Here is a 57,671-nt window from a genome sequence, read left to right as displayed (position 1 = left end):
ATTCGCACTGGAGTTGTGGATCATGCCGTGATCAAAGGGCAACACCGCAAGGAATTTGCTTGGTTCAGCATTAGTGATTCGCTACCGTTGATTTCTGCCAGCGCAGAAAAGGTTGCTCGTGCCACAATCGCCGGACTACGCCGGGGCGCTACGGAAGTGATCGTGCCTTTCCCAACCTGGCTCTCGGTCAAATTCTATGCCCTGTTCCCCAGACTAAGTACTAATCTATTCAGTTTGGTAAATCAGCTTTTACCAAAACCGGGTGGAATTGGCAAAGAGCGGGCATTTGGCAAGGACAGCCACTCAGCCTGGTCGCCTTCCTGGTTAACTTATTTGAGCGATCGCGCCGCACGACGGAATAACGAACTTCCGGTAACTGAACCAAAAGATACGAACGAGGTTAAACAGGTGGGAAGGGATGGGAAACTATCGCCCCAAGCGGTTGAACCGACCCTTGCAGAAGATAACCAATCTGGAAGTCCGTTAATTGATCCTGACCAAGCACCTCCTGAAGTTCAAGCCTAAACAATCCCGAAGATTTCGAGCAAGTTCAGCAGCCGATGCGGATGTTTAAACATTTTGCCGGAACTCATTGTTCAGGATGCTCTGTTTTCTCTGGATTTGGTAGATGTTTAGCCAGCGATCGCTTGATTCTTGATGATGTCTGAGTTTCAGCATAACTGTAATATTTTTCTCTCCTCAAAGTGAAAAAGGAGGGATTAAAGCCATAGCAAAATAAAAGGAGAAAATTTCTGAAAGATTTAGATTACAGCACTTACGGCAGCTATGAGGTACACCCTAAAAGCTGAAAGCGATGATAGGAGAGGGGTAAGGAGAAAACTATATTGCATAATAGCCGGAAGCGCTGTAAATCCACGTAAATATGAACAAATAGTTATGACGATATGTGGGCTTGTAAGACTCCGAATAGGAGCATTAGTCTTACCAATATGAAATAGTCAGATGTTTTTTGGTAAAAATTAGCGCATACACGTACTTGTTTTTGCCTAGTTATCAATAGTAACTGTCTCAAACGCTTATTTTTACGTTGAGACTGGCTAACAGTTGCAACTAGCGATCGCCTGTTGAAAGCCAGTCATAGAAAGGTATTGACATTTTTCGGAGATGTCTAATAGCCAAGTTCGACTTAAAGAATGGTGCAGCAGGTAAATGTCCCATCGGAGCCTCCGTTTTGAAAATCAACTCAGAGTACTGACGCCAACGGTAGTTTAGCCGCCATCCCACTGCATCAGAAAACTTGCCGTAGTCCTGTTCTACATTCTTCCAGATGCAGCTTTGAACAGAAAACCCAAAACGCTCTTGACTATGCTTTACCCAAAGGGAATCAATAGTTTGTAGATCCAGTTGGGGAAATTTTGTAATGTCTGACTCACGTTGCCAGCCTTCTTTGATGCGATCTGCCCCTAAAGAGCAGCACCAAGTTAACCAGGACTTACGCAACTGGCACAATGCGATCGCTAATTGCTAGTACATAAGTATTAGTTAAATCTGATTCCGAAAGCCTTGTATTCTTAATAGAAGTCGGCGTATAGGAAGCAAAGCATGAAAGATTCATGAGAGAATAGGTAGAGGTTGTATAAGATAAATGTTGCTTACGGCAATGAGATTTACTAAGCTTAATTACTGCCAATACTTATTAAGTAGTCAAATTAATTATACAATTACCAATTTAGCAGAGCATTTAGAAAGTATTAGTCATGATGCAATTAACTATTATTTGAAAATAGAAAAATTAACACCTCGTTTACTATGGGATAACGTCAAAGAGTTAGTTGAGCCTGATGACAATGGTTACATAATATTTGATGATAGCGTTTTAGATAAAAGGTATTCTCAAGAAATAGAAATAGTCAGGAGACAATATAGTGGTAATGAGCATGGTGTCCTGAAAGGCATTGGTGTAGTTAGCTGCGTGTATGTCAACCCTACACTTCAAAGATTTTGGGTCATAGATTATCGAATTTTTAATCCTGATGTCGATGGCAAAACCAAGATAGACCATGTGAAAGATATGTTGCAAAACCTTGTGTATCATAAGCTTTTACCATTTGATACTGTTTTGATGGACACATGGTATGCGGTACACAGTTTAATGGTATATATTGATGCAATCGACAAAATTTATTATTGCCCTTTAAAAAATAATCGTTTAGTAGATGATACATTTGGTCAAGAAAAATATAAACGGATTGAATTATTAAAATGGAACCCAGAAGAATTAGACTGTGGTAAAATCATAAAAATTAAAGGATTCCCAGCTAATAAAAAAGTGAAACTATTCCGGGTTACTGTTTCTACCAACAGAACGGATTATGTCGCCACCAACGATTTATCTCAAACTTCTACGGATGTTGTACAAGAGGTGTGTAAAATCCGTTGGAAAATAGAGTCCTGTTCACAGGGAGATTAAACAATTAACGGGCATTGAATCAAGGCAAGTGTCGTAAAGCTAGACTCCAAAGAAATCATATTGCTTGTGCAATGTTGGTTTGGCTTAGGTTAAAGAATTTAGCCTATACCACTGGTCAAACTGTTTATCAAATCAAGCATCACTTGCTTTCTAATTATTTAATTCAGCAACTAAAACGCCCAAGTATTCCTATGTGCTTGGTTTGATTCAAATTGTCTTGTAGCAGGGCTACGCCCCGCCCGCTATTTGTGCCAGTTGCGTAAGTCCTGTTAACTAACAATTTGGATTATTAATCTAAATTACTGATTTTATTAGCTACTTTTAATTACTTATCTGGGCATCATAAAAAAATAAAAAACTTTGAGTAGTGCAAGTCTAAAACTTGATAAAGAATTTTAGGTTGTATTTGAGATACAGCACTTCCGGCTATTATGAAGCACAATTTTACCTATATCCCTTTCCTATCCTAACTTTTGAGACTGTGTGCGTACCTCATAGCAGGCGGAAGTGCTGTAATGTTTTAGACAGTTAGGAAATAGCTGGCACTAAGGGTGAGGTTGCTAGAACCTTGAATGATCGCAATTAGTTCAGGACTAGTTTCATTCAGGAATAAGGCTGTACCTGTAGCCAAACCAGTTGGCGCTGCTCCCAAGCTATAGCTGGAGTTGGAGCCAGACAATTGCAGCGTATCTTCGGTGGCATTGAAATCAGCAATCAGAGCGTAGTCGCCCAGTCCCGAAGTACTAGTATTACTATCGCTGTAGAAGATATCGACACTAATACCTAGCACAAACTGATCACTCCCAGCGCCGCCAGTCAAAAGGTCAACTTCAGCAACACCTCTTGCTAGTGTATCTGTTCCTGTGAGTATGTCGCCACCTTCATCTCCAAACAGGCGATCACTTCCAGTGCCGCCGAAGGCAGAATCATTCCCACGTCCACCATAGAGAAGATCGTTACCATCGTCCCCAAACACGGAATCGTCACCATCGCCACCTGTAATGTAGTCAATTCCTCCATTACCACGGATAGCATCATTGGCTGCACCACCCGCTTGTGTGTCGTTGTTAGCAGTACCCAAAAGATTTAGAGCAACAATAGCCAAATTGTTTTTAGTGCTGGCATCGTCCTGCCCAGTAAATCCAGCATTGACTACTGTATTCAAATTTAGCAGAGTGCTATCGGACTGGGTAAAACTATTGCCTTGGAGTAATTCTGTATAGAAAGTATTGGCATAACCGTGATTCCCAGCAAAATTCCACTGTCCAGGCTGGAATAGATCATTCCAGTTGGCATAGACATCTAAGGTAGCCAATTGAGCATCATAACCCAAAGATTCACTAGTATGCAAAGATACAACTCGATTAGCATCAGTTGGATCTAAGCGATCGCTTGCTGCTTTGCCTTCAAACTCAGGACCTGCTGGATCTAGCCCTACTATTTGAGCAAGAGAACGCCCTGTAGATTCACCATAGGTTGAACCAGCGAATCCAGCAATATGCGCTCCCAGACTATGCCCTATCAGGTTAGTGTAAGCCGGATCTACACCATTATTTATTAAGTAGGTAGCTAGCTGATTACCAACATCGCGTGTTCGGGTGGCGGAAGTGGGATACCACAACGAACTAGCTCCTTCCTCCCAATCTAGGAGAATGATATTAGCATTAGACTCACGCTCTCGGATGGTTTGGGCTATGTTTTCCATCCAATCAGCAGCTTTGTAGTTATTACCTGCATTGCCACCAGTGCTTTGATAACCGTGAATAACGACATAAGTCGGTGCATCAGAAGTAATATGCCCAGAACGGTTGATAGAACCGTTACCCCAAACATTAAAGTTGACTTCAACCATCTGAAAAATTCGGTAGTGGAAAATTTTTATTTCTTGAGGCGAAAATTATGTATTACCCTGTCAAATTTCTAGGTGGGATTTCCCCTCCTTGATAAAACATCTAGTCCACCCGGAGAGTCCTTTTGTACTACTCTAGTTAGAAATATTACTTGTTGTTGAGAACCCTCTTGAGGTAAAACACTATTGGACATGGTAACAATTGAAAAATATGTTATTTTATATCCCGAAAAAATACACCTAATTTCTAATAGTACTGGTGTTGATAAATTGAGAAATCAGTCTTTAGTCTCAAGTGGTTTCGGCTAAAGCAGAAAATTTTTGGCAAAGAAATCGTAAAACTTTTGACATTAAAAACTTTGGGTATGCCTGAATGAAATGTAACCGTCCAAGGGGGTAGGTTCTTTTAAAACAAAGAGAACTCTTCGCGTTGAGGACAATCATTTGGCTAGTTTGGTAACTTATTCTGAGTGAAGAAAGAGAATAATTAAGCTTACAGCAGCGCTAACATAGAATTTACTTCCATCAAAAGCTAAAGTATGCCCAAGACTTGGAATATAAAAATAGATAACCATTTTCAAGCCAACCCCAATTAGACATGTCCTTAAAACAAACTTTGTGGGAAAATGATACATAAATAAAAAATATAGCGCATCAACAATGACGAGTCCTCTAGTAAAAATTGAATCACATCCCCAGTCAGCAAAACGATTAATTGATATTAATTATGAACAGTTTATGACATTGGTTGCGTTGGCAGAACAACGACATAATCAGAAACAAACAAAAATTGAAAAAAACAAAATTCGTCTTATTGCTCCTGGTGGTGGACGTAAATCAGCAATGTCTCCCAAAGAAGGGGTTTGTTTATGTATAGTTTACTTTCGACAAAAACCAACTTTTGGTATTTTAGGTTTGTTATTCGATATATCAAAAACTAAAGCAAATGATGCGTTTAATTATTGGGTGAAGATTTTGAGACAGATATTACCAGCTTCTCAAATGGAAGAGGTAGAAAGAGATAGTCAGAAACATCAAGAACTACGTAAAATTCTTTGTGAGCATAAATTGATTGTAGATAGTGCAGAACAAGCTATAGAGAGACCTTTCCGAGGCTGATTTAGAACAGATTGTGGCAATTGTTGCGGCTACTGCTAGTCCTCCAGCTTCTTTTGCCACTATCAGAAACAGCCGCAAGTGGGGCGAAGAGAAAAAGAGTGTTCTTTACTTGAGGAATGCCCTATCACAATTGATTGACACTAACCGATTGTGCGGAAATGGAAAAGATGGTTTCAGCGTTAGTAGTGTTAACCAGTAAAATTCGTCATAGTTCCGGTCGAGTTCCGGTATTTAAAAATGAGCGATAAATTAACCACAGCATTGCAAAAATTAGCCATAAGTCCAGTCAAGCAAGACAGATTGGCTTCGGAGATTTTGTTTGACTGTGTTCAGTTAACAATGTCAAGAGCGCTTCTAAGAATAGCCCCAACATTGCTTCAAAGTTATCTTTTTGGTACTGTTGGGCATCAACTCTTTCAAGGTGTAAACTAACTCTCTTAGTTCCTATTAAAATTTACCTATTTATTAGATTTTCTGACGCTTACCTTTCACAAATATCCGAGTAAGTACACTCTCGATAAATCCTCGGAAATTTAGGTAAGTCTTGGAGTTTAACTGCCAGGGTAAAAGATTTAACAGCAAATTTTGTATTAATTCTAAAGGAACTAATCGATGGCGATTTGCCCACTTATAGCCAATAGACATAAATTTAGCATCTTTGGCTAAACCCCATTTTTGCTGGAAGTGATTCAGCGAGGTTTTATTCCAAGCATCACTCCACCTTAACAAGAAATAAGGTATATCGTACCATACTAATGGCACTGGAAGTACATAAATAACAGTACTAGCTGGCTCAAAGTAAATAGTCCCACCAACTGCACGTACTGATAGGCAAAAATCAGTCTCTTCTCCAAGATTCATTAATCTCTCATCTAAGTAACCTATCTGCTTAAAAATTGCAGTACGCACTAAAAAACAATGAAATTCTATCAATTGTGTTTGTTCTCGTAGCAGTTGAGATTTCACTGTGGATAATAAATTCTTAGCAAACCGCCGTTGCTCATATAAATCTAGTTTCCCATCTGCTTGCTGAAATTCACAAAAGCCACCCGCCATGTGGATATTTTGGTTTTCTAGTTTTCCACATATTCCATCTAAGTAAAGTGGCCCAACTACCCATGTATCTGTTTCATCAGCACACTGTACCAGTTTCTTTAACCAATCAGGTGTAACCTGAACATCGTTATCAATAAAAACAAGGTATTTAGTATCAACGTAAGACAATGCTAGGTTACGTGCTTGATTAGAACATACATAATTTTCTGTACGAATTAAGCGGAACCCTTTTTCTATTGATTGTGCTTTTAGATAGCGCTCAATGGGCTGAGGTGAATTGCCATCAATGTAGATTAATTTAAAAGGAATATTAGTATGTGCATAAATCCCTTCTAATGATAATTGTGTGTAACTAAAACGCTCTCGTGGCACAACAACAATTGTAACTTGAGGTTCTAACATCAAATCTAAGTATTTATTGCATAACTCTTTTCTGCTACCCGAGTATATATTTAAGGAAGAAGAATAATATAAACTTACTATATGTTTTTTACTACTTTTATTTAAAAATAAAATGTAGATTTAGTGTAGAGAACTTTAAAAATAAGCTGGAATTATTAAGATATATACGTAAGGATTCAGGTCTAAATGAGAGGAATTAAAGAAGGGGTCTGCACAGAAGAGTTAACCATCGCTTTGATAGCTTGGTTAGAAAGCTCAATTGCAGAGCGTCCTTGACGGCGACAAGTTTGTATAACAGTCAATAAATTAGCAGTATCTTGAAATCGCTTCGTAGAACGAGAGCAGCGCCAATTGGAGGCATCTTTAACAGCAGTGGCGATTTGTTTCCAGTCTTTAGAGTAGGGAGTTCGACTTAATTGAAGAAGAATTCAGTTATTCTGAATTCAGGAGTCAGAACAAGAAAGTGGGGGATTCAGACCCACCACGCTCATTGTTGCACCACGCTCATTTTCGATGAGCGTGGGGGTATTAAACCCTTTGACTAAGACGCTTTCTACGAGACGCTGTGCCGCAGGCTTTACGTTGCGCTATCCGCCAGTCACACAGAATTCAATTCTGTTAGCGGTAGCGGGACGTCTATAGGGAATCTGTCTACATGGGCTGTGGCGATAATGCAATAGACATCTCCAAAACAGGGCGAACGCACGGCATTTCTGAAACCCCTGCTGGATAAGGATCTTGACGAAAAAATAGGCTAAATTTAAAAACGCTGAAACCCTTGCTATTAAAGGATTCTTATACTTTAGATGCGTTTGCCCTGATTTCCAAAATAGTAACATTCTGTGGTAAAAGAACATCAGAGAGGTTTTTTATACAGAAACATGAGCGACATACTAAACCATATTGAAGACAACCCTAAAGAAACAAAACGGTTAATTGGTCTGGAGTATGAACAGTTACAAAAATTAATCCAAAACGTGGAACGATTACACTCTTGAATTACAAGAGTTATTAGAATCCCAGAAAGTTAGAATTATTGCTGCTGGTGGAGATCGTAAACCAAAACTATCTGTAAGAGAACAAATAATTTTAACTTTGGTATATATCCGACATTTGGCAACATTTCAACTTCTTGGTATCCAGTTTGGAGTAAGTGAATCGACAGCAAATGATACATTTAATTATTGGTTACCAATCCTCCAAAAATTGCTGCCATCGAGTTTAGTTGAACAAGTAAAAAAAAAGAATCTGACTATGAAGTAGTTAAAGAGATACTCACAGATTATGAATTAATCATAGATAGCTATGAACAAGTTAGGGAAAGACCTGGACACAATAAGGAGCAAGAAAAATATTTTTCTGGTAAGGCGAGTAAACACACCTTTAAAACTCAGATAATTATTTTACCAGATGCAAGGGATATTGTTGATGTTATCGCTGGGTAACTCGGACCGAAAAGCGATATAACAATATTTAGAGAAAATCGAGATAACTTCGATCCCAAACAAAACTTTAAGGGAGATTTAGGTTATCTAGGAGAAGATTTAATTGATACTCCAATTAAGAAACTAAGAAATAGAGAGTTAACAACTAACCAGAAAAAATGAAACAAGGAGTTTTCATCCAAACGAGTATTTGTTGAACATCGAATCCGCTCGGTAAAAATCTTTCGAGTTGTTCAAGACAGATTTAGGTTGAATTCTAAAAAGTATGAACAAGTTATCTTGACAATTTGTGGATTAGTAAGATTACGAATTGGAGCGCTAATATTACCAATCGAAATGTATCCTATGCCCTCAGGCTAAAGTTAATGCATATAAGTTTCTGGCTTACACCCTCCTATTCATAGCTGACCGGAACGATACACGCCAAAGCTCAACTGACCAATTGCACCCACAACGAATAACACGATAGCGATCGCACGGGAGTAGGGCGCGATCGCCAGCCCTACAAGCACCGTAGACACAGGCACTAACCCAATAAAGCAACACAGAACAAAATGCTCAAACTCAGCTAGGGCATCTGCTCTCGCCCACAGCCATTTGCTGACATAGAGCAGCAACAACACGAACCAGATTGCAATTGTAAGCATCATAATTGCTTCGCTAATCCAGGCAGGCAAGTGCCAGAGTTTAACAGCTACTCGCCAACAACTGCCTAATCCCGCTAAACCCAGAATCATGCCGAAAAAGGAAGCAGGAATCGTGATGCGATAGTCTTTCGTTACAGTAGGCTTTAGACGTGATTTCCTCATGGTCTAGCTCTCCAGCGAGCAAATATGCAACTCCAAGATTCGTCCGCAGAGTGAGTTGCTTATAGGAGTGCTTGATTAATTAAAGGTGTAGTGACAGCGATGTTCTTGATCAACTCATCACAGAGAGAAAACCGCTGTTTTAAATAATTGGGATCGTTGTAACTCAGCCACACCTTGTTATCAGCCGCTTCCCATGCCAGTGCTTTCAGGGGTAAATCCAAGGCAATCGTCGGTTCTGCTACCATTAAAGGAGTTCCAGCTTTCGGGTTGCCAAACAGCAACAACTGCGTCGGAGATAGCCTAAGTCCGACTTTTTCGGCTTCAGCCTGTTGATCAATGCGGGCAAAAATGGTGATGCCTTTCGCTTGAAGGACGGCTTCTAATCGATCAATGGTTGTAGGCACCGAATACGGGCTAGGCTGGTTGATGATGCCGTTACTTGCATTCATGTTGATAAACCTCTCAAGGGTTTTGGTGATTGTTATAACCAGTGACTTATGCTAACTATTAGGTTTAGACAAAGAAAGCATTTATGCCATCAACTCAACGATGGTGAGGTACGAACTAAAAAACTAGAGAGATTGTGTCATAAGATTGCTCCTGTTAATTAATTGCTTGCGTAATAAGCAGTAATCTTTATCGTGTGGTTAAGAAACAGGAAACTTAAAGATTTGGGGTGATAATAGCTGCCATCAAATGCTCAATGTTCCAGCGATGCCTGCGGCGGGCTACGCCTACGCTATACCTAATTCCATTAATAAACAGTGCTGGGGCAGCCGTTACTCCACTGTGTAATCCACTTTGAATATCTTCATTGACCGCATTAATGTACACTCTTTTAGATATATCTTGCAGAAATTGCGAGATATCAAGTCCTAGATTATTGGCATACTCTACCAGATAGCCGTTTCCTAACTTTTGTTGATCGGTGAACAGCATTTCATGCATCTGCCAAAATTGACCTTGGACAGCCGCCGCTTCCGCCGCTTCCGCCGCACGTTGAGCATGAGAATGAATCTCTATCTGTGGAAAATGGCGGAAGATGAAGCACAAATAATTTTCCCCCAAAGAAACACCAAGCTGCCGCTCAATAACTTTAATCAGCCTGTAAACGTCCGCACTTTGAGAACATTGATAGTCCCCATACATCACCAGCACCACGGCGGCATTCAACATACCTTTTACGTGATCTTGTGTTGAAGGTGGGACGAATAACGAACTGCGATCGCGGTCAAAGCTCACTGATACCTCCGACGGTTGTATGTTCAGCCTCAGCGTTGAGCATACAACCCTCTTTTTACTCTCTTTGTGTCAAGCAAACTTAAATATTGCAACTAAATTGCTCTCAATGTTTGCCTGAATTAAATATATGCAATTAACTCTAACTTGTCGTCCACTCAGAGTTGAAACTTTTGTACAATACAATGATTGATGAATCAGTCCATATATCAATGGAAGGTTGGCTCCAACTCAGGTTGGAATCTAAATTCAAACCTTAGTTGGATGTATGTAACGAGCATTTGATTCGCAAGCTTTTGATATTTCGCATAGCATCACAAAGATTTCGCTTAAAAATTGATACTTACGAGCAGATTGTCTTTGTCTTCTACTCGCTGCAATCGAGCCTTTCTGCCTCCACCCACTGACCGTTTCCGCTGCTTTTGGCTTTTGGCGTAGGCGTAGCCCGCCGCAGGCATCGCATCCTGCTTGACTACGATTTCAAAGTCTTGCGACAATTCATCAAATGCCTGACGGTTTAGCCCGGTAAATGCCCTCAGCAGGCGGTCTTCTTTCAGCACCCGATTCACGTCTAGCATTTTTCTGTCTTGTTCTAATCGCCAATCGTTACTTTACCTTATTAAGCGACAAGTCTATTGTATTCATGCCAGTTCTTGACGGGAAGGTTACTAGATGACGAGCAGTGGTACTGAAAGCGATAGTGGAAATTGGTTGCCATAGACTTGTGCATGATCCTCACGCTCGATCGAGCATGACAACAATTTCAGTTCCCTGTCCCGGCTGGCTTTGAATCCTCAATTGCGCTCCAATTCGCTCTACCCGCTCACTCATACCTAATAAACCAAACCCACCGTTTGAGATACTACCCACTCCAAAACCTCGTCCATTATCTTTTACACGCAAGCTACAGTGTGCAGATCCATACACCAACTCAATGCGAATTTCGTCAGCATCAGCATGTTTGATGGCATTAGTCAAAGCTTCCTGTCCCATCCGCAGTAAGTTACTCTCCACTTCAGCCGGTAAGGGATAAACGGTACCCTTGATTTCATAATGAAGTTCTGTATCGATCGCGGCTCTCATTTGAGCTACGAGGCGACGCAAAGCAGTTTGTAAACTGCCCTCCTCTAAAAGCTGAGGACGAAGCGCTGTCACTGAACCCCGAGCTTCAGTCAATCCAGTTCGTGCCAATTCTTTAATCATGTCCAGATGAAACTGGGTCGGTTCTAAATCATCCATTAACACTTGTATTGCAGCTCCCACCTGAGCAAGAATGCCTGTAAATGCTTGAGTCAGTATGTCGTGAATTTCTCGTGCCATGCGGTTGCGTTCTTCCAGAATTGAGGCTGCTTCGGCGCGTTTACGATCGCTAATATCTAGGATCAGCCCATAGTATCCTCTGACTTGAGTATTGCGGTCGAAATCGGGGATATAGACCGCACTGATACGTTTGTTGCCAGATGGATAGGAAAGTTCTGCCTCAGTTGAATGTAGGGATCGTTGATGAAATGACCTTCATGAGCTGCGTCATTGAGGATGACAGATTCACGGGCGCGAATCACATATTGGACGAGCGATTCAGCTAAGTGATTTGTAGTCGGAATCGATTGCAACACTTGTGTTGTACAGGAGTGCTCACCATCGTTCAGTTCACAAACAACTTCAACCAACCATTCTCCTGAGTCTTCCAGAATCAAGTATCCCGTTTGCGCCCCAGCATTCTCGATTAAGATATTCATTAAGGAACGAAGCAACTGCTCCAGTTCAATTTCACGAGCGATCGCTTGTGATGCTTTCATCACCGTTGCCAAATCGAGCGCGATATCTGAGCGATTAGAGGTAGTTCCAGAAGTAGTGCAGATTGATGTGGCAACCCTACCTGATGTTTCAGGAAATAGCTGCGGATATCCAGTTTCTAAGTCTTTGACCTTTGCTACTGCTCTCCAGCGTTCATAGCAAAAGATTGCAGTTCCGTCATTTGCTGCTTCATATTGTGGCAATCTATTCTCCTTACGGTAGGTTCGCCCATTAAAAAAAATATCCGAGGGATTAATGCGCTGTAAAGCTTATACAGCTTAATTTAGATAGGATTCTTGTAAGCACTTATCCCGGTACAAGGTAAGGGAAAGAGTAAAGCGACTGCGGCATTCCCATTAGGGTTAAAATTTGTTGTTGAAGCTCACCGAGTGGAGTGGCGACGATTATGGCCAAAGCGATCGCGGCAATACTCCTGAAAGGTTTTGTGTGGTTTAGCCATTATTCCACCCCTTTAGTTCGTAAGTATTTGCTGGAACTCAATTGCAACGTAGATTTTAAGCATAGTTAGAAACTGCCATTGTAGAGAGCGCAGTGCCCAGGACAATAGCTTCTCAAATGATGTAGAGGGAAGAGCAAGAGGATTGATGATCCCAATATCAAGCTTTTTCCTCAGTTTCTGCAATCTTTTGATATCCAAACAAATCATTAGGAGTGCATTGTAAGCTATCACAAAGTTTCGCCACCCTTTCAAACCATTCAACACCGCTGCGATTATTTTCCCAATTCCGAACGGTTGTTTCCGTAACTCCCACTAAATCAGCTAATTGCCGTTGTGTTAAACCAACTCTTTGTCGCAGACTAGCGATTCCCTTGGATGGTTCATTTTCATTGAGGGGAGGATTCAAGGCGTTAATTAATGCTCTTTCAACTTTAAAAAGCAAATCTTCTTGTACTTCAAGGTAAGAAATTCTGATTCCTGACTCTTCAATCAAGCTAGATAGCTTGTAATGAGATTGAAATCCATTGCCCGACTCAAGCAAATCTACAGCGAAATCGCTTGTACAGCCGAAGTAAGCGACAAACGCTGGAAGGATGTCTGGATTTCCGCCATTGTTAACTATCAGCCAAGCAAGATTCAGAAAGTTACCCTCGCTGCCCCCGACAACCGAGCCCTCGCCCAAGCCGAACTCAACAGCTATATCGCTGAGCCCAAGTGATCGCTCCCAAACCCCTCACAATAGTCGAAATCTCGTTTGACCATCACGAATATTACGCTGGTGATGAACTGGTAGGCAGCATCAGCCATGACGATAATCTAACCCAGCCTTGGGTAGTGATGATAAACGGCACTGAAAAATTCCGAGCTAACACCTGGGCAAGATGCAACCGCTTCATTGAATGGCATCACCAAGATGGAACACTCAACGAACCAGGATTGCTTCAGTCAGCCTGGGGTCAGTTCGCAAGTTTCAAATTAAACCGAGAGATGGCAGACCAACGGATTTCTGGCTGGAACACGGGAGTTTGTTGATCATGCACCCCGGTTGTCAATCAACTCACCTTCATCAAGTTCCCAAGACCAACAAAGTAGTCGGCACTCGAATTAATCTCACATTTCGACCGCACACAGAAGGCGGGAGATGAGAAGGGGAAAGGGCAAAGGGGAAAGGAATTGTTCTCACTCCTTTAACCCTTACCCTTTAACCTTTACCCAGCCCAAAGGCAATGCTGGCTATTGAGGATTTCATAGCCAGCACAAGCTCTCACAAAAAGTTGAATCGGCGGCATGGGTGCAATGCCGCTCCATTTGCAACACAGGGGAGACAGGTTAATATTTGCTTTGACCAGGACAACAAACCTGAGACAGTTCAACGGGTAAGAACCGCCATCAGTCGCATGGGACGGCTGCTGGTAAATGAAGGCTGTTCCCTGTGGGTGATTGATTTACCTGAAGGACTTGAGAAAGCAGGGCTTCAATCCAGCCCATTCTGAACTGATGCCAGTTAAATTATGAAAAACTTCTACAGTACGTGTTGTAAATCTGTTTCGAGTTTTTTCGGCTGTGATGTACCGACTTGTTGGCTTGGAGTTATCCGTATTCTTTGTAATTTGGCAATACAAGTTTTTTTGATTTGCCTTGACAGCGATCGCACTCAACCAAAGATTCCTTGGACAACTTCTCGTCCCCGAAGGTGAAAAGCTGATTATCCTCAAGGCTCCCAAAGGTACTGGCAAAACCGAATGGCTGGCAACTGAGGTGGCGAAAGCACACGACCAAGAGAGACGGGTATTAATAATCACCCATCGCATTCAACTGGGTGGGGCATTGTGTAATCGGTTTGGTGTTAACTATGTTACTGAAGTCCACACTTCGGAGACAGGCACATTACTAGGATACGGGGTGTGTGTTGATTAGCTACATCAGGAAAGTCAGGCGCGATTCAACCCCAATGACTGGGCGAATGATGTCATTATTATTGATGAGTGCGACCAAGTATTCTGGCATTTGCTCAACTCTGGTACGGAAGTGCAGAAGCGTCGGGTGTCTGTTCTCAAAAACCTCAAACAACTGGTACAGAATGTTTTGGGCAGCAGTCAGGGAAAGATTTATCTGTCTTCTGCCGATGTCTCAGATACTGATGTGAAGTATGTTTTAGGATATTTCAGGGTGTACAGCCGACTAATTCTGTGCGTCAGATGTTGGCAAGGGTTAGGGAGACAGTTGACCGTCACATTTGGGTCAGAGAGTGGGGGATGTCGGTTGTAGGGAATGGCTCTACATCGATAGGGGGATTGCTCAGAAGTCAACACGTTGCAACACAAGCGAACATTGCGCTGTTGTCGGCGGCCGACAATGACGATTACAGCTATGTTGACCAGAACTTCCAGCCGGAGTCATTGCAGACCTGGGGTAAGCGTGGTTCTGTGATTAACGTTGAGATGCGGCGCTATCGAGAATCGGTGCTTGCGGGTTTGGTCGAAGATGGGTAGCAGAGTGTGAAGCGATCGCTAATTCTGTTGAACTCTCACAGACTGAACTCAAGAAGTTGCAAGACAAACGGGCGAAAACGAAAACCGAACGACATCAGCAGCGCAAGGCGGAATTATCCCGTCGCTACGAAATTGGCGTAACCCCTGATTTGGTCGAGAAAGATGATGACGGGTGGTATCCTCAACTGCGGACGCACTACTATTTGACAGTGGGGCGAGAGTTTCTGACCAACCGTGATGCTAAACGGGCAGCAAGCAGCGCAGTTAGAGGCTGGGGAGAATTCTATTTGGAAACCTGACTTTAACAAGGGGCAGTTATTACCTGCTGTGTTGTTACTGGAAAATCTGAATCTGTTGCAGTTTCTCACACCAGACGTTCAGTTGCGGGGGTCTGATGAAAAGATGGTGGAGTTTAAAGCGCTGGCTATTGTGCATCGGCACGTTATCAAAAATTACTTGAATGTTAGTATCTCGGAAAAACATACACCGATAGCGATCGCTCAGAAGTTACTTGCCAAAATTGATTTGAAGTTGGATTATGTCGGTCGGTTGGGCAAGCGTGAAAATCGGGAGTGCGTTTATCGGTTTGTCTCACCCGATGATCAGCGTGATTCGATTTTTAAGCAGTGGTTAAATCGGGATGAATTATTTCAAAGTGAGTCGGTGTCAGTCACTAATAATATAGTTTTATCGACACCCGTCAGTGACACAAACTCCCAAATATTAGAAGAGGTAGTGCCCAGTCCCCAAGTCCAAGCCTGGAAGGGGCTGAAACTGAAAATGCAGCAAGGCTTGGACAGCGCTGGCTCTTTCTACAGGGAGTTAGTCTCCAAGTTTGGCGAGGCTGTTGGAGTGGCTGATGGGGAGCCGTTTTGGAATGGCTATCTGGGGCAGTGGCAGGTTTGGGTTAACTTTGCCCACGGGTGCAAGTCTGTGGTGTGCGATTGGTTGGTGGCAGCGTAGGGAAAATCACGTATCCGTAGCTTTCATAAATCTCAAGTAGCTAGGCCATTTGCCGAGCTATTAACTGGGCAAATAGACCTTCAACAGCAGCTAGTTCTTGAAAATTTCCTTGCTGTACAACCCGGCCTGCTTGCAGTACATAAATACGGTGAGCGTTGCAGATAGTACTAAGTCGGTGAGCGATCGCAATTCTGGTAACTTGTAATTTATCTAAACTTTCACTGACAATTGCCTGAGTTCTGTTATCGAGGGCACTAGTAGCCTCATCGAATAACAAAATACGGGGTTTTAATGCCAAAGCGCGAGCAATCAACAACCTCTGTCGTTGCCCCCCAGAAAGATTGCCACCTCCTTCACTAATCACTGTATGCATTTCCATTGGCATCGTTGCAATATCATCAGCAAACCCAGACATTCGCGCAGCTTCCCAGGCTTCATCTAGGGTAATCTGAGCGCCACCAGCAATGTTATCGAAAATCGAAGCGGCTGTTAGTTGCCCACCTTGCAAAACTACACCTAACTGTCGACGTACAGCGTCTACATCTAAACCAGATAAGTCTTGCCCATCGTAGTAAACAGTACCAGATTCAGGAGTTTCAAACCCTAGTAATAAACGGAATATAGTTGATTTTCCACTTCCAGATCCTCCTACAAAAGCAATAAACTCCCCAGGTTCCGCAGAGATACTCACATCATCCAACGTTAGCGCTCCATCACTGCGGTAGCGAAATGTCACATGATCCACAACAATTCTGCCGATGAGCTTGCCTGGATCAGCTTTGCTGAGATTCACTTCCGGTATGGTTGCCAAAATTGGCTGGGTGCGTTGCCACTGAGGGACAACTTGCAAAACATCAGTAACTGTATTACTCAGGTCTGTGGCTCCTCTAATAAAGTTGCCAAAGGCTGCGTTGAAAGCTAGGAAAGTACCAAGAGATAATCCAGTCGCTCCTGAAGTCTGAGCTTCTTCAAACAAACTAATGGTAAACCAAAAAAGTATTCCAGAAGTCAGTGTGGGCATCAATGTATTGAAGAGTGCCACAAAGTCTTCAACTTGCTGTGTACTGAGTTCAAGTTTCACTTGTCGAGAGTAGTTTTTACTCCAAGAAGCGAAAGCCCGCTCCTCAGCACCAGCAACATGCAGTTTAGAAATTCCGTTGATTAACTGCACTGTCTGTCCAAAAATATCCCCCTGCAATTCTAGTAGTGGACGCACCTTACGCAGGAGGAGTACACCAGAGAAGCTAGTAACAGCAACAGCAACTACTGCAACAGCAACAGCAACTAAGGCTAATTTGAAGTTGTAGTAAAACAGTTGCCCTAAGTAAAATAATGCGAACAGACTGGTAATCAGATTTATTAGGGTTTTGCCACTGAGTTGACGACGAATCGTAGTAATCGATGATACGCGAGATTGTAGGTCGCCTGTTGTATACTGGCGAAAAAAGGATACAGGAAGATTAAGCAACCGATCCCATACAGCTGCTTGAGTAGAAGCATCAGAAGCCGTTTCCATTCGCAGAATAGCAAAACCTTGAGTTAGCTGAAATAAAGCTGTTCCCAAAGCAGCAACTAGCAAGCCTAATCCAACTTGTAGTAATAGTCCCCTATCGCTATCTGGAATTGCATTGTCCATGAGAATTGCAGTTGCTTGGGGTGTGAGCATCCCTAGCAATGTTACGGTAATACCAGTAAATAAAATAGCAAGTAGTTCTCTTCCTTGTCCTTTAAATGCGAATTGGAGTATATCTAAAGCTTTAAGTGTCTTATCGGGCAGAGACCGATAAAACATATAAGCAACGGGAGCCAGCGCTGCGGCTCTATTTTCATCAACTCTTAGGCGAGTTTGCTCAACTGGATCAAATATTTCATAGCTAGTTGCAGATATCGGTAACAGTGCAACTGGTCGATTGTCCTGCTTGGTGTAAGCTACCAAAGCACCAGAATCCTTTTCCCACCAGTTGCCCCGCAACAACACCCGCCGCATCCGAATGCGTGAAGCCCGGACAATTGCCTCCAACGGCTCTTTAACTCGCTTCAGGTTTTCCGAGCGAGCCGGAGGGCAGATGTTCACCCCTAAAGCCCTTCCAACCGCACCAGCAGCAACTAACAAAGGTGTGCCTTCGAGGAAAAAGTCTCCGTTTTGATAATTCAGAGTCGATGCTAACTCTCCTAGAGCCTCTGCCGTGACTTGGCGATTGAGATGTTGGCGATCGCGTAACCTTTGTAGTTCATCCTCGGCTTCTTGCCGATCTAAAAGGTCAATAGAGTGGAGAAATTGAGTATTAAACTGCGACAGCCCTAAAAGTAGAGTATCTGAATTGCAGATTTCTGAAGTAGCTAGAGTGGTAAGTTGAACCTCCTCCACAGCTTCTAGCCAGATTTTATCGCTGAGGCAAAAAGTTCCTGCTGCACTTGTCAAAGTCAAATCCTCAAACCCCAAAAAGCGGACAGTCCCTTGCTGAAGCCGTACCCAACAAACAACACCCGCTTCCGATTGGAAAGTCTGACCAGCGATGAGAGAAAATCGTGCCTGTCCAGAAGCCCTCACCTGAATTGCTGGTGTGGCTAACTGGGGTACATTACCAAGTTGCTCAAGCCAATTTTCTACCCAAGCGTTAGCAAAGCTCGCCGTAGGCATCGTTGCATCTGCATTAGCTACTAACTCACTGAAGCATTCTTGATGTACTTGTAGTAGTTCTGTCTCTCCAACTGGTACTGCCAAAATTTGGCGGTGCTGATTAGCCGTGCCAAAAAGAGCCTCCCCCGCACTACAACTGCATAAATAACGGCGAGTACCTTCGATAACACCATTTTTAACTGTGACAGCAAACAATGTGATCGAGCCAGATTGAATTACCCAAACCTTGTAGGGATCGTCCAGCAGTATCGGCTCATTGCCTGTAATTTGGTAAAGTAGCCCTTGTATCACCATAATTATTTAGTTAGTTGTTAGTTGTTTAGGACTTACGTAATAACCTTTGAAACCCTCTTTACTTTGTGCCCTTCGTGTCCTTTGTGGTAGTCTGCGGCAAGCCGCTAATGCGTCTACGTTTTTTTTAGTTCTGTTGTTAGTTATCGCCATGTCTCGCCCATCTACCTTACCCTTCCTGCAAAGCTTCCCCTTCAGTGCAGATTAACCGCGAGTACACACCTTCAACTTCCCACAATTGTTTGTGAGTGCCCCGTTGCACTACCTTTCCGCGTTCCAGGACGATGATTTCATCACAGTCTCGAATCGTGCTTAATCGGTGTGCGACGATAATGCAGGTACATCCGCGCCGCCGGAGATTCTCGTCAATGTTTTTTTCCGTCTCTACATCTAGGGCGCTGGTAGCTTCATCCATGATGAGTATTGAAGGGTTATTCACGAAAGCACGGGCAATTTCCAGCCTTTGTCGTTGACCTCCACTTAAATTTGCAGCCCCTTCTATCAGTTCTGCATCGTACCCTCCAGACATTGAGAGAATTACATCGTCAATAGCCGCATCCTCACAAGCACGGATCAAATTTTTATCTGCGATCGTGGCATCCCAGAGGGTCAAGTTGTCTCTTACCGTGCCGCTAAATAGCAAGATATCTTGTTCCACCATTGCAACAGAATTAGTGAGTAATTCGTGGGGAATTTGCTCTCTGGGTTTACCATCAAAGAGAATTTCTCCTGTCGAAGGTTCGTAAAGCCCACTGATGATTTTGGCAACGGTAGACTTACCAGAACCGCTTCCACCTACCAGGGCTACTCGCTGTCCAGGTTTTATTGACAGGTTAAAGTTTTCAATCAAGGGAGGTTCAAGGGGACTATAGCCAAATGAAATGTTCCGCAACTCAACATACCCCTGTAATCTTGGCAAAGGGGAAAAATTATCTATTTGCTCCTCTGCTCCCCGTCTTCTCTTTTCCAATTGCGGATCTGTCGGGTTGTCTAGCACATCATCCAGACGAATCAAATTGCCCTCAAGTTCTTGTAAAGTACTGCCGAAATTGACAAGATTGTTTACAGGTTCCTCGAAACTCTGCATTAAACCTTGAAAAGCTATGAGCATTCCAATACTGAGGTGTCCATCCATCACCCGTAAACCACCTACGACCAACAGAAGCATCGAAGAAAGGGCAGATAAGAGGGTAGGCAATACTGAGAATGTTTGATTTGTTACGCCCAGTTCTTGCTGAGAATTAAGAGCTTTAGTATAGTAACCTGACCACCGAGAAAAGAAATCTGGCTCTAATCCTGATGCTTTGAGGGTTTCTATACTTTGGAGAGCAGCGATCGCCGCACCAGCAGCTTTACCATATTCTTGTATCAACCGCTGATTAGCATCTACGCGCTGTCGAGAAATCCACTGTAAAGTTAAGACATTGACAGCAGCAAAGCTAACTACAACCAAGGTTAGTACCCAGTCATACTGAAACATAATCAGCGCGTAAAAAATCACCATTACTGCATCAATGACAGTAGTTGCCAAACTTCCAGAAAGGACATCAGCAACTTGGTCATTGAGACTGGTACGGTTACTGATTTCTCCGGCAAAGCGTTGGGCGTAAAAGCTAACAGGTAAACGCAGAATATGCCAGAGAAAGCGGCTGGACATCCCCACAGCCAACTTAGTCTTCAAGCGACGCAGATATCGTAACCGTAGTAGCGTTAGCCACCCCTGAAGTACAGATGCAATCGCCATTGCCAAAATCAGGGGACGCAACCAGTGCTGCCGTTGTTCAACCAAAATCTCGTCTACGAAAATCTGGCTAAATACAGGTATCGCTAGCCCGATAATAGTCAAGAAAAATCCCGCTATTAGGCAATAAACTAAAGCACCAGCAGCCCCTTGCAATCGTTTCCACAACGATAAAACCATGCTGGGATTACGACCACCTTTCGTAAACTGTGTGCTTGGTTCCATTACCAGCACCACTCCGGTATATCCCTCGTCAAATTCTTGTAAAGACAGATGACGCGGCCCAGTAGCGGGGTCATTTAGATAAACGCGAGAAGAGCTAAATCCCTCTACTACCAAAAAATGATTGAAGTTCCAAAACACAATATAAGGAGGGCGTAAGTCTTGCAACTGCTTCAGTTCTTTTTTAAAGCCTTTGGACTGGAGTCCGTAGCTTTTGGCAGCTTTTAGCATGTTAGATGCCTTGCTACCATCCCTAGAAACACCGCACTCTTGACGCAGTTCTGGCAAGGGCACAATTCGACCGTAGTAACCTAAAATAATTCCCAAAGCAGCAGCACCACATTCCACAGCCTCCATTTGCAGGAGGGTTGGAGTCTTGACACGCCCCCTTCTACTTTGCAGCAGTTTTTGTAAGGGCTGCAAAGGATTAATAGGTTTTACTAAAGTCCAATTAGTTGATACCACTGAAAGACCTCAGAATAGGTAAAACATACGTGAGGGGAGCGCGTTCTTCTACCTTGACTCGAACAACAGTAGTAATTCCAGAAGAAATTTTGAGTTGCGGCCCGGTGGAAGAAGACCACTTGTAACCACTGAAAGTTGAGGAATCTGGCTCTAAATCAGCGAATACTTGCATTACTCCTTCTTGTTTTCCAGACATTAAACCTTCCACTACTTCTGAATTACCCACCACATTAGCAGCTCCCTCCTTCGTGATGGGAAATGGTGAAACGCTGTTAATAGTGCCCACGATGCCGCCAAAGCGTTCCCGCTTCACGGTTTGGGGAGTAATTTGAACCGTCATTCCTGGTTGAATTTTCTTGCCCTCTGCGATCGCAAAATAGGTTATGCTAACCAGTTTGCTAGATGGATTTTCCTCATCTATACTTCCTAAGCGGGTTCCTGCATTGACAACTTGTCCAGGCGTAACCGTGATTTCTAAAATGCGTCCGTTGTGTTGGCTGACAATCTGGCTGTTAGTGCTTAGTTGCAATTCGAATTTGGCAATCTCGCGCTTGATTTCTTGAATCTCGTTTTCGCGGGTAGTTGTAGTTTGCAAGTTTTCTTGAGCTAGACTAGCTACCTTACTATTCTGTTCTTGCAACTGAGCTTGGATGTTTTTGATTTCGTTCAGGTTTGAGAGGTATTGTTGTTGTGCATCTGCTTCCTTGAGGTCTAATTGCTTTAATTGAGATTCAGCCTCATCAATGCTTGCACGGGCATTGTCGTATTGTTGCTGTGCTTCTAACACCACATCGTCAGGAATCGCTCCCTCTCTCAATAAACTCTGGCGATTGTCTAGTCTTTTTTTATGGGTAGGAAGCGACCCTCGGAGTATTTGCAAGCGTCGTTGTAGATTGAGGCGATCGCGTCCTATTGACACCAGTCCTTTCTCCTTCAGTATAGGTGTCAAATCCTGCATGATTTTGAGTCTTTGCTGAAGAGTTAGGCGTTGCTCTTGGATTGCTTTTGTATCAAGCTGCTGACGCTGTATTTGTATTAAGCTAGCGTTGCGATCTTGTTCTTCTAATTGGACTAATTTAGCGCGCGCTAGTTGTAATTGCTTACGCAGGTCAACTTGGTCAACCGTCGCCAACACTTGCCCTTTTTTAACAACATCCCCAACTTTAATATTAAGAACCAGCAACTGCCCTGAGCTTAGTGATTGCAGTGGCACAACTTTGCTTGGGTAAATCATTACTCCTCGCCCTTCAACGGTGATAGGGATGCGTCCATAAATACTCCAGACTATGCCTACTCCTACTAGGGAACCCAAGGCGAATAGCGGTAGCCAGCTTTTAGGACTGACGACTTGCATCAGTTGGTCTAATCTTTCTGGAGAAGATAGCCGCTCTAGTGATTCTTTGCGGAATAAGCTACGTTTTTGGTCTAACATTTACCTTCACGTTAATATTTTTATAAATTCTCGATTTTTTAGTGAGATTAAAGTTATAAATAGCATTGCCAAATTATTACTAAAAAACCTTCTTCATTATTCTCTCTGCGCCATGCCAGTTGCTACAAGTTGGGCATTGCCCGTCCAACGCACTGGCTCCTCTGCGTCTTGGCGGTTCGTTTAAAAAAAATATTTTAGTGTTGCTGAATGATATGTGAAAATATCACGCAGAGGCACAGAAGATTTGTAGTTTGCTATTATTAGAGTAGATGAAGATGTATTTTAATACAATTCAAAAATTTCAGGTGAAACTATTATTATTTTCTGTTTTTCGTGATAAATTTGCAGATTGAGTGAAACTGGCGGCAGAAATGATTGCTAAAATCGCTTACAGCCGCCATTGATTTAAACTAGGCAATACAAATAAATTCAACTTACTCTTAACCGTTCCTGCATCCATTCAAATCTTTTTCCAGCCAACGCCATACGATCCAAAATACTGGCATCAAGTTCATCCTCATATTCAATATTTTCATCCAGTGGCTGACCTTGATTATAAACGCGTCTACCATAACCAAGGCGACTGAGTATTCCTTGAAATTTATTAGAAAGTAAAGTGGCAATCACTTGATAAAAACGAGATGCAAATCCGATATCTTGTTGCAGTTTTGCCGCTACTTGCTGTCGTGAAATAGACAAAACTATTGAGTCTTCAATAGCCTTAATGGTTGCAGAAGGTAAGCGACCATCAATAAAGGGTGTTTCTCCCATAATTTCACCTTTCGATAATTTTGCTATCTCTCGGTTGGAAATTTCGCCGTCCTCTATAGCTGCAAAAGCACGAGCTAAAGGATTACGTTCATCATCGGAAACAGAGAGTGACATTATTCCACTTAGTAGGATATACAATGCATCCACAGGACCTTGTTGATGGATGAGTACGGTATTAGCAGCAATTCTGTGCTGAGTTCCACAAGCCATTATCCAATCGATGTCACTATCATGCAATTTTCCTAATACAAATAATACATCCTTTAGTGGTTGCCCTTGGGCTATATTGCTACGACCAAGTTGATTGATGATACTTTGTATTCTATCTGAAAGCATAATGGCGATCGCTCGATAAAAGCGCGAAGCAAAACCAAGATCCTGCTGCAATTTTCCCGCCAATTCTTGTTGAGGAATTGACAAAACTAGCGACTTTTCTACAGCCTTAACGGTTGTAGCTGTAGGGCGAGTACTAACAAAGGGGACTTCTCCGACTACCTCGCCACTAGATAACCTCGCAATTTCTCGACTGGGATTTTCAATACCTTCTATGGCTGCAAAAGCACGAGTCAGAGGGTTGTTATCAGGTTCAGAAGCAGTAACTGTTAAAATTCCATCTAATAAAATATGTAAGGAATTAACAGCTTTCCCTCCCTGAATGAGTACAGTACCAATGGCTATTTCTCTTTGATGACCTTTAGCAATCATCCAATCAATGTCACTGTTAGTTAATTCTTTAAGTAGGACTTCTGTCATAGGTTACTTACCCTACGTTTTATGAATGGGAACTTTTAGAAAAACGAACCGCAGAGGCGCAGAGGAGCCAATGCGTTGGACGGGCAATGCCCGACTTGTAGCAACTGACATGGCGCAGAGGAATGAGATTCTTTATACAGGAAGGACTGTTTGCAATTTTTCAAAGGTTTGTTGGATGCGAAATTTTGCTTCTTTAGAAGCTAATTCTTCTAATGTCAAATTAGTTAAGCACATCAACATTAAAAGTTGCGTATTAGCATCTGTTAAATTCTCTAGGTAGTCAGTGTGAAAGCGCTGCAAATTTTCTGCGGCTGCCTTCACCAATGCCTGTAGAATCTTAAAAGCTCCATCGGAAAGTGGAGGTTGACCACGGTAGTTTTGCAATCTACCTCCTTCTCGATAATTAGGAAATGATTCTAACCCCAGAAAGCGTAAGCACCAATCGGCTCGATAGAAGCCTGTAGCTGCTACAATGCCTCTGTAGTCTGCAATTAGCTCGTCGAGGATATTGTTTCGCATGGAGTTAAATAAACGACGTGTGAAATAGTGCGTACATTCATGTTCCAGTCGAATTGCTAGGGATAGGCTCTGCCATTGGGATTCCTCAAGTTCCATGTCGCTGGCTGAAACATTGCTATAAGAACCGCCACTCAAAATAATGAACTTATCTTGATAGAGTTCTTTTTGCGGGATTAATCGCTGAAATTCTTCTTGCCAACTACTTTGGCAACGATTAGCAAAACTTTCAGCTTCCCATTTTTGACGGTACTGACGAACCCTGTCCCAGTTATTAAACCCGCTAACTATACAGGCTCCCATAGATGCAGGGACTGGGTGGGGTTCATTTCGCTTTGTTAAAGCTTGTACCAGAGAAACAAAGTCTTCTCGGTTCTCAGCTAACAATACTGGAATGGTTCCAGCCAAGGTTTGGTGTAGTAATAACTGGAGTTTCTGGGGTTGCTGCAAGACTAAACCAGTCGCCTCTGTCATCCCATCTACTGCAACACCTCTGCGAGTAGCAGCTTGATAAGCCTCAGTTTGGCTGATACCCTCAACTATGGGAAATCTCAACTGAACCAGTACGCGCTTTAGTGCTTCAAATGTCCCCACAACTTTTGCAGCCAGAGCGTATTTTTCCCAAGCAGCCACATGAGCTTCGGGGGGGAGAGGAAACTTAGTATCGGTTAAGATGCTGTGGTTAAAAACGTTTTGGTTATATACCAATAGTTCCTCCGCCTGTGCAGCAGTAGCTCTAAAGTCGGCGAGGACATGAGAACGGAATGATTGTTGATCAATCATCAGCGTAGGTGTAATCCGCACTTCGACAAACTCAGTGACCATCGTAGACATAGCCTCCAAAAATAGATCACAAGGATGAAAGAGATGAGGAGGATAAGAAAGATAAGGGAGATAATTCTTCATTCTGCCTCCTGCCTCATGCCTCCTAAGTCCTGGCTCCTATCTCCTGCCTCTCGACAACACCAGCAATCTGCTCAGTCATCTCTTTGATTGTTTGAGTGATGGAATGCTGAGGATAACGCAGAGAGAAAACACCATTACTTGCTAGCTGCACCACCTCTTCAGAAAGGGGTAAAATCCCGGCCACCGATACGTTGTAGATTTTCTCTACCTGTTGTTGTAAATCCTGAAAATTCAAGCTTGGTAAGGCTTTATTAATTACCAACAACATTTTTGGCACTCTCAATTTGCGAGCTACATCCACTGTCACAGCAGTACCCTGGAAGTCTTGATTATCTGGACGGAGGAGAATTACCAAAACATTAGAAATACCGATGGAAAGTAAGGTTTCTTCATTCAAACCCGGATGTGTGTCAATTAGTAGGTAATCCAGTTTCAAAGTGCGGATAAGTTCTTGAAAACCATCGTTAAGGCGGACTACATCGTAACCCTCACGTAGAATTCTGGCGATTTCACCCGCTTTGATACTAGAAGGAACTAAATAAAGATTACCCTTGACTGTACCTGTACTTCCCTGGTCTGCAATTAAAGCATCAGTAACATCGTAAGCAGCATCTTTAATATTACAACGACCCCATAAATAGTCATTGAGAGCGAGTTCCATTTTGTTCTCATTAAGCCCGAAAATAACGTGAATTCCAGGCGATTGGATATCAGTATCGATGATACCTACACGTTGCCCCCCAAGCGCCATAGTAGATGCTATGTTGGCAATCAAATTTGATTTGCCAGTACCGCCACGGAATGAATGAACTGCAATAATTTGTGCCATAAAGTTACCTCGTTGTAATTGGTTATTAGTCAGTTGTCATTCCCTCATCTCACAGAAAATGACGGCTCTGGAAAGGTAAATTTTAACCAGCATCCATCACTAATGAGAGGAAGCAAAACTCGTCCACTGGATAACATCAAGTCAAATTGCATATTCTTATTTCCACTTTGAACTTCCACAAATGCAGGTAAACTTTTAGAGTCAATCTGCGAATTGCTCCTATGTGCCCACACTCTCAACTCCTGTTTTCGCTTGGTTGGTAAGCGGAAGGTGGCATACTTTAGGGATGAAAGTGATGGAATCTCGACAGTGGCAGCTTGGTAGTGTTGTTCACCTTCGGCATATCCCAATAACACGTCTGCTATTTTTGGTTGTCCGCCAGCAGTGATTGTGAATACGGATCGTCCTCCTTGGTGTTGCTCTCGCAGTTCCACTACTACACGACAAGTAAACGCACCAAAGTAGTTCATTACTAAAGTTGCTCCTAAAGATAGCGCAGCAATAGACAATGCACTGATACGCGCCACGGAGTTTTCCCAAATGAACAAACCGTGGACGAGTAGGATAGCTAAAAATAAGCTGTATACACCGACGCTGAACAATGGATGGTTGAGAATCTTGAAGACTACTCCGGGTACAAGTTCTCCTTTACGGCGGCTAGAAACCAATAGTAAAACTGGGAAAATGCCGCCAACAAGGGAGTTGCCAAGTACACCAGCAAAGGCGAGTACGCTGGTAAAAGATTGTGTACCAGCCATGAACAGCCATTCAGTTAGTAAAAAGACTAGAAGTAACGGAGTGATAGATAGCAAAAAGCGACGTTGCTTTAGTAAGGTTTTCCAAAACCTTTGTGTCTGACTCTGATGCTCGGAAGTAGGATTACTAAAATCAGCTTTTAATCCTCCTTCGTAAACCAAGAGCATGGGTGAAATGGCTTGTATACAAGCATTATCATCATTAGCCGATCGCACTTCTAAAGTCAGGCGAGTATCCCACTTGCATAAGTCGGGGAACTGATGCAGTAGCTCTTTAATATTCCAACGTCCAGCGAAGGCAATTTCTACATGATGGACATTGCCATTCAACTGAATATCTAGACGAAACTTGGACTTCGCTTCTTCTACCCCCAGGTAGGTTACACCAATATGAGGAACACAGTTGCGATCGCCATAGGGATGCAATATTAATATTCCCTGCTGGCGTGGTAGCCTTAAAATCGGTTGGGGACGGGTAGGTAACCACTCTCTAGCTAGGTTGACTAAAAGGCTGGAACTGCGGAGCCAAGCCATTCCTAACAGCAAGGTGACTAAGACTGCGCCCAAGACTGTGACAATCGCACCAACTTCCACCGCCAAGGGTTCCAAAGCAGTACCTGACTGTCCAGTTAGTAAATCTGGCGAGACGGCTCCGTTGACTGCAAGCACCCAAATACAAAATAGAAGAGTTAAAAAACCAGTTCCCGCCACGCTTCCCCAAATTAAAGATCCAGCGCTAGGGTCACGGGGAAGTATCAGTTTGGCACATTCTCCTACATAAACATGCCCGAAGTAAAGCATCAAGCTCACACCTAAAATTCGTTGTAGCATCCAGGGGTGGAAAGGTTGACCGTCAAGAAAAGGCAAGTTTACATATAAAAGGTTTTCTATTTGGACGTGGCGGAATGCCAACAATGAAAGAATGAGAAGCAAACTCACGTTGATGCCTGCTAGTAATACCATCAAGGCAACGGTGAAGTTTAAAGATTTACTAGATACCAAATACAATCCGGCGCAGAACAGAAACACCGCCCATAGTGCTGCTGGTATCTGGGTAAAGTTTGCCATAGTCACCGACAAACCGATATAACAAGCTAAGGCTATGAGGAAAACACGGATACCAACTGCTATAGAAAGTATAAATGAGCCTGTATTTCCTAAATAATTAGATACTAATTGTTTGATAAAAGCATTGCCATAACGGAAATCGCCACTGCGACCAACGGCTTCTGCCATGCAAGCCATAGTTAGAATATTGATTATACCGATGATGGCTATGAAAGCAATTGTAGCTAACGGGCCTATATCGGCCACGGCGATTGGCAAAGCTAAAAAGGCTTGAGGAAGACCCAAAGCTACAGTCAGTATGGAGGCTAGCCAGAAGGGTGGTAGAGACTCTAGATGCTGGGCGATCGCTGCTGTCATCCAGCGCCACTGTTCCATCAGTGATAACTTGGATGCAAATATAGTCGGGAGTTGCTTTCTATACAACCGCAAGTAAGCCACTTGTACTGACTTCTCATCCAAACCCAAAGTTGCGCGGATGTTAGGCACAGTTTGATAGATAAAAGTATATTTTTGACTGAGGGCATGGGCGATCGCAGCTTTGAGTCTGGGATTTTCTGGTACAAGGTTTGCCCACTGCTGGGCGTAGCGTTCTAAGTGCTGGATGGTGGGGTGGACTGGCGGGGCGTTTCCTAAAGCAAAGGCTTCCAGGAAAGCCAAATCGCGCTCTGAGGCAGCTTGCTCTGTGAGGGAAAACTCCATCCGCGATCGCGCCACTATCTGTGCTGTGCGACTCTCAAGCAAAAACAGGACTGTATTGGCTCGTTTCGCTGGTAAACCCGCTAGCACTTCCTCTCGTGATATCAGTTCGTCATCATCAAATGACATATCTATGCCTCACAGTTTAGCGATCGCTCTTTGAGAGATTGCACCTTTGTCTGCAATCTCTGGTAGTAATCTGTCTCAGTTTCGCTAACAGTTACTTTTTGTTCTCTGAGCTTTTGAATCTTTTTTTGTAACTGCCGAAAATGTTCATTTTCCGTAATTTCCGCAACATTGCTGGCTCTTTTAGCCTCGTCAATCTCAATATGCAGTTCCCGAACTTGCATTTTCAACTTTTGATCTCGCATCCTTACTTGTTCAGCCATCTTCAAGAAAACGCGGACTAATTGACCCATGTCGTCTTGGCTATGAGCTAATTTCGTTAATCTAGGAAGCAACTCCAGTACACGAGCATCAAAATCGTCATGTTCCAGTGCTTGCGCTGCGGCTGTGAGGGCGTAAATCGGTCGAGAAATTCTCCGCGCTAGGAGCAATGCCATGATGGCTGTGATTCCGCCCACAATCAAGAGACTGCCACCATGCAGCCAAATCAGGTGTTTCAATGGTTCGCTAAAATCTTCTTTGGGCTGACTGACTCCCAGTACCCAGGTTTGTTGTTGCAAAGGTGCAAAGCCAACTATCCGGGGCATTTCCTGAGGTGGAAAGCGATAAGTAGTGTGACCTGCGTGTTTAGCTCTCACCATTACCTGCAACTCAGGAATGCCTAAGCTTTCAATCTGATTTAAAGCGTAACGTCTATCTTTGACAACCCGCTCTAATACCTCAGCCCGTAGAGGGACGAGGCTATGGTAAAGGAGAGATTTATTGAAATGACTAATGATTACTCCCTGTTGGTCAATCAGAAAGGTATAGCTTTGGTCGCCTACTTTTAGTGCATCCGCGATCGCCCAGATACCTTCTCCTTTAATTTTAAGGACTGTGACTCCGATAATTTCGCCTTCTTGCGATCGCACTGGTTGGGAGAAAAACATCCCTGGTCGTTTCGTCGTTTCGCCTACCAAGATGCTAGATATATAGGATTTCCCTTGAATGCTGGAACGGAAGTATTCACGGAAGGCGTAGTTTTGACCAAGGAATTTAGGATCGCTGGTGGCAACAGCACGACCCTGTTTATCCATGACAAACACAGCATCAAAGTCTGGGTTTGAACGGAAGACGTTTTGTAGAGTTTGTTGCAAGTTAGGGCGGAGGGCTTCTTGCTCAGAAGATGTGGATGCTGCTAAGAAATTTACGACATTGCGATCGCTGCTAACTTGCACCACAACACGTTGAATATCAATAATTAACTGGTCAAGACGACTAGCAGTACTGGTAGCTAACAATTCTAGTTTGCGGTATTCACCAGCCTCCACACTATCCAAGCTCTGCCGCAAGTTGTAGTAGGTGGTGAAGCTCATCGGTATGAGTGCAACTGACACCAACACTGCTGATATTTTGGCAGCAATAGACCAAGCAGGCGGGTAAAGTAACCGATGTAAGCGCTTCATTTAATCCACCATAATAATTTAGTTGCAAAAATCTCTAAGTTCACTCCCACAGCAACACAGAAGGAAGTAATTCTGGATACGCTAACCTCAGTACCTGATAACCAATTCCGGCGGTACCTTGAAAGAAACCAGGGTTGTAAACATCTGCGGAAAGTTCGGGAAATAAATAAAAAGCACCGACTTGCTTTGCCCTTGCTAAAACTGTTGCCGCTTGTTTTTGGACAGTTTCTAGTAGTTCTGAATTCGACAGTTTCATGGCTCCTATTAGTAGCACTTCCATCCTGCCAAAGTTACCACAGCAGAGATGGTCAAGGTTTTGTAAACCAAACTGTTGAGTCGTGTTTAATGCGACTGCAATCTCTTGCCGGATTTCTGGAGTATCAAGAATTTCTAGACTGCCCAAACGACCTAAACCAATGCCAGGCGCACCATGACACCAACTGGTCATAAAAGAAGGTTTTTCTGCTCTCACGTCTTGCCAATTTCCAGCATTGGGGGAAAATACACTGCGTTCATAGGCGATCGCTTCTTCTGCTGCTTCGAGAAAATTTGGATCTTGCGTGGTTTTGTACAATCGCACTAAGGCGTAGGCAATACCCGCCGCACCATGAGAAAATCCCGTGACTAGCTTGCCTTCTAAAGTTGCCCAAGCTCTAAATCCAGAATCGCTTTTAGTGCGGCTAACCAGTAAGTGATAGCCTAAAGCAGTGGCTCGATCTAAAATAGCTGAATCTGATGAAACTTGGTACAAACTTAGTAATCCTAATATTGCCCCAGCAGAGCCCGATATTGTGTCAAAAGAGCGATCGCTTGCAATGCTTTCCTCAGTGATTAACGATGCTGCAAGGCTAGCAATATCCAAAAGCTCCGGCTGATCCAGAAATTGGCTAACCCTTACTAAGCTGTAGACAATAGACCCTAATCCAGTGGCTCCACCGATACCGATTTGCTTGGTAAATTTACGCTGAGAGTTTGCGTCTATATTCTGCAAAGATTTTCTCAGGTCTTGCAAGGCACTGAGTGTTAAATCTTGAAATCCTGCGTCACCAGTAATTTTTGCTAAGGCTGCTAAAAATAAAGCCACACCACAAACACCGTCGTACAAGCCATCGCCCAGTGGCTGAAGTTGCATCCGTCCTGCATTAGGCAAGTAGCCCATACCAATCCAGGTAACACTGCGATCGGCAGCTTCAATTGCTCGTTGTTGTAGTTCTTTGGCAATTTCCACTGCTTCTTGTACCAACTGTGTTTGTGTCAAGGGAGTCTTTGTATTCCAATCAAAATCGCCATTAGTAGGTGTTGCACTGGTCATGCCACGACCCACCCACGAGTAAAAAGAACCCCGAATAATTGCAATCTGTTGGGCTAAATCTGCATCATTCAGCTGCCTTAAACGAGAAATCATCCGCTCATAGCTGGGTTCTTTAAAATATCCCTCAATAATTAAGTCATTAACTCTTAGAGCATCACTGCTTGAGTCAGCAACAAAGTAAGGTATATCCATTTGCTCTAAAGCTTGTAATTCTGCTGATAGCAGTGGCCAGATAGAAGGTTTTGTATCAGATGCCAAAAATGCCCGACTTAAAACATCTAGCTGAATACTGCGGTCTATACCATACCGCAAAAATTTTGGGTTCAGGGTTGTATTCAGAATATGGCTGTAGACTTGGGTATCACGAAACACAAACCGTACTTTCTGATGAGCCAAAACTACCAAAGGACTATCCATTGCCAAAAGAGCTTCTCGCTGCTCTAACAAAAACTGATACATCTGCTGAAAACCATCTACGATTTCACTAACGTAATCATTAGGTAACAGAGTGACATCATTAAGGCAAAGTGCATTACCTGCCGATGGCATTGTACCAGAGTTATATTCCAGCGTCATGCTGTCAGTGTTGATATTCTGCCACTTTTGACTTTTAACAGGGATTTCTTGACTAAATCCCCCCAATCCACTAATGTCGTAAGGTTTTCCTTTATCTAACTCAAATCCCCAGATTGGCAGTAATCCAGTTCGCAGTACGGAGTCCAAAATTTGTTGATTAGCCAAGTATTGCGCCCCCATTTCATCTATGGGGTCAAGCTCGGAGGTATGGGGATGCAGAAGAGTTTCTAGGTCTACCAGCGTTGGGTATTCTCCACTGGCAATCAAATTTCCACAATGGCAGTCATTCCCTTGTAGCAAGTAGAGTAGACACAGAAGCATCCCCGCGCGCTGGTAGTATCGCTGCGCTGCTGCTTCATCCTTACAGGGCAAATGCTCTACATACTCCATCCAGCCATGAGTAGTACAGTCGATTACTTTAACTATTTTGAACGGCAACAGCAAGTTTTGGTGATCGCACCAGGCTAGTAACTGAAAATATGCAGCTTCCAAGCCTAAGCCTCTGGGTTTGTATATTACTTTTAATTCCGAAGCAAAGGTGAGAGCCATCACCGAGCGTCCTTGATTGTGAGAATCGGAAAGATTAAACTCGATTGCAACAACCTGACCTGTATCTTCTTGAAAGGTTTGCTGGATGCTAGGTAAGTCTAATGCTAATCGCTGGAGAAATTCCGTTTTTTCCTCTACCCAGAGATCCAATGCTGTCGCTACTAGCCGAGCTAAAACGTTGTATTTCTGAAAGAATGACAAGAGCTTACCTGTTTTCATCTCTTGGATAAAGTTTTGATACTGCTCATTAGAGCCTATATTTTTTCCTTGTCCCCATAAGAGAGTGAAAGCGGATTGCTTAAGCGCTCTAAATAGTGAAAATTCCAACTCTAGAGACCGGGCGCAAAGAGATACTAACTGCACTAACAGTTGCCGTTCTAGATGGATATGAACAGTTTCCGATAGCAGTTGCCAACTTGTACCAACTTGTACAACTAGTTTTTGCCGTGCTATGTGAACAAAAGATAGATAAACTTCTTCAAAAGGAATTGGCTTTTCAGCATCCAGACAGCGAGATGTACTTGCATATGCTGTTTCCCAGTCCATTTGCAAAGCTTTCTGTAAAGTTTCTGTCCACAAGGGGAGTTGTTGTATTTCAGCAAGACGAACATCACCCAGAATATTATTAACAGTGCTAAAATCCAAACCTTCTGAGGTAAGGCGTTTAGCAAATTTTTCTGGGTTTCCTTGCGCCACAACCTGACACCAAACTTCCAAACGAGAGGTAATCAGCTTTTCATTTATTATTGCCCGATCTGGAACAAAGCACTTGCAGAATCTTTCAGATAATGTACTAGCTTGCTCGGTTATTTTGAGTAAATCTTGCTGTGAAACTTTCATCTATTCGCATCCTGTTTTATTTGACACCAGAATGTTTCTCTCCTGTCGCTTAGATTTGTAGTTTAGGGTATATTAGCCCCAAATTACAATCCAAAATCTTTCGGCAAGACTCAGATTTTTTTAGGTATTACTTGACGTTTAATAATGAAATACAAAAAATGATAAAGCCACTTCCTTTGTAAGGTAAGCATTGCAATACCCACCCTAAGAGACCATTTATAAACTAAATCTTAAGTAGGGTGTGTTACGACTTTAGCCTAACGCACCATGTTATAAGCGGTGCGTTAGGCGCTCATATCATCTTTTTCATAACAAATATGCAATATGCGCCTAACACACCCTACAGTAATTTTATTTTTACTTTATAAATAACCTCTAAGGTAGTTTATTCGCTATTGTATATTTTTAGATCGCTGTTAATGAACTTATTGGTGTTTACAGCGCTTCCGGCTATTATGCAATATAGTTTTCTTCTTGCCCTCTCCTACCATCGCCTTCAGCTTTTAGGATGTACTTTATAGCTGCCGGGAATGCTGTATTTATTTCAATTTTCTAGAGTTTGATAAAGATTTTGCATTTCTCTAAAAAAACTCTTAATTTTTTATATTTAGCTCCTAAAAAATTCGTATTGACTGTTTAGTTAGTGAATCTATATTATAGTTAGTGTCAATCTCAGGTTGACGAAAAATAGTAAGGAGAAAAGAAAATGCACGAAGAACTGAAAAAAGTGATCTCTCAGGCAATGAATACCAGATTTGAGTTTGAGCAAAAGCTCATTCAGCGTGCTTGGGAAGATGAAACTTTTAGGCAAGAATTGCTCAACAATCCTAAAGCAGTTTATGCGAGAGAGGCTGGAGTAGAAATTCCAACAAACCTTGAAATTGAACTCATCCAGGAAACTGAAAATAAGGTTTACATTGTACTTCCAAATACTCCTGCTTCAACTATTGCAACTGAAGGGGAATTATCTGAGGAATCTCTAGAGGCAGTGGCAGGTGGTAAAATTAAGAAATTCACCTGGGATTGTAGCGGTAAGATTAAAAAATTCACCTGGGACTGTTGGGCAAGCGGCAACAAGTTAGTGTAAGCGTAAGCTTGGTACGCCAGTCAATATTTGGAATTCCAAACTGTTCGAATCCAGTGAGCTTTAACAGAGAATTCTGCTATAATCACTGGATTTACTTTCTTAAAGATTTAGATATTGGGTTGAAGGAAGATTAATAGTTAAGATTTTGGACTTGCTGAATTTACACTTCCTCCTCTAGTTAAAATTTAGCTTTTCAGCCGATTTATCTTACATTCTTCTGATTTGATTTCTGAATAAATCACATTTACAACTTGGTTTATGGCTCAATATTATGTAGCGATTTGTAATTGATATAGTCAGGAGTAAACAGAGGTGGATCAGAATACAAAGTGTTGGATGAAAGTATACTCCAATAATTTGGATCAAAAAAATTTACCAACATGTGAACAAGAAAGTTCTTACCAACAATTAGCCAACGGTTTTACCCAAAAGTTGATTACGTCGGGAGCGATTGCCATAGTTGCCACACTAGGAAGCTTCGTTGCCGAGGTACAAGCGGCTACCTTCTCTCTGCCAATTGAAGCGGCAGCTAAAGCTACAGGGGTTGATGTTTTGCGCGATCGCTACAACTTAGACGGCAGCGGAATCACTATCGGCATTATATCCGATAGCTTTGCCACAGCAGAAACCTTCGATATTTCTGGTAATCGAGATACCTACGCAACCAACATCGCTGATGGCTACTTACCCTCTGGCGTTAAGGTGCTAAAGGATTACAGTGAAGCTGACACCACAGATGAGGGTCGCGCTCTATCGCAGCTCATCCATGCTATCGCTCCAGGGGCTAAGTTAGCGTTCCACACGGATGGGCGCGGTGCAGATAATTTAGGTCAAGGCATTCAGGCTTTAGCAGCGGCCGGGGCAGATATTATTGTCGATGATGTCCATTATGTCTATCCCCCGGATATTCCTGATGCACCTTTAAACCAATTAGATTTGGAGCCTCCAGAAGGACTAATCAACCAGGCAATTAACACGGTAGTCAATCAGGGGGTTTCATACTTTACTTCCGCTGGTAATGGTATTGATATCCCAATCTACGGACACTCGAATAATCCAAATGCGCTGACCGTTGGAGCAGTATACTACGGAAATGCGGAATCCTACTCAAACAAAACGTTCGATGTTGTTTTAGAGCAGGGGCAACTGGAACCATTTTCTCGGGAAGGCAACCTTGATTTCCTCAAGCCTGATGTTGTGGCTCCAGACGGGCTGCCGATTTCCTTCGGCTTGGGCGGTAAAGATGCTCCTCGTATTGCCAACCCCGGCTTCTTCGACTTCTTCGGGACTTCTGCATCGGCACCGTACACAGCAGCAGTAGCAGCGCTGTTATTGCAAGCAGATTTAAGCGCAACACCCACTGAGATATATAACGCGCTGAGAAATACAGCTGATAGCCCTGTATCTGGTTTTGACTCCAGACTAGGTTTTGGCTTAATTCAGGCAGATAAAGCGATCGCAGCGCTAGGTGTAAAGCCTAAACCAATTCCTGAACCTGCGACAAATCTAGCTGTGATATGTGTTGGTGTGCTGATTGCAGGTTTGTCTTTGAAACGCAATCAACAGAGGTCTAAGACCATAGCTAACCCCAGTGAGAGACTTACCTTAGTTCACTCAAGTTTTACGCAGTTGCCCAAAGTCTAAAAGCCGCCCTAGCCTGCGAGAAACAGATATTTACATAGCTTCAAAAGCCCACTTTTGTGGACTTTTTATAACGTAAGTTACGAACTAGTAAATAAGTTTTCCGAGTCAAATCGCATTCCTATAACTAGTGATCAATTCTATTTGGCGCTCGATTGAATGCGTTGCATTTTTCGCCAAACTTGAGGAGTCGTTCCAAAGCTGATGCGAAACTGGCGAAAGAAACATCCCGCATAGCGATAGCCTACTGTCTCAGCAATTTGCTCAATTGATTGGTTAGTTTCTAGGAGCAAGGAACACGCTGCTGCCATGCGGCGTTTGGCAATCCATTGATGCACTGTTTCTCCAGTTTGCCGTCGCACTAGGTCAGTTAAGTAAGCTGCTGAATAACCAACTGCTTGGGCTACGTCAGTTAAACCTATCGGTTGATGGTAATTTGCTTCGATGAACTCAAAGACCTCACGAAAATCAGGATCAGAAGGCAACAGAGTTAGGGGGTTTACTGGTTTTTTAGTCTGACTACTCTTTGGCTTAGGAATTTCCTGAAACTCAGCAATATACAACTGCTTTTGGGCTGCTCGTTTTTTTATCTGAGCAGTGATCGCCTCTAATAATTCCTCTACAGTAAAGGGCTTGGTAAGATAGTCATCAGCTCCCAGATTCATACCTTGACGAATCTCAGTTTTAGTAGCCTTAGCACTGAGAAAAATGAGGGGTATTGTTGCTGTTACAGAGTTTTGGCGCAACGTGGTGAGGACACCATAACCATCAAGTTCTGGCATGAAAATGTTGCAAATTACTAGGTCTGGCAAGTGTTCTTGTGCCTGCTGAATGCCCACAAGACCGTTTTCTGCACCAATCGCATTGAACCCTTCTGCCTCTAAACTGTCTAGAAACATTTCTCGGCTTACTGCCTCATCTTCGATGACTAAAATTTTTTTCATTGTCTTTTCAACTATTGAGTTGCTGGATAAAAACTCTCTTGCAGAGATTGTTATAAAACCTGAAATTCAGTTAATTGAACTTTTTTACACGAGATGCAAATTCTATGACAATCACGTTTTGGCTTTCTCTTAGTGCTGATCTAATGTAGTGATAGGCTTGGGCTTTCACTGGTTGACAAAATGGCAAGGTGATTGTAAACGTTGTACCCACCCCGACTTCACTCGTTACGGTAATTTGACCATGATGCAAGTTTACAAGCTTTTTAACAAGTGCTAATCCCAACCCATTGCCTGGTATATCGCCAGTATTTTCACCCCGATAAAATGGTTCAAACAGCCGTTGTTGGTCTGTCGGTGAAATGCCAATTCCTCTATCCTTAATTTGAAAAATAATTTTCTCTTGACATGAAATTATGACATTAACTGTTGTGCCAACTGGAGAATATTTGATTGCATTCGATAGCAAGTTCGTGAGAATAGGTTGTAGCAATTTTTTATCTAGAAAAACTGATTGACAATCACCTTGGCTAACAAAGTTGATTGAATGGTCATGGCTTTTAAAATTTAGTTCTGTCACTATGTCACGGCAGAATTGAGCAAGATTAAGTGCTTCTGGCTCAAACTTTAGCTTTCCTACTTCTGCTCTATCCAGCGTGAGAAATTCATCCATTAAATGGCTTAGTTGTTCCACTGCTGTTTCAAGCTGCTGCAAATACTGTAGTTTCTTCTCTTCAGCCCAACAATGATAATAACGTTTCAGTAGGCTAGTGGCAAACGAGATAATGTTTAGAGGCGCACGGAATTCATGAGAGGCCATAGAAACAAAGTGCGCTCTATCTTCAGCAAGCTGTTTTTCTTGTTTTAAAGCAAAGCGAATTTCTTCTTCTGTTTGTCTCTGTTTAGTAATCTCTCGAAAGCTCCATACTGTGCCAATAGTTTGTTCGCCTAACCGCAGAGTTTGACAGTATTGCTCGAAAAACCTTCCATCCTTGAATTCCAGGATATCGTAGTCTCGAAAATCCAATTGACCATCTAGTTCTTGAATGCGTCCGCAAAAAATTTCTGGATTTTTAAGTTGGTCTTTATAGAAAGTTACATACTGGTTAGGGTTTTGTGACATCATCATCGAATCTGGAATCTGCCACATTTGGAAAAATTTTTGGTTACAGGTAAGAATATCTCCCTTACAACTGATAGCAATAATACTGTCAGCAGTGGAATCAAAAGTTGCCTGGAGCAAAGAAAGAGACTTTTCTAGTTCTATCTGTGTCTGCTGATATGAAGCTTTCTCACGACATAATTCCTCTTTAGCAGCATTTAATTCAGCCAATAGTTCTTGCACTTTTGACTCTAACGCTGTATTTTTTGTCTGTAAGGCTAAGAAACTCTGCTGACGTAAGCGAAGCTCGTCGTAGACATCGCTTATATCATGCTCCCAGATATGCGGGAGTGTGACTTGAAAATTTTGTTGTTCTAAAATACCATTGTTAGAAACCATACTTCCACAAAACTTATTATTTTGAGTTGCTAGCTATTACTCGGAAAGTTATGTCTGTGTTTTACACAAGGCATTAGTTTTTGTAAAATTACTTCACAAAATTAATGGGAAAGGTAGGTTACATACTTTCCAAGTGCGATAGATATCAAAACCCTGACTTTTCACGGGATGTGGAAAAGGGGGGCTGGTTCGCGGAAAATTTCTGCGAACCAACTTTTATTGTTGGCGATATTTAGAAGAGACTGTGATGCAATTCTTTCTGAGGAAGGCAAGATTAATCGCAGACTTGTAGTGCGTTGGCGTAGCCCGCCGCAGGCATCGCAGCGTAACTATTCGTAACTATTTCTCGCAATCCTACCGTGGGTTTTCTATCTATCCTTATAAGAGGGTGTAGTTTACTTGCTAGTTATTTAAGGGTTGCAATGTCTAGAATAAAGCGATATAGGCAGCATTGGTGCTGGAAATTCGCATTGGGAAGTTGGTTGGTGATGGGTAGTGTGATCGGCGAAGCTGTATTGCAGACATTGGCTTTATCTTTTAATTGCGCTTTTGCCCAAATTACCCCCGATAGCACTCTACCCAATAATTCAAGGGTTACAACACAAGACAACATCAGTACCATTGAAGGGGGAACCGAAGCTGGAAGCAACTTGTTCCATAGTTTTCAGGAGTTTTCTGCCCCCACTGGTAGCGAGGCTTACTTTAATAATGCTGCGAATATTCAAAATATCATCAGTCGGGTAACGGGTGGGTCAGCTTCTAATATTGATGGGATAATCCGCGCTAACGGCACAGCTAATCTGTTTCTAATTAATCCATCAGGGGTTATTTTTGGAAAAAATGCCAGTTTGCGTATTGGAGGTTCGTTTTTGGGGAGTACGGCAAGTAGCTTGAATTTTGCTGATGGGACTCAGTTCAGTGCGACTGCTCCTCAAACCGCACCCTTGCTGACTGTTAGTGTTCCAATAGGTTTGCAATATGAAGGAAATGCGGCGGACATCCAAAATCAATCCCGGGCGACCAATAGTAGTGGTGAACTTGTGGGTTTACAGGTACAGCCAGGTAGAACTTTGGCTCTTGTGGGCGGCGATGTAAGTTTGGATGGCGGTAGTTTGAATGCTCAAGGTGGTCGCGTAGAGATAGCAGGTGTGGCAGAACCAGGAGCAGTAGGGCTTTTTGTTGATGGAAATGGTCTGCGTTTGAGTTTTCCCGATACTGTGGCACGAGCTAATGTGTACCTCGGCAATCGTGCTGAAGTAAATGTCCGCGCCTCTGGTGGCGGTAGTATTGCTATCAATGCTCAGAACTTGAATCTAACGCAAGGAAGTAAGCTGGAGGCTGGGATAACGTCGGGGTTAGGTTTAGGTGACACTAAGGCAGGCGATATTGAGATTAATAGCACTGGTAATGTCTCCTTTAATGGAGAAGGTAGTGGTGCATACAATCAGGTAGAATCAAACGCCATTGGCAACGCAGGCAACATTAACGTCAAGGCGGTTTCACTATCTGTCACCAATGGAGGTGAATTTAACACGAGTACCACAGGACAAGGAAATGCAGGCAATGTGAACGTTAACGCCAGTGATACAGTCTCTTTTGTTGGGGAGAGTCCCAATAATATTTCCAGCCGTGTCTACAGCCGGGTAGAAAAAACAGGCGTGGGACAAGGAGGTGATATTTATATTAAAACAGGATCGCTTTCAGTGAGTGATGGCGCTTTCTTAAGTACTACTACGCTTGGAATAGGGGACGCAGGCAACGTAACTATTGATGCTGGCGATACAGTCTCCTTTGTTGGGGCGGGTCCTCCTAGTGACGGTTTCTGGCCTAGTGGTGTTTACACTCAAGTGTACACGGGTGCCAAGGGTCAGGGAGGTAATGTCAATATTACGACGGGCTTGCTTTTCGTTACCAATGGTGCTCGGTTGATTACGAGTACGAGTGCTAGAGGACAAGGAAATGCGGGCAACGTGACTATTGATGCCCGTGATACAGTTTCCTTTATTGGGGAGAGTCTCAATAATAGTTCGAGTGGAGCCTTTACCAGGATAGGAGACAAAGGCGTAGGGCAAGCGGGTGATATCTATATCAAGTCAGGGTCACTCTTAGTGAGTGATGGCGCTTTCCTAAGTGCTAATACTGGAGGACAAGGAAATGCGGGCAACGTGACTATTGATGCCCGTGATACAGTTTCCTTTATTGGGGCAGGTCCTCTTAGTGACGATTTTTGGCCTAGTGTTGCTCAAACTCAAGTGGAACCAGGTGCCAGGGGTCAGGGGGGTGATATTTACATCTCGACAGGGTCGCTTAAGGTCACAGGTGGTGCTTTCTTAAGTGCCAGGTCTCTTGGAATAGGGGACGCAGGCAATGTAACCATTAACGCCCGCAATAAAGTCTCTTTTGATGGAGTGGGTAAAAATCGTAGATTCTACCCCTACCTAGGCAGCGGTGCCTACAGCCAGTTAGATGAAAAAGGTGTGGGGCAAGCGGGTGATATTTACATTTCGACAGGGTCGCTTGAGGTAACAGGTGGTGCTTACCTAAGTGCTGGTACCCTTGGAATAGGGGATGCAGGCGATGTAATCATTAACGCCCGCGATCAAGTCTCTTTTGATGGAGTGGGTACAAACGGAATATCCAGTGGTGCTTACGGCCAAGTGCGATTGTTTAATACTCAAGGGCAGGGAGGCAATGTCAATATCACGGCAGGTTCGCTCTCCGTCACCAATGGCGCTAGCCTAAGTTCTAGCACCTATGGTCAGAAAAATGCAGGTAATGTAAACATTAACGTCCGTGATCTGGTTTCTTTTGATGGAGTGGGTACAAACGGAACATCCAGTGGTGCTTCGAGCCGGGTAGAAAAGGATGCCGGAGGTAATGGGGGTAGTGTCAATATCACGACGGGGTCGCTTTCTGTAACCAATGGCGCTAACTTGATCGTTAGCAGCTTCGGACAGGGGAACGCGGGCGATTTGATTATTAACGCCCGCAATACGGTTCGGCTGGACAACCAAAGCCGCATCGGAGCTACCACTATAGTGGGCAATAAGGGCAATATCTCTTTGCGCTCTCAAAACCTAGTGTTAAGTCGCGGAAGCAATATCACCACTAACGCCACTGGAAAAAATGCCATCGGCGGCAACATCAACATTGACACCGATTTCCTCATTGCTTTTGAAAATAGTGACATTAGTGCCAATTCTACTAACTTCCGTGGCGGCAATGTGCGAATCAAAGCCCAAGGTATCTTTGGTACACAGTTCCGAAATGTGGCATCTGATCGTACAAGTGACATTACCGCCACTGGGGCAAATCCTGAACTTAGTGGTTCTGTAGAAATCAACACACCCGACATTGATCCCAACACTGGCTTAGTTAACTTACCCACCGTACCAGTTGATACCCAAGTAGCACAGACCTGTACCGGAGGTAGCGCTGTAGCTAAGAGCAGTTTTACAATAACTGGACGCGGTGGCTTACCGCCTAATCCGGGTGAAGCTCTCAGCGCTGACGCAGTGCAAGTAGATTTGGTGACTCTCAACCCAGAAGTAGGTAATACTCCAGCAGTTTCCACAAATCCCATGAACTCAACACCAGATCGCATAGTAGAAGCTACTGGTTGGGTAATTGCTGCTAATGGTGATGTAATTCTCACTAGTGCACCCACTCTCACGCCTCATTCTTCTTGGCAGAGGACAGCCGATTGCCGTGTATTTAATCAACACCAGGGAGGTTGAGCAACTTACACTGTCTATGTTTAGTAAAAACGCGGTGCAAGTGGGGGCAAAAACATGACAATAAAAAAATCTAGATTACGGAAAATAAAACGCTTTTTAAGTGTACTGCTGCTTTTGGCTATGTTCTTAGGCGCGGGGTTGTTGCCCCCTACTTTCGCACATGTAACTGCGGAAAACTCAAGTCTTCAAAAGTCGTCTTATGCCCAGAGTTTGCTGGAACAGGGCAGTAAATTTTATGAAGCTGAACGGTTTGCTGAAGCTGCTACTTCTTGGCAACACGGTATCTCTGCATTCAAAGCTAATGGAGATGAACTAAGGCTTGCGATCGCACTGGGTAATCTCTCATTAGCTTATCAGCAATTGGGACGGTGGTCAGATGCAGAAACTGCGATCGCTCAAAGTCTCAACTTATTACAAACTGCTCAAGATACAGACACCAAAGAGCGATCGCAAATTCTAGCCCAAGTCCTAGATATCAAAGGTCGTCTGCAATTGGCTCAAAGCAAAGCTGAAGATGCCCTAGATACTTGGCAAGTATCACTTGACATTTATACCAAAATAGGCGACAAGAGGGCGGCTATTCAAAATCAGATTAACCAAGCGCAAGCTTTGCAAACTTTAGGGTTTTATCGGCAAGCCGAGAAGACGTTAAGAGAAAGTACCCAGATTCTCCAAAGTCAACCCAACTCACCTGTTAAAGTTGCAGCTTTGCATAGTCTCGGTAATGTGGTGCAAGTTACAGGTGATTTAGAAACATCTCGGCAGATATTGCAGCAAAGTTTAGAAATAGCTTCATCGTTGCAAGATCAGGAAGCGATCGCTGATATTCTCCTCAGTCTGGGTAATACAGCCCGTGTCCAGCAAGACACGCAAACAGCGATAAAATTTTATCAACAAACTATCAAAACTGCAACCTCACCCACTACACGCATCCAAGCTCAAGCCAATCAACTCAGACTACTGTTGAAAACTGATCAAATGAAAACTGATCAAATGTCAGCTTTCCAAACATTGTCCTCTCAAATTAAAACTCAGCTTAAAGACTTACCCCTTAGTCGGACAGCAATTTCTGCCCGCATTAACTTTGCCCAAAGTCTAATGCAATTCCGAAAAAAAACCGCCGCAGACACTCCCTCATGGTTGGACATTGCCCAATTACTGGCAACTGCTATTGAGCAAGCAAAAAGTTTGCAAGATAAACGCACACAATCCTATGCTCTTGGTGTTTTAGGGCAAGTGTACGAACAAACTCAACAGTGGTCTGATGCCCAAAACCTCACCCAACAAGCCTTGCTCATCGCTCAAGATATCGATGCTAAAGACATTGGTTATCAATGGCAATGGCAACTAGGACGTTTGCTTAAAACTAAGGGAGATACAAAAGGAGCAGTAGCAGCTTACACAGAAGCAGTTAATAATCTCCAAGCCCTCCGTAGTGATTTAGTTGCTGTCAATTCTGCGGTGAAATTTTCCTTTCGAGAAGTAGTTGAACCAGTTTATCGGGAGTTGGTTGATTTACTTTTGCAATCTCCGGGTAATCAAGTTAGCTCAGAAAATCTCGAAAAAGCCAGCAATACAATCGAGTTACTCCAAATAGCAGAACTAGAAAACTTCTTTCGCAACAACTGTTTGAATGCTCAAATCCTTAATCCAAAAAAAGATCCAAAAGCAGCAATTATTTATCCATTTATTTTGCCAGACCGATTAGAAGTCATCCTCCAGCTGCCTCAACAGCGTTGGTTGCACTACAGTACCGCTGTAGTTGAAAAAGAAGTGGAAAGTACTTTAGCGCAACTACAGGAAAATTTACCCAAACCACACACGCTGCGACAGGTTCAATCTTTATCCCAGAAGGTTTACAAATGGCTGATTCAGCCTGCTGAAGCTGCCTTAGCTGAAAGTAACACTCCTACTTTGGTGTTTGTGCTGGATGGTTGGTTGCGAAATATTCCGATGGCAGCTCTCTACGATGGCAAACAGTATTTAGTTGAGAAGTTTAACATTGCACTCACCCCCAGTCTGCAACTGATTGAACCCAAAACATCAGAGAAAGAATTCAAGGCAATAGCCGCAGGATTGAGTGAAGCAAGTTCGGGATTTTCTGCACTACCCAACGTCAAACTTGAATTAGAACAAATCCGCTCTCAAGTCCCTAGCAGCATCCTTCTGAATCAAGAATTTACCAGCAAAACTTTGCAAAACCGGATTAATTCTTTATCTTTCCCTATCGTTCATCTTGCAACTCATGGTCAGTTTAGCTCCAAGGCTGAGGAGACATTTATTGTCGCTTGGAATGAGCGTATTTATGTCAAAAAGTTAAATGAGTTAGTGCGAACGCTAGAGCAAAATAGACCCGAAGCGATTGAATTGCTCATTCTTAGTGCTTGTCAAACAGCTGCCGGGGATGAACAAGCTGCACTAGGAATTGCTGGTGTCGCTTTTCAGGCAGGGGCACGCAGTACGATCGCTTCTTTGTGGAACTTGGATGATGAGTCTACTGCTGTGTTGATGAGTCAATTTTACCAAGAGTTAGCTAACAAAAACCTGACTAAAGCTGAAGTACTCCGTCGCGCCCAGCTAGCTCTTTTGCAAAATCCCAAATACAAACGTCCCAGGTTTTGGGCCCCCTATGTTCTTTTAGGTAATTGGCTTTGAGCCATCACCACTTCAAGTGGTGGGATTCACGCTAGTACAGCAGGGCGGAAGTCAAAAGTCAAAAGTCAAAAGTCAAACAGGTAGACAACGTAAGCGTTTCATTGATATCGACTGACAATGCGATCGCATCAACCTACAATGCCATTACATCGGCTAACAATGCGATTGTATCGGCTGACAATGCCATTGCATCGGCTAACAATGCGATTGTATCGACTGACAATGCCATTGTTTTGACTAACAATTCGATTGTATCGGCTGACAATGGCATTGTATAAATTTATGTAAAGAAATTAGCAAGTTTTGCGTAAAACTAACGCGATCGCAACTGAGAATTATCTAGAGGTGACTGCAACCACCGTAAACACACATTAGTGGTGTGACATAACCAAAAGTTTAGCAACTGCTGTTTGCTAAGAGGGGTACAATGTCCAAAATAAGTATTGGTTGGGGCTGGTTTTTAGGAATTGCAATATGTGGTTCAAGCATTTGGAGTACAAATTGCGCTTTTGCCGACATTATCCCGGATGGCACTTTGCCTAATAACTCTAGTATCAAATTAGAAGGGAACAACAGCATCATTGAAGGAGGAACCCAAGCAGGTGGCAATTTGTTCCACAGCTTTCGGGAATTTTCTGTCCTGACTAACGGCGCTGCTTTGTTTAATAATGCTGCGGATATTCAGAATATTATCAGTCGGGTAACGGGTGGGTCAGCTTCTACTATTGATGGGATAATTCGTGCTAATGGCACAGCTAACCTGTTTCTAATAAATCCGAATGGCATTATTTTTGGACAGAATGCTTCGTTAAATATTGGTGGTTCTTTTGTTGGAACTACAGCGAATGCACTGCAATTTGGAAATCGAGGATTTTTTAGCGCTACTGATAAAAATATTCCTTCACCGTTATTGACTATTAATCCCTCAGCATTGCTGTTTAATCAGATTAATCAAAATGCTGGAATTCAAAATAGCTCAGTTGCATTTGCAGGAAAAGATCCAGCAGGCTTTGATGCTTTTGGTTTACGAGTACCAGATGGTAAAAGTTTGCTGCTGGTAGGTGGTAATGTCAGCATGGATGGGGGACGATTAAATGCTAATGGTGGACGAGTTGAGTTAGGAGGGTTGGGCGAACCTGGTACTGTAGCGCTGGGTGTAGATGGCGATAATCTCAGCTTGAGATTTCCTAATAATGTTGCGCGAGCTTCGGTATCCCTTACCAATCAAGCTGCGATATATGTAGAAGGCACTGGTGGCGGTAATATTGCAGTCAACGCCAGGAATCTAGAGATTTTAGGAGGAAGTATTTTAAGCGGTGGTATTGGGCGAGGTTTGGGGACACCTGAAACTGTTGCAGAAGATATTACGCTGAATGCTACCGGGGAAATTAAAGTTGCTGGGAGCGGAGTTGTCAATCTTGTGGGTTTGGGGTCAAAAGGTAATGGGGGTAACATTACTATCGATTCTGATTCTTTCTCGTTACAAGATGACGCTCTACTTACTGCTTCAACTTATGGACAAGGGAATGCGGGGGCTGTGGCAGTGCAGGCACGAAATGCTGTTGACCTTGCAAGCGGTGATATCCTCAGCACGGTGTCAGCAGGGGGTGTCGGTAAGGGAGGTAATATTGATATCAATGCTGCAACGCTGTCACTTACTGATGGCGCTCAACTGTTAACCCTTACTCGTGAAGCATCTGATACCCAGCCAGCAGGACGGGGGGATGCAGGGAATGTCAATGTTAATGTTACTGGTGCTGTTGAGATTTCTGGGGAAAAAAATGGTTCTGTTAGTGCAATTTTCAGTACGGTGCAAACGGGGACAATTGGCAATGGGGGTAACATTACTATCGATTCTGGTTCCTTCTCATTACGCGATCGCGCTCAACTTGAAGCCTCAACCCGTGGACAAGGGAATGCGGGGAATGTGACAGTGCGGGCACAAGATGCTGTTTCTCTTGCAGATGGTTACATCTTCAGCATGGTGGAAGCAGGAGGTGTAGGTAAAGGAGGCAATATCGACATCAATGCTGCAACACTATCACTAATCGATAGCGCTCAACTGCAAACTGTTACTGGTGGTGCATCTGCTACCCAGCCAGCAGGACAGGGGGATGCAGGGAATGTCAATATTAATGTTACAGGTATTGTTGATATTGCTGGGGAGAAAAATGGTTTTGTTAGTGCGATTTTGAGCAATGTGGAAACGGGGACAGTTGGCAATGCGGGTAACATTACTATCGATTCCGGTTCTTTCTCTTTACGCGATCGCGCTCAACTTGAAGCCTTAACTTCTGGACGAGGGAATGCAGGGAATGTGACGGTACGGGCACGAGATGCTGTTTCTCTTGCAGATGCTAACATCCTCAGCACGGTCGAAGCCGGAGGCGTGGGTAAAGGTGGCAATATCGACATCAATGCTGCAACACTATCACTAATTGATAGCGCTCAACTGCAAACTGCTACTCGTAAAGCATCTGCTACCCAGCCAGCAGGACGGGGGGATGCGGGGAATGTCAATGTTAATGTTACTGGTGCTGTTAAGATTTCTGGGGAGAAAAATGGTTTTGTTAGTGCGATTTTGAGCAATGTAGAAACTGGGACAATTGGCAATGGGGGTAACATTACTATTAATTCTGGTTCTTTCTCTTTACGTGATCGCGCTCAAGTTGCTGCCTCAACATTGGGACAAGGGAATGCAGGGAATGTGACAGTGAGTGCACTTGATGTTGTTTCCCTTGCAGATAATTCTTCCATCTTCAGCACGGTGGAATCAGGGGGTGTAGGTAAGGGTGGCAATATCGACATCAATGCTGCAACATTATCACTAATTGATGGCGCTCAAGTGCTAACCAATACTAGTGAAGCATCTGATACCCAGCCAGCAGGACGGGGGGATGCGGGGAATGTCAATGTTAATGTTACTGGTGCTATTGATATTGCTGGAGAGAAAAACAGTTTTGCCAGCGGGATTTTCAGCAGAGTGGAAACTGGGACAGTTGGCAATGGGGGTAATATTACTATCGATTCTGGTTCATTCTCGTTACGCGATCGCGCTCAACTTGCTGCCTCAACTTCGGGACAAGGAAATGCAGGAAATGTGACAGTGCGAGTAAAAGATGCTGTTTCTCTAGCACATGCTGACATCCTCAGTACGGTAGAAGCAGGAGGTATCGGTAAGGGAGGTAATATCAACATCAATGCTGCAACACTATCACTAATTGATGGCGCTCAACTGCTAACTGTTACTCGTGAAGCATCTACTACCCAGCCAGCAGGAAGGGGCGATGCGGGGAATGTCAATGTTAATGTTACTGGGTCAGTTAATATTGCTGGGGAAAAAAACGGTTTTATCAGTGGAATTGGCAGCTTTGTGGAAACGGGGACAGTTGGCAATGGGGGTAACATTACTATAGATTCTAGTTCCTTCTCGTTAAAAGATGGTGCTCAACTTTCTGCCTCAACTTCAGGACTTGGGAATGCAGGGAATGTGACAGTGCGAGTAAAAGATGCTGTTTCTCTTGCAGATAATGCTGGCATCCTCAGTAAAGTGGAAGCAGGGGGTGTAGGTAAAGGAGGCAATATCGATATCAATGCTGCAACATTATCACTAATTGATGGCGCTCAACTGCAAACCGCTACTAGTGCTGCATCTGATACCCAGCCAGCAGGACGAGGGGATGCGGGGAATGTCAATGTTAATGTTACTGGTGCTGTTGAGATTTCTGGGGAGAAAAATGGTTTTGTTAGTGCGATTTTGAGCAATGTAGAAACTGAAACAGTCGGCAATGGAGGTAACATTACTATCGATTCTGGTTCTTTCTCTCTAAGTGATGGCGCTCAACTTGAAGCCTCAACTTCGGGACTTGGAAATGCGGGGAATGTCAATGTTAATGTTAGTGGGAAAGTTAATATTGCTGGAGAGAAAAACGGTTTGAAGAGTGGGATTTTCAGTCAGGTGAATAGGGGAACAGTTGGCAATGGGGGTAATATTACTATCGATTCTGGTTCATTCTCGTTACGAGACGACGCTACACTTCTAGCCTCAACCCTTGGACAAGGGAATGCAGGGAATGTGACAGTGCGAGCACTTGATGGTGTTTCTCTTGCAGATAGTTACATCTTCAGCACGGTGTCATCAGGGGGTGTAGGTAAGGGAGGTAATATCGACATCAATGCTGCAACCCTATCACTAATTGATGGCGCTCAACTGCAAACCGCTACTAGTGGTGCATCTGCTACCCAGCCAGCAGGACGAGGGGATGCGGGGAATGTCAATGTTGATGTTACTGGCATTGTTGATATTGCTGGAGAGAAAAACGGTATTTTTAGTGCGATTCTCAGCAGGGTAGAAACGGGGACAGTTGGCAATGGGGGTAATATTACTATCGATTCTGGTTCTTTCTCTCTAAGTGATGGCGCTCAACTGACTGCCGATACCTTGGGACAAGGGAATGCGGGGAATGTGACAGTGCGAGCACGAGATGCTGTTTTCCTTGCAGATAATGCTGCCATCCTCAGCACGGTGGAAGCAGGGGGTGTAGGTAAAGGAGGCAATATCGACATCAATGCTGCAACACTGTCATTAATTGATGGCGCTCAACTCGCAACCATTACTCGTGAAGCATATAATACCCAGCCAGCAGGACAAGGGGATGCAGGGAATGTCAATATTAAAGTCACTGGCGCTATTGATATTGCTGGAGAGAAAAATGATTTGGTTAGTGTGATTTCCAGCCGGGTGGAAACGGGGACAGTTGGCAATGGGGGTAACATTACTATCAATTCTGGTTCCTTCTCGTTACGAGATGGCGCTCAACTTTCTGCCGAAACCTTTGGACAAGGGAATGCAGGCACAATCAAAGTCAATGCTGCTGATTTTTTTACCATTTCTGGTAGCACTTCTAACTTTAACAGTGGCTTGTTCGTTAACTCCCAAAGTCCGACAGGTACTGCTGGAGATATTATCGTCACCTCACCTAGAGTTACCTTAGACAACAGTGGCACACTCAACGCCGAATCTGCATCGGGTAACGGTGGCGACATCAACTTACAAACTGATTTACTGCTTCTGCGTCGTGGCGCTCAAATTTCCACCACCGCAGGCACAGAAAAAGCTGGTGGTAATGGTGGCAACATCACTATTAATGCTCCGTCGGGCTTCATTGTTGCTGTCCCAAGCGAAAATAGCGACATCACTGCTAATGCTTACAGAGGCAGTGGTGGAAGAGTAGATATTCGAGCCATTGGTATCTATGGCATTCAACCCCGCTCTAACCCAACTTCTCTTTCGGATATCACCGCTAGTTCTGAGTTTGGTGTAAACGGTACTGTAGAACTTAACACGCCGGATATTGACCCGAACAGTGGCTTAGTCAACCTGCCAACAATAGCAGCTGACACTGAAGTAGCACAGACTTGTCAAGCTGGTGGAAATTTAGCTAAAAGCAATTTTACAATCACTGGACGCGGCGGCTTGCCACCTAATCCAGGTGAAACTCTTAACACTGATGCGGTGAAGGTAGATTTGATTACTCTTAATCCAAATGGTAATAACCCCGATCGCCCCTTTCTTCCCAGCAAAATAACTACCCCCGCACCAGAACCCATCATAGAAGCTACTGGTTTGGCGCTAAACCAAAAAGGGGAAGTCGTTCTGACAGCAAATCTTCCCACCACTACGCCCCATAGTGCTTGGTTAAAGCCTGCATCTTGCAAAGCAAGTTAATATTAGAGACTTCAATAGAACGCAATGCGATCGCATCACCTTACAATGCCATTGTATCAACTGACAATTTGATCGCATCGCCTGACAATTCGATTGTATTGGCTGACAATGCGATCGCATCAACTGACAATGCTATTGTATTGACTTACAATGCGATCGCATCAACTGACAATTCGATCACATCGCCTGATAATGCCATTGCATCGATTTACAATGCGATCGCATCGCCTAACAATGTTATTGCATGGGCTTACATAATTTACAGCAGTTTTCATGTCTTTAGACCACACTCTTGATTTCTCTGTGCGTCTGGAGTGCCTTTGCGTGAGATAAAAAAGATGTGGTACATTTACCCGAAAATAGCTGTAAAAAGCTCCTGTTAGCTTTAGAGTTGTAATGGGCATATTAAATGTATACTTTATTACGGTATACATATATGCCTACCCAAGATACAACACGCCGTTTGCCTCCTCAATCAATTAGTCAAGATATTACTTCATTGCACGGTTTTCAAACCATCAGCACATACAATACAACCCGTGCTGATGCCTCTGCTGCAAACTTACAGCAAGCTTATCAAACTATGTTGAGTTTTCAACAAGCCGAAATCGAGAAACTAACTTTATACCGTGCTGCTGCTGATGCTGCGCGATTAGCAGAATGGGAATTTCATAATGCTGTATTAGCTATGAAAGAAGTTGTGCGCGGGCAATATGGGTCAGACAGCGATCAAGCTCAAGCAGTTGGACTGAAGAAAAAATCAGAGCGCAAGCGTTCTAACCGTAAAAAGTCAGTTGCGGTTGCAAGTTAATCAACTTAACCATTGAGTCAGTGAAGAGCATCGCTGACTTTTCTCCAAAAGCGATCGCTCTACACTGCTAATTCTGGCGTTGCATAGTTGTGGGATAACTGCCGTGCAAAGGAAACTCTATAAAATCTATCCCACATTTATGCAACGCCCTAATTCTCAAGATTGCAGCACTCTACTTTTGGTTCAGTTGCAAAATCATTCAAACCCACAGCTTTCAACAGCGCTGTCCAAGAAGTATCCTGCGAATTGGTGCGACGCAATTCAGTAGCAGCACTCAGCGCTTCATACCAAATACCATTAGCTGCATAAAGATTTACTTGCTGGCTTGGTGTTGCTTTTTCCAATTGAGTTTTCAAAGTAGGGTTCAGTTGCTCCCGTTTTATATATCCTTCAATATCAGCAATAATTTGCTTATCCTTATCTTTATTACAGTAAATGTTGAAATACCAACGATACCGCTTACCTATCTCCAGAGGTGCTGCTTTTGAGGGCAAACGAAAGCTAACTACTCCAGGTGTCTCTGACAAAGAAGTTTTATAAATAGTCTGCTCTTCTGCTTGATCTTCTAGCACAAACTCTCCAACTGCAAAGTCGGATGTATAAGGAACATAAAACAAGAAATTAGGACGCTCTGCGATCGTGGTTCCAAACACCAATTCTGAGTTTGAATAAACAGGTACTAAAGCTGTAAGCCGCTTTTGAGAAGAAGTCAGGGGCTTATTTATATCCTGACCACAGCCACGACTACCTGCTTCTCCTCGCTTACCTGGTTCCCCAATGTCTTTTGGTGGGGGCGGTGCTGCGAAAATCAATGATTGGTTTAATTGTCCATTGGAATTTGCAGGCTGTGCTTGCACACCTATAGAGCTAAAGAATGTTAAACTAACGGCGAGAAAAATTTGAATCTTTTGTACAGATAACTTCATTTTTATTTATGCCTCAAGTAGTAAAAGTCACTTGTCGCTGCTTTGTTGTAAAAATAGATAAATTGCCACTGTGCCGCCAGTAGCCACTAAAACCAAAGCTGACGGAACTAGGGGAACCCAAATCCCTTGGTAAAAGAGAATTAAGCAAAAAACATATAAGACTCCAAGTACACCTCCTCCTGCTAGTACTAAATATAGTCTTGAGCGATCGCTTGGTGCGATCGCCACTGATCCGGCTATACTGATTGCACCTCCAACCACTGACCAACTCCAAACCCACAAAACTTCCCCCCAAACGGGCAAAACAGATATCAAAGGTCGCCCATCCATCACCGCACTCACCAGCTGACTTACCATTTGTGCTTGCAGAATCACCCCTGGTATTTCTTCGGAAAAACCCTGCTCAGTCATGTAGGGGGTAGGACTATAATCACGAAAGCTTTGGGCAGTAGTACCAATGAGAACAATTCGGTCTTTGACTTGTTCAGCGTTGACTTTGCCCCTAAGAACATCTGTGAGTGTGACTCTAGGAGCAATTTCTCCAGGAGAATTTTGGAAAGATCGGTAATTGAGCAATATTTGGTAGCCGCCTGTATCCGCTTGTTGATAGCCACCCATCTGAGGCTGCAACCGCTTAAAAATAACGTTGCCTAACTGCAAATCTCCATCAGTGTATTGGGCAGAGATGCCTTTTGCCTCCAAGTAGTGGAATGCCAATTGAGCATTAAGGGCGTAGCGTGCCGTACAAGGGGAGGTTACATCTGCTGGTTGCATTGCCAATAAATGACGACGCAGAACGCGATCTGAGTCTGGGATAATATCACTAAATCCTTGGCGTTCTAGCGGAACCCCTAAAGGAGGTGAAATTCCCAGACGGTCTTTTGTGAGTTCTTGAACTTTGCAAATTGCAAAAAGTCTGTCATCTATTTTCAACCTAGTCGCTAAAGAAGCTTGGTTGCGTTGTGATGGCTGATCATGATAAATATCCAAGCCAATGGCTTTGGGTTGGAAGTGTGCAAGTTTTTCCAAAAGTTGGGTTAGTGCTAGGTCAGAAAGCGACCCTCTTCTTTCCTTTTGCTCTGGTAACTGAAAATCTTCTTCGGTAACAGTGACTATCAACAGGCGCGGATCTTGCTTTTCTTGGGGACGCGATCGCATCAATTGATCGTAAGCTTGTAACTCCCATGTTTGCAATCCTCCCACTTGCCTAACTCCCAGCACGCTGATGGTGAGCATCACACTCATTAGCAATCCCCTTATCAGTAGGGCACTGTTAGATTTAATTCGGGGCTTTGGCCAAGTCATCGGTATGGCAGCAGGATTTTCACAAATTATCGGTAACCAAGTTGCCCCTGGAAATTTGTCCTCTAATCCTTGCAGTTTTTCTCTAGCAGTGCGAACTGCAATATATATAGATGCGCCTGAAGAAAAAGCTGCCAGAAAATGCTTTAAAAATGCTTGCGCCACAAGATCGGGCACAGGTTCCCGCATGACAATAATTTGGGGAATATGTAAATCCTGTAGTTCTCGCGCTAATCCCAATCCATCACAAGAGTTGAAAATCGCCAACTGTAACCCATTAGTGACGGCATTTCTCAGGGCATATTTCAGGTCTGCAATTGTTAAACTATCTTTGTCATTAATATAGATACGACCAGTCTCACCCTCGCTTTTACTATGACCAGCGAAAAATAAAATGTTCCAAGGTTGGTTCCACAGTTGATCGTTAATCTGATCGCGTTGCGGCTGTGTCAAAAAGGTTGTGGTAGCATTGGGTAATTTTTTTAGTAATTCGCAGTCTTTATCCACATCAATACCAGTTTTATCGCCCAAAACCGCCAATATGTTGATTTTGTGTCTGTAGGTAGATGTCTGCAATCCAGTTACTTGTTCTAACTCTGGAACGCTCAAAGCTACTTCGGCTTTGGTGTAGTCTCGATCGAGCAAATCCCATAGATGCCAAGGAAGTTTCTCTAGCTGGATAGAAGCAGTGCGAATCAGCACTCGCACTTCCTCGTTGGGCGTTAAGTATTTCAGCCATTTTTCCCGAATCCGCCAAAATGACTCTGACTCTAGCCAGTGATTTAAGTGCGATCGCAACTCACAAACTTTGTTTTGACAGTCATCACGCCGTTGGGTAATAGAACCATCGTAAATAATTTTTTTGGCTTTGAGGCGACCACTTCCTAGACTACAATACGTTGACCGCCACTCATCAATTACTTTAGCTATTTCTAGATTGGGAGGTAAATGACCAGACGTTTCTATACTGGGACGCTTACCATCTTCTCCAATCTCCAGCGTCACCCGCACCCCTAACTCCAAATCGCCATCTAGCTTCAGAACAACTAACTTTCCCATTTGCAGCACCCCTATTGTTTTTCGCTTCAGATGAGAAAACTTTCTATAACGCTAATATTCCCCAAGACCAATTTAATACTAAAACGTTCTCCCACATCGCCACTAAACTGCAATTGAATCTTTTTATTACCGCTTCTAGTTTGTGCTTCCATAATAGATTCTTCCTCTACTCCTTCAAAGTCAAGCACCATCAGTTGGAGATTGGGTGGCAGATAATTTTCTCCCCATGTAGGATGTACTTCTACGATAATGTCTATTTCCTGCTCCTTCTCTTGAATGAAGCCAACGACTAGAATTACAGATTGAATTATTCCTGTTGTTCCTAAATCAATCAGCTTACCCCTACTAACAAAAGAATCATTAGCACCTCTTAGACTCCAATCTGGATTAGCTCTTTGATTATCAAGAAGGGTTTCAATTTCTTGCCAACCAGCTTCAAAAATATTCTCCAGCCATTGCTTTAATTGAACTAAATTCTGATTTAAGTTCAGCGAATTATCAGCTACTTCAGCAAGCTTAACTTGAGAAAGTTCTTCTAAATACTCCAATAGATTGTCTAAAGGTTGCAATTGGTTAATGGGTAATAAATCAGTTTCTACCTGTTTGATAAATCCCAGCAACTTCGCCTCTCTAAATGATTTGCTTATCTGCACAGCTACATAGCCAATTCGATTTGACTGTACTTCTGGTGGCACATAAACAAATTGTGCATCTGACAACACTGGGCGACATTCTAATAAGCCCAAGTTTTTTAGCGACAAATCAGCAATATCCATAAGTGTCTGTTGTATGACATTCCAACTATCACTTTTATTCAAGTCTGTCTCAAATCCCATGCAACGTAGATAATAATTTACGAAAGATACAGACAAAGTATTGAGATAAACTTGTTCACCTTTTGCTTGCGTGGCTTGTTGTCTGCGTAACTCTTCTGCTCGGTGCCTTCCATCCACAGGTATCGGGGCTGAGAATGTTAATAAATTTATAATGTTGTTCATATTTTTTGCCTAGCTAATGAGATGAAAAATCAAATATATAAATATTCTTGGAATTTGTCAGCAAATTTTTTCAGACAACGTTGGTAAAAACTATGGAGAGATGTGATTCCAATACCCCATTCTGCCGAAATCTCTTTCCAGGAAATGCCAGAACATCTTCTTTGAGCTATAGCTTGAAAATTTGCCTCTGGATAGCCTTTGATGTGTTCTTTGCAAAAAATTAATTCTGGGTCAGTTTCTATACATTCTCTTACTTGTTCAAATAAAGACATAGGTTGAGATGAAGGTATATTTTCCCAGTGAGAGCTTTCGAGATTTATTTCATTTTCTTTCCCAATAACTTTGGGGATAGCCTCTGGGAAAAAACGTTTAGTTAATAGCATATTTACCCAAGTTATCACTTCGCCGCGTTCTGGGTCATACTTATTAATATTGTTATTTTGACAAAGATAGAAAAATAAATTTTGTACTGCTTCATCATAGATATCTTCATAAACTAGTTGAAATTGACCTTTATAAGGACGAACAAGCTTATCTGACTGCCAAATAGCATTAATAAGCCGTGTTAAAGCTATCCGCTTTTCCTTGGTTAGGTGAGTGTATTGTTGGGCTGCGATCGCTAATTCTTTAAGTTGTGCATCTAGTTGTTTTCTCCAGTCATTAGTCATAAAAGACCTCGAATCAGAACGCACCAAGTTGCAAATTCATATATATCTCATGGATTGATCGCAACTTTTACACAAACTAGCCACAATTGTTACAAAACTTTGTGCTTATGCATTGAACTGGGGACTGGGAAGATTTGGCTCGGCGCAATACCAGATTGTCTGTTTGGTGTTCACGCTGACTTCCTTTCAAAATTGATGTATATCTGACTTGGGGAGAACCACCGCAGCAAGTAGCTGAGAAGATTAACGCAGTTCGGGAGCTAGCTGCCGAACAAGGTAGAACTTTACGTTTTGGGATTCGTTTACATATCATTGTCCGGGAAACCGAGAGCGAAGCTTGGGATGCTGCCAATGATTTAATTAAGTATGTCGATGAAGAAGCGATGCCTTCGGCGAGCTTCGCTAACGCTAAAGCTCAAAAAGTTTATGCTCGTTTAGATTCCGTTGGGCAAAGCCGCATGACGCAACTGCACAGTGGCAGTCGTGAAGGATTGGAGTGCGATTCGTTGATTAGTGAATCACGGTAGTCAGTCCGTAAATAACTAAGCCAGCCCGACAGCAGATTACTGTCATTAAAGGCTGAACTCTCGGTCAGATGCAAGTGAAAGCCTTGCCATTCAG

The 57,671-nt window shown here is 43.2% G+C and carries 44 protein-coding genes and 5 pseudogenes (1 of these 49 running past the window's edge); 21 read left to right on the top strand and 28 right to left on the bottom strand.

The window, feature by feature from the left end:
- On the top strand, window positions 1-525 hold the 3' end of the coding sequence (locus LC608_RS28425) for an SDR family oxidoreductase (protein WP_229556769.1). It extends 657 nt beyond the left edge of the window; the window shows 525 of its 1,182 coding nt (coding positions 658-1,182); its start codon lies beyond the left edge, outside the window; the stop codon is at window positions 523-525.
- Between the two features lie 546 nt (window positions 526-1,071).
- Here the strand turns inward: LC608_RS28425 and LC608_RS28420 are convergent.
- Window positions 1,072-1,461, bottom strand: coding sequence for a GUN4 domain-containing protein (locus tag LC608_RS28420; RefSeq protein ID WP_229556768.1), 390 nt, complete (start codon window positions 1,459-1,461; stop codon window positions 1,072-1,074).
- A gap of 160 nt (window positions 1,462-1,621) precedes the next feature.
- Here LC608_RS28420 and LC608_RS28415 point away from each other — a divergent pair.
- Window positions 1,622-2,637, top strand: a pseudogene (locus LC608_RS28415) (transposase).
- Between the two features lie 314 nt (window positions 2,638-2,951).
- On the opposite strand, the gene LC608_RS28410 reads toward LC608_RS28415, so the two are convergent.
- Window positions 2,952-4,283, bottom strand: coding sequence for a hypothetical protein (locus LC608_RS28410; protein WP_229556767.1), 1,332 nt, complete (start codon window positions 4,281-4,283; stop codon window positions 2,952-2,954).
- Window positions 4,284-4,940: 657 nt separating this feature from the next.
- On the opposite strand from LC608_RS28410, the gene LC608_RS28405 reads away from it, so the two are divergent.
- Entirely contained in the window at window positions 4,941-5,399 is a 459-nt protein-coding gene (locus tag LC608_RS28405) for a transposase family protein (RefSeq protein WP_229556766.1), read from the top strand.
- Between the two features lie 13 nt (window positions 5,400-5,412).
- Window positions 5,413-5,598, top strand: coding sequence for a hypothetical protein (locus tag LC608_RS28400; RefSeq protein WP_229556765.1), 186 nt, complete (start codon window positions 5,413-5,415; stop codon window positions 5,596-5,598).
- 266 nt (window positions 5,599-5,864) lie between these two features.
- Here the strand turns inward: LC608_RS28400 and LC608_RS28395 are convergent, their stop codons facing one another.
- Together LC608_RS28395 and LC608_RS28390 are read right to left on the bottom strand one after the other, a co-directional pair.
- Window positions 5,865-6,857: a glycosyltransferase family 2 protein gene (locus LC608_RS28395; protein WP_229556764.1), complete on the bottom strand. Its 993-nt coding sequence runs from the start codon at window positions 6,855-6,857 to the stop codon at window positions 5,865-5,867.
- A gap of 182 nt (window positions 6,858-7,039) precedes the next feature.
- Window positions 7,040-7,198, bottom strand: a pseudogene (locus LC608_RS28390) (IS66 family transposase); the annotation flags it as partial.
- Window positions 7,199-7,952: 754 nt separating this feature from the next.
- Here LC608_RS28390 and LC608_RS28385 point away from each other — a divergent pair.
- On the top strand, window positions 7,953-8,120 hold the full coding sequence (locus LC608_RS28385; RefSeq protein ID WP_308189943.1) for a transposase family protein: 168 nt from the start codon (window positions 7,953-7,955) through the stop codon (window positions 8,118-8,120).
- Window positions 8,121-8,476: 356 nt separating this feature from the next.
- Window positions 8,477-8,662: pseudogene (locus LC608_RS28380) on the top strand (IS5/IS1182 family transposase); the annotation flags it as partial.
- A 38-nt stretch (window positions 8,663-8,700) separates the two neighbouring features.
- Here LC608_RS28380 and LC608_RS28375 read toward each other — a convergent pair.
- The 7 genes from LC608_RS28375 to LC608_RS28345 form a co-directional block, all read right to left on the bottom strand.
- Window positions 8,701-9,111, bottom strand: a complete 411-nt coding sequence (locus LC608_RS28375; protein WP_229556763.1) for a hypothetical protein — start codon at window positions 9,109-9,111, stop codon at window positions 8,701-8,703.
- Between the two features lie 59 nt (window positions 9,112-9,170).
- Entirely contained in the window at window positions 9,171-9,515 is a 345-nt protein-coding gene (locus tag LC608_RS28370) for a DUF302 domain-containing protein (protein WP_229556762.1), read from the bottom strand.
- A gap of 259 nt (window positions 9,516-9,774) precedes the next feature.
- A complete protein-coding gene (locus tag LC608_RS28365; RefSeq protein ID WP_229556761.1) occupies window positions 9,775-10,353 on the bottom strand; it encodes a DsbA family protein in 579 nt (192 codons plus the stop codon).
- Window positions 10,354-10,679: 326 nt separating this feature from the next.
- Entirely contained in the window at window positions 10,680-10,928 is a 249-nt protein-coding gene (locus tag LC608_RS28360; RefSeq protein WP_229556760.1) for a hypothetical protein, read from the bottom strand.
- A 157-nt stretch (window positions 10,929-11,085) separates the two neighbouring features.
- The gene (locus tag LC608_RS28355) at window positions 11,086-11,670 is read right to left on the bottom strand and encodes a sensor histidine kinase (protein ID WP_229556759.1); all 585 of its coding nucleotides are present in this window, start codon (window positions 11,668-11,670) and stop codon (window positions 11,086-11,088) included.
- Between the two features lie 62 nt (window positions 11,671-11,732).
- Window positions 11,733-12,350, bottom strand: coding sequence for a GAF domain-containing protein (locus LC608_RS28350; protein ID WP_229556758.1), 618 nt, complete (start codon window positions 12,348-12,350; stop codon window positions 11,733-11,735).
- 414 nt (window positions 12,351-12,764) lie between these two features.
- Window positions 12,765-13,289: a helix-turn-helix transcriptional regulator gene (locus tag LC608_RS28345; protein ID WP_229556757.1), complete on the bottom strand. Its 525-nt coding sequence runs from the start codon at window positions 13,287-13,289 to the stop codon at window positions 12,765-12,767.
- 32 nt (window positions 13,290-13,321) lie between these two features.
- Here LC608_RS28345 and LC608_RS37375 point away from each other — a divergent pair, with 32 nt between their 5' ends.
- The 7 genes from LC608_RS37375 to LC608_RS37355 all read left to right on the top strand — a co-directional run bounded on the left by LC608_RS37375 (window position 13,322) and on the right by LC608_RS37355 (window position 16,062).
- Window positions 13,322-13,639 carry a hypothetical protein gene (locus LC608_RS37375; RefSeq protein WP_229556790.1) on the top strand — a complete coding sequence of 106 codons (318 nt, stop codon included), beginning with the start codon at window positions 13,322-13,324 and terminating at the stop codon, window positions 13,637-13,639.
- On the top strand, window positions 13,543-13,752 hold the full coding sequence (locus tag LC608_RS28335; protein WP_229556787.1) for an alpha-ketoglutarate-dependent dioxygenase AlkB: 210 nt from the start codon (window positions 13,543-13,545) through the stop codon (window positions 13,750-13,752). Before LC608_RS37375 ends, LC608_RS28335 begins: the two co-directional genes overlap by 97 nt.
- Window positions 13,753-13,833: 81 nt before the next feature.
- On the top strand, window positions 13,834-14,100 hold the full coding sequence (locus tag LC608_RS28330) for a DUF3854 domain-containing protein (protein WP_229556756.1): 267 nt from the start codon (window positions 13,834-13,836) through the stop codon (window positions 14,098-14,100).
- Between the two features lie 145 nt (window positions 14,101-14,245).
- Entirely contained in the window at window positions 14,246-14,524 is a 279-nt protein-coding gene (locus LC608_RS37370) for a DEAD/DEAH box helicase family protein (RefSeq protein WP_308189942.1), read from the top strand.
- 284 nt (window positions 14,525-14,808) lie between these two features.
- Window positions 14,809-15,099: a hypothetical protein gene (locus LC608_RS37365; RefSeq protein ID WP_308189941.1), complete on the top strand. Its 291-nt coding sequence runs from the start codon at window positions 14,809-14,811 to the stop codon at window positions 15,097-15,099.
- Between the two features lie 56 nt (window positions 15,100-15,155).
- Entirely contained in the window at window positions 15,156-15,398 is a 243-nt protein-coding gene (locus LC608_RS37360) for a hypothetical protein (protein WP_308189940.1), read from the top strand.
- Entirely contained in the window at window positions 15,337-16,062 is a 726-nt protein-coding gene (locus LC608_RS37355) for a hypothetical protein (RefSeq protein ID WP_308189939.1), read from the top strand. The genes LC608_RS37360 and LC608_RS37355 overlap by 62 nt, the downstream gene beginning before the upstream one ends.
- A 40-nt stretch (window positions 16,063-16,102) precedes the next feature.
- On the opposite strand, the gene LC608_RS28320 is transcribed toward LC608_RS37355, so the two are convergent.
- The 9 genes from LC608_RS28320 to LC608_RS28280 form a co-directional block, all read right to left on the bottom strand.
- A complete protein-coding gene (locus tag LC608_RS28320; RefSeq protein ID WP_229556755.1) occupies window positions 16,103-18,997 on the bottom strand; it encodes an NHLP bacteriocin export ABC transporter permease/ATPase subunit in 2,895 nt (964 codons plus the stop codon).
- 166 nt (window positions 18,998-19,163) lie between these two features.
- Window positions 19,164-21,422 carry an NHLP family bacteriocin export ABC transporter peptidase/permease/ATPase subunit gene (locus LC608_RS28315; RefSeq protein ID WP_229556754.1) on the bottom strand — a complete coding sequence of 753 codons (2,259 nt, stop codon included), beginning with the start codon at window positions 21,420-21,422 and terminating at the stop codon, window positions 19,164-19,166.
- The gene (locus LC608_RS28310; RefSeq protein ID WP_229556753.1) at window positions 21,409-22,854 is read right to left on the bottom strand and encodes an NHLP bacteriocin system secretion protein; all 1,446 of its coding nucleotides are present in this window, start codon (window positions 22,852-22,854) and stop codon (window positions 21,409-21,411) included. The genes LC608_RS28315 and LC608_RS28310 overlap by 14 nt, the downstream gene beginning before the upstream one ends.
- Window positions 22,855-23,283: 429 nt before the next feature.
- Window positions 23,284-24,378, bottom strand: coding sequence for a cyclic nucleotide-binding domain-containing protein (locus tag LC608_RS28305; protein WP_229556752.1), 1,095 nt, complete (start codon window positions 24,376-24,378; stop codon window positions 23,284-23,286).
- Between the two features lie 132 nt (window positions 24,379-24,510).
- The gene (locus LC608_RS28300) at window positions 24,511-25,728 is read right to left on the bottom strand and encodes a hypothetical protein (RefSeq protein ID WP_374108469.1); all 1,218 of its coding nucleotides are present in this window, start codon (window positions 25,726-25,728) and stop codon (window positions 24,511-24,513) included.
- Between the two features lie 94 nt (window positions 25,729-25,822).
- Window positions 25,823-26,629 (bottom strand): MinD/ParA family protein, encoded by an 807-nt coding sequence (locus LC608_RS28295; RefSeq protein ID WP_229556751.1) that lies wholly within the window; start codon window positions 26,627-26,629, stop codon window positions 25,823-25,825.
- A gap of 44 nt (window positions 26,630-26,673) precedes the next feature.
- Complete coding sequence (locus LC608_RS28290; RefSeq protein ID WP_229556750.1) at window positions 26,674-29,277, bottom strand: hypothetical protein; 2,604 nt, start codon at window positions 29,275-29,277, stop codon at window positions 26,674-26,676.
- A gap of 2 nt (window positions 29,278-29,279) precedes the next feature.
- The gene (locus LC608_RS28285) at window positions 29,280-30,719 is read right to left on the bottom strand and encodes a cache domain-containing protein (protein WP_229556749.1); all 1,440 of its coding nucleotides are present in this window, start codon (window positions 30,717-30,719) and stop codon (window positions 29,280-29,282) included.
- Window positions 30,720-30,759: 40 nt separating this feature from the next.
- Entirely contained in the window at window positions 30,760-33,996 is a 3,237-nt protein-coding gene (locus LC608_RS28280) for a type 2 lanthipeptide synthetase LanM family protein (RefSeq protein ID WP_229556748.1), read from the bottom strand.
- Window positions 33,997-34,702: 706 nt separating this feature from the next.
- Here LC608_RS28280 and LC608_RS28275 point away from each other — a divergent pair.
- Together LC608_RS28275 and LC608_RS28270 are read left to right on the top strand one after the other, a co-directional pair.
- Window positions 34,703-35,083 (top strand): NHLP leader peptide family RiPP precursor, encoded by a 381-nt coding sequence (locus LC608_RS28275; protein ID WP_229556747.1) that lies wholly within the window; start codon window positions 34,703-34,705, stop codon window positions 35,081-35,083.
- Between the two features lie 312 nt (window positions 35,084-35,395).
- Window positions 35,396-36,727 (top strand): S8 family serine peptidase, encoded by a 1,332-nt coding sequence (locus tag LC608_RS28270; RefSeq protein WP_229556746.1) that lies wholly within the window; start codon window positions 35,396-35,398, stop codon window positions 36,725-36,727.
- 137 nt (window positions 36,728-36,864) lie between these two features.
- Here LC608_RS28270 and LC608_RS28265 read toward each other — a convergent pair whose 3' ends face one another.
- The gene (locus tag LC608_RS28265; protein WP_229556745.1) at window positions 36,865-37,668 is read right to left on the bottom strand and encodes a response regulator; all 804 of its coding nucleotides are present in this window, start codon (window positions 37,666-37,668) and stop codon (window positions 36,865-36,867) included.
- A 70-nt stretch (window positions 37,669-37,738) separates the two neighbouring features.
- Window positions 37,739-39,166, bottom strand: a complete 1,428-nt coding sequence (locus LC608_RS28260) for an ATP-binding protein (protein ID WP_229556744.1) — start codon at window positions 39,164-39,166, stop codon at window positions 37,739-37,741.
- A 422-nt stretch (window positions 39,167-39,588) separates the two neighbouring features.
- Here LC608_RS28260 and LC608_RS28255 point away from each other — a divergent pair, with 422 nt between their 5' ends.
- Window positions 39,589-42,903, top strand: a complete 3,315-nt coding sequence (locus LC608_RS28255) for an S-layer family protein (protein WP_229556743.1) — start codon at window positions 39,589-39,591, stop codon at window positions 42,901-42,903.
- A gap of 54 nt (window positions 42,904-42,957) precedes the next feature.
- Window positions 42,958-45,558: a CHAT domain-containing protein gene (locus LC608_RS28250; RefSeq protein WP_229556742.1), complete on the top strand. Its 2,601-nt coding sequence runs from the start codon at window positions 42,958-42,960 to the stop codon at window positions 45,556-45,558.
- Between the two features lie 133 nt (window positions 45,559-45,691).
- On the opposite strand, the gene LC608_RS28245 is transcribed toward LC608_RS28250, so the two are convergent.
- Entirely contained in the window at window positions 45,692-45,829 is a 138-nt protein-coding gene (locus LC608_RS28245; protein WP_229556741.1) for a hypothetical protein, read from the bottom strand.
- 156 nt (window positions 45,830-45,985) lie between these two features.
- Between LC608_RS28245 and LC608_RS28240 the strand changes: the two genes are divergently transcribed.
- From LC608_RS28240 to LC608_RS28230, 3 genes are all read left to right on the top strand, one after another.
- On the top strand, window positions 45,986-51,286 hold the full coding sequence (locus LC608_RS28240) for a filamentous hemagglutinin N-terminal domain-containing protein (RefSeq protein ID WP_229556740.1): 5,301 nt from the start codon (window positions 45,986-45,988) through the stop codon (window positions 51,284-51,286).
- Window positions 51,271-51,582, top strand: a complete 312-nt coding sequence (locus tag LC608_RS28235; protein ID WP_229556739.1) for a hypothetical protein — start codon at window positions 51,271-51,273, stop codon at window positions 51,580-51,582. The genes LC608_RS28240 and LC608_RS28235 overlap by 16 nt, the downstream gene beginning before the upstream one ends.
- Before the next feature lie 140 nt (window positions 51,583-51,722).
- A complete protein-coding gene (locus LC608_RS28230; protein WP_229556738.1) occupies window positions 51,723-52,097 on the top strand; it encodes a hypothetical protein in 375 nt (124 codons plus the stop codon).
- A gap of 149 nt (window positions 52,098-52,246) precedes the next feature.
- Here the strand turns inward: LC608_RS28230 and LC608_RS28225 are convergent, their stop codons facing one another.
- The 4 genes from LC608_RS28225 to LC608_RS28210 are packed head-to-tail and all read right to left on the bottom strand — an operon-like array spanning window position 52,247 to window position 57,050.
- Window positions 52,247-53,023, bottom strand: a complete 777-nt coding sequence (locus LC608_RS28225) for a DUF928 domain-containing protein (RefSeq protein ID WP_229556737.1) — start codon at window positions 53,021-53,023, stop codon at window positions 52,247-52,249.
- A 27-nt stretch (window positions 53,024-53,050) separates the two neighbouring features.
- On the bottom strand, window positions 53,051-55,384 hold the full coding sequence (locus LC608_RS28220; RefSeq protein WP_229556736.1) for a CHASE2 domain-containing protein: 2,334 nt from the start codon (window positions 55,382-55,384) through the stop codon (window positions 53,051-53,053).
- A 26-nt stretch (window positions 55,385-55,410) separates the two neighbouring features.
- Entirely contained in the window at window positions 55,411-56,382 is a 972-nt protein-coding gene (locus LC608_RS28215; protein ID WP_229556735.1) for a DUF1822 family protein, read from the bottom strand.
- Window positions 56,383-56,411: 29 nt separating this feature from the next.
- On the bottom strand, window positions 56,412-57,050 hold the full coding sequence (locus tag LC608_RS28210; protein WP_229556734.1) for a sigma-70 family RNA polymerase sigma factor: 639 nt from the start codon (window positions 57,048-57,050) through the stop codon (window positions 56,412-56,414).
- Window positions 57,051-57,241: 191 nt separating this feature from the next.
- On the opposite strand from LC608_RS28210, the pseudogene LC608_RS28205 reads away from it, so the two are divergent.
- Window positions 57,242-57,547: pseudogene (locus tag LC608_RS28205) on the top strand (LLM class flavin-dependent oxidoreductase); the annotation flags it as partial.
- Here the strand turns inward: LC608_RS28205 and LC608_RS28200 are convergent.
- Window positions 57,475-57,671 (bottom strand): annotated as a pseudogene (locus LC608_RS28200) (hypothetical protein); the annotation flags it as partial. The pseudogenes LC608_RS28205 and LC608_RS28200 sit on opposite strands and share 73 nt — an antisense overlap.

This window comes from Nostoc sp. XA010 (genome assembly GCF_020829625.1).
GTDB lineage: Bacteria > Cyanobacteriota > Cyanobacteriia > Cyanobacteriales > Nostocaceae > Nostoc.
Note: the sequence above shows the minus strand (reverse complement) of the source record. Positions and strands in the feature narration are given on the sequence as shown.

Excerpts from the sequence above, each read along its gene's own strand:
- LC608_RS28220 (WP_229556736.1), bottom strand. The coding sequence starts at position 55,384 with ATGGGAAAGTTAGTTGTTCTGAAGCTAGATGGCGATTTGGAGTTAGGG.
- LC608_RS28225 (WP_229556737.1), bottom strand. The coding sequence starts at position 53,023 with ATGAAGTTATCTGTACAAAAGATTCAAATTTTTCTCGCCGTTAGTTTA.
- LC608_RS28240 (WP_229556740.1), top strand. The coding sequence starts at position 45,986 with ATGTCCAAAATAAGTATTGGTTGGGGCTGGTTTTTAGGAATTGCAATA.
- LC608_RS28290 (WP_229556750.1), bottom strand. The coding sequence starts at position 29,277 with ATGTCATTTGATGATGACGAACTGATATCACGAGAGGAAGTGCTAGCG.
- LC608_RS28305 (WP_229556752.1), bottom strand. The coding sequence starts at position 24,378 with ATGACAGAAGTCCTACTTAAAGAATTAACTAACAGTGACATTGATTGG.
- LC608_RS28210 (WP_229556734.1), bottom strand. The coding sequence starts at position 57,050 with ATGACTAATGACTGGAGAAAACAACTAGATGCACAACTTAAAGAATTA.
- LC608_RS28330 (WP_229556756.1), top strand. The coding sequence starts at position 13,834 with ATGCTGGCTATTGAGGATTTCATAGCCAGCACAAGCTCTCACAAAAAG.
- LC608_RS28410 (WP_229556767.1), bottom strand. The coding sequence starts at position 4,283 with ATGGTTGAAGTCAACTTTAATGTTTGGGGTAACGGTTCTATCAACCGT.
- LC608_RS28275 (WP_229556747.1), top strand. The coding sequence starts at position 34,703 with ATGCACGAAGAACTGAAAAAAGTGATCTCTCAGGCAATGAATACCAGA.
- LC608_RS28405 (WP_229556766.1), top strand. The coding sequence starts at position 4,941 with ATGACGAGTCCTCTAGTAAAAATTGAATCACATCCCCAGTCAGCAAAA.
- LC608_RS28245 (WP_229556741.1), bottom strand. The coding sequence starts at position 45,829 with ATGCCATTGTCAGCCGATACAATCGAATTGTTAGTCAAAACAATGGCA.
- LC608_RS28320 (WP_229556755.1), bottom strand. The coding sequence starts at position 18,997 with ATGGTGATACAAGGGCTACTTTACCAAATTACAGGCAATGAGCCGATA.
- LC608_RS28265 (WP_229556745.1), bottom strand. The coding sequence starts at position 37,668 with ATGAAAAAAATTTTAGTCATCGAAGATGAGGCAGTAAGCCGAGAAATG.
- LC608_RS28230 (WP_229556738.1), top strand. The coding sequence starts at position 51,723 with ATGCCTACCCAAGATACAACACGCCGTTTGCCTCCTCAATCAATTAGT.
- LC608_RS28280 (WP_229556748.1), bottom strand. The coding sequence starts at position 33,996 with ATGAAAGTTTCACAGCAAGATTTACTCAAAATAACCGAGCAAGCTAGT.
- LC608_RS28360 (WP_229556760.1), bottom strand. The coding sequence starts at position 10,928 with ATGCTAGACGTGAATCGGGTGCTGAAAGAAGACCGCCTGCTGAGGGCA.
- LC608_RS28215 (WP_229556735.1), bottom strand. The coding sequence starts at position 56,382 with ATGAACAACATTATAAATTTATTAACATTCTCAGCCCCGATACCTGTG.
- LC608_RS28285 (WP_229556749.1), bottom strand. The coding sequence starts at position 30,719 with ATGAAGCGCTTACATCGGTTACTTTACCCGCCTGCTTGGTCTATTGCT.
- LC608_RS28310 (WP_229556753.1), bottom strand. The coding sequence starts at position 22,854 with ATGTTAGACCAAAAACGTAGCTTATTCCGCAAAGAATCACTAGAGCGG.
- LC608_RS28300 (WP_374108469.1), bottom strand. The coding sequence starts at position 25,728 with ATGTCTACGATGGTCACTGAGTTTGTCGAAGTGCGGATTACACCTACG.
- LC608_RS28295 (WP_229556751.1), bottom strand. The coding sequence starts at position 26,629 with ATGGCACAAATTATTGCAGTTCATTCATTCCGTGGCGGTACTGGCAAA.
- LC608_RS28255 (WP_229556743.1), top strand. The coding sequence starts at position 39,589 with ATGTCTAGAATAAAGCGATATAGGCAGCATTGGTGCTGGAAATTCGCA.
- LC608_RS37355 (WP_308189939.1), top strand. The coding sequence starts at position 15,337 with ATGCTAAACGGGCAGCAAGCAGCGCAGTTAGAGGCTGGGGAGAATTCT.
- LC608_RS28260 (WP_229556744.1), bottom strand. The coding sequence starts at position 39,166 with ATGGTTTCTAACAATGGTATTTTAGAACAACAAAATTTTCAAGTCACA.
- LC608_RS28355 (WP_229556759.1), bottom strand. The coding sequence starts at position 11,670 with ATGGCACGAGAAATTCACGACATACTGACTCAAGCATTTACAGGCATT.
- LC608_RS28395 (WP_229556764.1), bottom strand. The coding sequence starts at position 6,857 with ATGTTAGAACCTCAAGTTACAATTGTTGTTGTGCCACGAGAGCGTTTT.
- LC608_RS28375 (WP_229556763.1), bottom strand. The coding sequence starts at position 9,111 with ATGAGGAAATCACGTCTAAAGCCTACTGTAACGAAAGACTATCGCATC.
- LC608_RS28250 (WP_229556742.1), top strand. The coding sequence starts at position 42,958 with ATGACAATAAAAAAATCTAGATTACGGAAAATAAAACGCTTTTTAAGT.